Genomic DNA, 55409 nt, shown 5'->3' with positions numbered 1-55409 from the left:
ACAGCGATGTTTCGGTGAGCAGGCCTTGATTATTCTTCGTCTCTGCCAGCGTGGACAGCACGAGGCGCATATGAGCATCGCCGTGCTTGCCTAGTATCCGGCAGATCGTGCCTATGGCTCTGGTCTGTCCAGGCGTTGGCATCTCATTGGCGGGGATGATCTCGATATCGAACTCTGCGCAGAGGCGGCGGGCGTCGGCTTCATTGGAATGAGGCAAGGCGGGATCTCCAGGCTAGGCAAAAAGAAAGGCCGTCACCTCGGAAGGCCGGCCAATCCTATGCGCCAGTTCATCCGTGGTCGCTGGCGGATATATAACAGGAGTTGATGGGTGGGCGCAATATCATCAGAATTTGTTTTGAATTGCTTTACACATGCTTTTATCGGCCGCCACTGGAAAGAAGCGCCATCATGTCGCGATGTTGGCGCCCGATCTCGGCAATTTCCTTGCGGATTTCGATCATTTCGCAGGTGAAACGACCGTGCTTATACGCGCCGTTCTTTTTCCCCTTTGGCGCTCCGGCGCGGGCTCCGTGGAACCGGCAAACCGTCTTCCCGCGTTCCGCTGGCGCCTGGCATTGGCACTTTGTCCGCTTCGACATGGCCGAGCACCGAGGCGCGAGCTGGTACGGATAAATCTTCTTGTCCATGGGATTGCGCACCTTTCTTGTTTCTACCCCGCCCCCGTGGGTGACATTGCCGATGATGGCCTGCCCGCCTTCGCCAACATAAACGTGCTCGACAACCACCTTCTGATTACCGCCATTGCGATGCTTGCGAAGGGCTTCCATCTGGGTCGTGAAGGTACGCATCAGCTTGTTGACGACACGCTCCTGTATGTCGAGTTGATCGATTGTTTCAGAGGTGACCATAGATCGTGCGTGCCGCATCGACAGTACATGCACAGTCGCCATCTGGAAGGCCAGCATTGCCTCAAGGTGGTCTCTGGGCTCGATGCCCGCCACCATCGCTATGGCGCTATTCAATTCAGAAACATCAGCTTCTTGCCCGCGTGAGAGTGCGTTTGTGACCTGAGAGATCATGGACGCGTATAGACGTTGGTCGGTGATTCCCAGCGCCTTCATGACCACAGCCATTGCCACCTCTTGCCGCGGGTGATGAAACTTCAGCATGTTGGGGAAGTGCGGCACCAGGATATATTTAGGTAGCCCATCAGGTAGGGCTAGAAATTCTTCGATGGCTTCTTTCTCGGCCGGCGTTGGATCGTATTCCGCCCTTGGTCCTGCCTTGATCTGCTCAACGGTTTCACCGGCCGCTAGGCGCTCTATCGCATCCGCCGCAAGCTTGAGCTTCTTGTCGCGAGAATTCCCGTTATCGCTAGTCATCGGTTGCTCCTGTTGGCGTGTTCGATCATGGCTTCGCGCAGGTCGAGTATCTCGTGAGCGTCAAACACATCGCTGAGCGTGACCCACTCCTTGAGGCAACGCGCCGAATAGATCGGTGGGTCGGCCATGATTGGCCGCCAGAGGAATAGGTCAACGTTCGGGGCAATGCGCTTAACGCTCGCGCTGCTTAGACCTTCGCCTTTCGCAGCCGGTTGCCACTGCCCAAAAGACCGGTAAAAAAATCGCGCAGCACCACGTCGATGACGAAGACAACAACTTCCGGAATTGCTTTCAGGTTCTGCGAGAAGTCACCATCGAGATCAGCCTGATCATACTGGCCTGAAGGTCGGCGGATTTGTGCCATGCCGATGATGTCACCAACGAGAGAAGCGTATTCATCAGGAGACAGGGTGCGGAAAATCCTGCCGATGGTGCTGATAGCGGCGGCAATCCCCTTGGCGCGCTCCTCAGGGGTGTTTCCGGCACCGCTGAAGCCCATGATGAGATCCTCAAGCTTAGCGTCTGCCGCCTCCAGCATCCGGGTTAGTCTTGCCTGAAGGCGAAGCGCGTCCGTTGCCAGCGGGGCTTCGACTTTGATTTCCATGCCTGCAATCTTGCGTTCTGCCATGTCATTTCTCCTTGATCTGGAAGGTAACGGCCGCTCTCATTTCCCCCGAATTTATCAGCGGGTTAGAGCTGCCTTTTTGTCGAATAGTGGAAGCTGCATTTGGCGGAGTGCGCAGCGAGGTTATCTCGGCCTGGATGTCGCCCTGGGCCAGGACGCCGAGCTTTTTGAGCGCCTTGCGCTTCTCGTCCGCTGCGGACTTACCTAAAGCCGCTTGCTCGATGATCGTTGCCGCAGCAGCTTTCATCGCAGCCTTATAGGCCGCCTTATTGTTTCTCATGGCGTTGCGCATAAATGGCCGCTCTGGAATGCCTCGGCTTGTGCCAAACTCGTTCCAAACAGCCTTGTTGATGTTGTCAGAATCAGCAACGCCGGCGGGAAATCCGACCTTGACTTGATTTGGACCGCCTATCAGGGACGATATCCCCTTGATGCCCTTGCCGGCCGAGCGGCGTTTGACTGTAACCATGCTCAAAGGACCATCCCCCGAATTTTCGCTGCGATGATCGTCAAGGCGTTGCGGTTTTTCAGTGCATGGCCACTTCCAGCAGATGAGCCGTAATTGATCTGCAGTTCGTCTCCAGCAACCAACTCCATGAAATCTGCGATCAGTGAAACTATGTCGCCCTCGGCACCCATGATCTGAAGCTTGCCATCGGGCGATCCTTTCAGCCCGAACGAGCCATCGGCATTGAACCGAACGTGAAAGTTCTCCAGGTCAATGGAAGGGATATCTTGGGCCAGGCTCTCGCCCCCCGAGATAGAAGCCCTCATGCTCGATATGTGGAAAGCTCGCGCGTCTGTCGCTGTTGCTTCTCCGCCTTCCTCCCAATCGTCCATTGCCCTCATCATAGGCGAGAGCATGACGGGCGTACCTACCGGGATAGGGAACGTCATGCCGCCGTTTGCCGTCATCGGCTGGTCGAGTGGCACGTCAAAGAGAACGGGCATGACTGTTGGTTGCCCGTTGTGCATTGGCCGGTAAAGAGGCTGCACATCCACTGTCCGCCCGTTCCATGCGGAGACGGTAACGCCGGGTATCGGGCCCCACATCCTATCGACGGCGGCTTGCGCGGTCTGCCCGATCGAATCGCTTGGCAGGTTCGTGTGTTTTCCCAGGTAGCCGACCATTAGAACGCATCGTCCTTCTCAAAGCGAGAAGCGCGCGGTACCGCGGCTTGCCCGACTGCTTTGCCAACTGCCCCGCCTACTGCGGCGTTCACATTCTGGACGCCTTGGACAACCACGCCGCCAACTTCGACGGTGACCGACTGATTGCGGTTATCAGTGACCTCATTTTTGGGAGGAGTGACCGTGCTCGCGCGCCGCGCGTTCTCAATGTAGTTTCGGAGAGCATCGGACTCGATGTAGGGCGCAACGCCACTGCCGAACCGGTTTTGATCGAAGCTGCTTTGCTGGCCTTCCCCGTAGACGGTCCCTCGGACCTTCTTCCGCACGTTATCAATCCAGGCGTTACCCTGATCGGTACGCTCACGCTTTGCCGGATCGTTCATGATTGAGTTTTCGCCGGCTTTGACGATCGCCGCTTCACCAGCAACGCCGATACCGACCGCCCCCAGAAGGCGGAGCAGGTTTGTCGAGCCCGCTGCGGCCGCTCCAGTGGCAAACAGCCCCACGGCACCAGCGAGACCGCGCACAGCCGGCGTTAGGCCGCCTAGGGCGACGACAGCAGCGCCACCGCCTGCCAGAGCGGCCATGACGGCTCCGATCTTGCCGGCATCGACGCCACTTAGCTCACTGAGCGACTTCGCAAAGTCTCCTATGACGCTGTCGCCGCCTTCCATCCATGTAAGGATGTCCTCCAGCACAAGCAGCGAAGCCAGCCATGGGAATTTCACAGCCGCAACGAGCTTGAGCCCGGTCTCTATCTTCGCCCAAACTTCGGAGTTTTCGTCTACCCATTTGCTGAGGAAATCGAAGTGGTTGCGGAGCCTTCCGAATACGGCGCCAGCAGCGTCAACTCCTGCTGTCAAACCTCTGCTCAGGGACTTGGACCAACGATCAATAGTTCCATCGTCGTCCAGCTTCTGGATGTAATCCATAAGGTCGCCAAGATGGCCTTTAGCGGTGTCGAAGAAGCCGCCGCGCCCGATACGACGCTGGAAATCTATCCAGCTATCGCCCAGGTTGCTCATCATGCCATTCCAGGTTTTTGACTGGCGGATCATGGCGCCTGAGAAGCGAGAGCCGAATCGGTCGCGAATGAACTTCGTGATCTCATCGGAGGTCTTGTTGACCGTCTTCGACAACTGCTTGCCGTTCTCGGTCCACGAGAAGGTCACTTCGTCACCGGCCTGAGATGCGCGGATACCAAACTCCTTGAGGCGTTCGAACTCACCCGTGCTGGCGTCTGCGATCATTTCGACCGCCTGCATCAGTCCTTTGCCCATGGCTGACGATGCGTTGCCGAGGTCTTCCAGCAGACCGGTGGTAGGATCCATGCCGTAGGCACGTAGCTTGACGAAAGCCTCCGTCAACTCGGCCACGTCATAAGGCGTCCTCTTGGCGAAGTCCGAGATCCAGTTGAGAGCCTTTTCCGCACCCTCGGCGCTGCCCTCGATGGTCTCCAGCGTGGCCGCATAGCCTTCAAACTGAGCCGATACGGAAATCACAGACTTGCCGAGCAAAGCCGCACCGCCGGCGAACGCCGTCCCAGCAGCTACGGCAAACGTGGCCATGCGGGTGACGAACTGAGACATACCGCGCTCAGCATCGGCCAGGCCTTGCTTGAATTTCTTCAGGTCGGCTTCACCTTTCAGGTCCCAGCCGAGAACGCCAATCAGCTCTTCAACGATCATAGCGCCACTCCCTTGCCGAATTTGCTCTGAACAAGCTGGCCGACCACGAAAGCGTACTGATCGGACTTCGGATCGACCGGACCCTCATCCTTGAGAACGCAGGAGCAATCCGCGCACTGCATGGTGTCTCGTATGCGCTCGATGTCCGCTCGGGCGCTGGGAACTGCGGTGGCTGCGACCGCAAGAACGGTGGTCGAGTAAGGCTCATCAACCCGGATGCGACCCTCGCGCACCATGGCGTCGATAGCCTTTTCGAATTTGCGCTTGGTCGAGAAGAAAGGCTGTTTGACGCCTTCCTGGGAGACAACCAGGCGCAGCACGCGCTGGCATTGCCGGAACGCGAAGGTGCAGCAGATATCCCTCCGGCCGGCTGCGACAAGCCGACGCTCAGCCGCGGTGGAAGGCCTTACGCCTGCCCACTCGCCAGCCTTCAGAGAGCTATCGCTGATATCCACTGCCCATGCGTACCGGATCATATTCAGTTCCTCTCGATAAACACGGTTATCATTAGCGATCGCGCCGCCAGGAGCCGTTCAGATCGGCCACCATCTGATCGTAAGCCGCCATGGACTTTGCCTCGGCGTCTGACACCTTCGGGGCGCCTACGTCCGCTCCGTCGAGGATGGCAAAATACCTCTCAGCAGGCATTCCAGAGGTCACCACGCCGCGCACGCCGTCATAGAGCGGAAGCGCTGCAGCCTGGTCGAGTGGCATACCCTTCACGCTGTCTTTCATCGTCTGGCGTTCAGCGTCGGTCATCACACGAGGTTCCTTGCCGTTGGCGCTGTCGCCAATGCGCAATTCAGAGCCGCCACGAGCGGCCGGCACCACTGCGATATGATTGCTTCGGATACCGCGCTGGATCGCGTCGTAGGCCTCGCCAGAGGGCGATACGCCAGCCGTCCAGTCGAGAGTGCATTCGTAGCCCATGGAAAGCTCTCTGGTGCCGTCCTCGATCTCTCGGATGGTGCCGGCGTCGGCTAGGAGCATAGACACGCGGACGAACTCGCCATCGCGCGCCACTTCGCCGTCGCTCCAGCCCTTTGCCACGTCTTTCCAGTTGTTGGCTGATACAGCCTGATTTGGATGCCCCAGCGTCACCGGCCGGTGAGCGAAGCTCTGCATCGTGTCGTTGCTGAAAACCTCGTCAGCGGGCCGGAAAACTCGAACCACGGGCATTTCTGGCTTGCCCACCTCTGATCCCGCGTAAAGCTGTACATTGTTCGCGCGGGCGACCTTGGCGTTTACCGTGAGATAACCGTCGCGGGTGCGGCGCTGGCCGTCGATCGTCAATTTGTCCTGAAGGTGCATGTTCAGTTCCTTTCAAGTTGAGCGGTGGCGAGGAGCCCTCGGGCGGAGACAACCCATCCCCCCGCCACCTCATGCCGACGGTTACCAGTCGCGGGCATATCAATTCTCCGGTGGTTGCTTGTGAGCGTCACGAAGGCGCTGGACGGACTCCTGATAGGCTTTCTCGGCCGCATCCTTCGGATCATTCCGCCTGATGCCATCAGCCATCACGACCGCGAACGGATCGGTGTTGACGCGCGCTGCGAGGAGTTCAAAGCGCTCATCGATGTAGGCTTCAGTCTTGCCATCAACGGCACCGTCACCGCATCGGCGGCGAACGATTTCCTTCCGGATGTCTGATGCGTGTACAAAGCCCTCGGCATCGAACGTCGGGAATATTTTCGAGGCGATCTCGGCTGTTGCCCTGATCTCGCTCGCACGGCGTCGAACCTCTTGCTCCTGGTCAGCGATGCGAGCTTTCTGAGCCTCTATCTCACGATTAATCGCGGCAATCTCAGCGTCCTTCTGCGCGATGTCAGCGATGTGACGTTTGCGGGCACCCTCGATCTCGGATTCGATCAGTGCGGCCTCGTCTTCCATAGCCTTGACGAAATATGCCACGTCAGCGTCAGTGAGCAGCTTCAGCGGCTCCTCTTTCCGGTCTGCCACTATCTGGCGCTGCCCACGCTGGAGGGCGGCCCAATCCTTGACGAACTCGGCAACCTTTGCCTCGACCCCATCGCTGAGGCCGACGCGCTGATGAGCGCCATCTTCTTTCTTGCGGTTGAAAAGCATTGTGCGGTTCCTCGTCAGTTAGCGGCCGGCGGCCACATGAAGCCGTGCACCGAATTTTTGTCCTTGCGAAATTTCGGAAGACGCACGCCGTTGATCAGGTTCGGAAGCTGGGAATCGTGCTGAATGCCAAATTCGAAGCTGGCATCGCGTGCAATCTTCTGTGCGGAGTAGAGCCAGGTGTCAGCACTCTGGCCGGCATTGGCGCGCTGCAGGCGGTCGCTGTTCTTTGCGAGCCGGTCGAGCAACTGAACGATTGCGGAGGCGTGTTTCTCGTAAGCCGCCAGATCCTTCACAAGCTGGTCGCGCTCTTCCTTCGCCGCCTCGTACTCGGCGGCGCGCGCGGCGGCCGCTTCATTGCCCTTTGCCGTTTGAAGCAGTTCGCTCAACTGATCGGCGGCGGCGTCCATGCGCTTGCTGCGAAAATTGGCATCTTCCATTTCCTTGCGGGCCGCATCAACGTCAGCGGGGCGAAGGCGAGGATTGAGGGCGCGCTGCTCTGCGGCCTTGCTGGTAGCTTCGGCGTCGGCGCTAGTCTGCTGGACTTCCTGAAGCAGCGCGGCAATGGTCTGGGAGGTTTGTTCGCCCGCGAATGCATCGGCAATGCGATCATCCAGGCTGGCGGCTTCCTTGCTCATTCGGTTCTCCTTTGCTGAGAACCATAAGACCATGCCGAGAGCTTTGGCGGTATTCGAAGAATTTGGAACTATGTGCTAGTTTTTGAACGCTTTTTCAGCGCTTTGCCCGTGGCTTCCGAAGTTCCTCCAGAAGCATGACCGCACGATCGAGATAAAACGTCACCGATGGGTGCGACCTGTCGCCGGCTCTAAAGCGATCCAAGGTCCGAATTTCGCCGTCAACCTTCATGAGAAGTGCGGGGAAGGATATCTGGAGCGGAGCGTGGCGATCGGCCTGCCTACCGATGCCATACGTCTTTGCCCACGCTCGAATTGTCTTGTCACCAACACAGGCGAAATGCATTGCCGTCTCAATCCTAATGACCTCTGACGGTAGCATTGGCACCGGCAGCTTTCGGCCGCCGGCGATGCCACGCTGCATTTCGTCGTGGTCGAGGAGAGAGGGGGCCGGATTAGTCAAAAGGCATCCCCGATGATGTTCTCGCGCGCCCAGGCGACATACCGATCGAGGACAGCGCCGGCATCCTCGCCAGTGCATTTCCGATACGCTTCCTGCGTTGGCTTGTCGGTCACCGCCCACCCGAGAATGTCGAGCGTGCGATAATCCACCGCCGAAGCTTCATCAGCGATAATTGGCATTCTCGTTACCTGATCGCTCATGCCACGCCTCCATTGCTCTCGCGAATGAATATGCCGAGAGATTCGCTGCGTGAGACGGGTTGCCCTTCGTTCCGGTCGATCCATCGCCAAGCCGCGCTATGGGTGTTGAATGGCCCCGCGATTTCTACTTCGTCAGGGTGTTCAACAACGAAGTAACCAGTGCCACTTCCTATTCCGCGCTCGACTACGATCATGACCATTTCTCCCGCACCTTAGACAGGGCCGAAATCATCAAATCGAGGTTGGCCCGGCCAATGATTGAAATCGTCTGATCACCTTCGGCGTATCCCTCCTGGGTGATCCAGATAGTGTCGTCGAAAACTTCAAAGGTGACATAATCCTGGTGAGGGATAACGGTAATCTTCTCACCGGTCTCGCTCTGTTCACTCATGCGACTCGCCTTCCTTGAAAGTTGCAACAAAATCCACGGTGCTTGCCGTGTCTATAAAATGGAAAAGCTGAAGGGTGATAATCGTTGACTGGATAAGGGCAGATCAGGATGCCTTTGCCGCCATTCACATCGCGTCGATTATTGTCATATCCGGTGGATTTCTTTTTCCACCTCTTTGGCCGAGGGTCATAAGCTTGACCAAATGCGAACCCTGTATGCTTGCCCAATCCGTAGAACTCAAACCTTCGGCCAGCGCTATCGAGATACGATCTCCCCGATTGCAAATTCATGCAGCACCGCCTTCGCGCGCGCGCGCAGCGTCATACTCAGGTCTTTCTTGGGCTCCGCCCAAACCCGCAAGGAACTTCGTCCCTTGACCCAAAGCACTGGCTTCGCCAGCGCCGTCACCATACGGTATCGCTTTAAGTGGCTGCTTCGTTGCAAAAGAAATCACCGTTTCAGAATGGCTCTTTTGCTTATGAAAGTTGTGGCTCTCACAATAAGCGAAACCGACCTTGATTGCGCGAATGAGATCGTCTGCGGCCTTGTCTGCCCGATCGACACCAATAAGCGGCTCAAGCCGTTTGCGCGTCTGTGCGCGTATGCTGTTAAGCTTTCCGGATCGCTTTGCGGTCTCAATGTTTACGATCGATCTGGCAACGGCGATTGTGGCACCGTGGGAGCGGTGAAGGGGAAACGGTAAAACCTCTGCCGGCGGATACCAATCCAGGAGAGACAGTTGCTCAGACATCTCGGCGTTCTCCTTTATCAGAAGGATCAACGTATGGGGTATGCGTTGATCCTGAGTAGTGCCCAAGTTCTATATCGATACGTTGATCGTCATTTAGGGGTATACGTTGATCCTCATCCAGCACGTCGGGGATCGACAGATAGAGAACGCGCCGACGCTCCCGATAGGCAACATCGGAGGTTGTCTCGGCTATGAGAAAACCCATCTTCTTTAGCCTGCAGACGTCACGTTTAATGGAAGGGATCGACCTCCCTGTTCTGCTGGCTAAAGACGCATCAGAGAGGGTGCACCTTCCGTCTCGTCTCGATGTGTGGGAAGCAATCATCATCATTGCCCTTTTCGAAAGCTTCAGAGCACCGAGAGCTCGACCAGCACGATCACGCCAGTCCTCTACAAGCTCATCAGCGGCCTTTGGACTGTTCGGCCAGCGAAGAGGCCGCGCATCAACGATCGGGAATTTCCGAGCGGTTTTGGTGAAGAGGAATTTGCTCTTCTCTTCTCCGTGCTCGACGATGTGTTGGGCGTGAACCATCAGCCGTGCGCCCTCCGCCAAACCTTATACCTGTTCGACAGAGCGGCCGCCTCGCACGCCTCCAATGCTGAGAGGCCGAAGCGCTCCCGAAGATTAGGAATAATCGGCGTTGGGATAGGATTTTGTTCCGCAAGCCACTGTGCGGCGGTGATGACTGTTTCGCTGTGCTGGTGTTCTGGGGGAGTAAGTGACGTCATGTCGACAACCTCAGAGTTTGCTGTGATTGTTTAGCCAAACCTGGTGGGCCTTGGCGTCGGAAAGAGCTTTTCTCTTCCGTGCGCGCTGCAAGGCAATCAGGTTGACGACAAGGTGAGTAACGGCGAAGGCGATGAATGCGCCGACTGCGATGTATTCTGCCATCATTGAACACCTCCGTCGTAAACCTGGTCGGGGATGAGGGCGATCAACCGGCGACCCTCTTGGAGAAGAGCGAGTTTGAAAGTGTTGCAAGCGATCCGTAGATCGTTGTCGCAAGTGCCGCCATCGGCCAAATGATCTTGAAGGTCTTGAACTGCCGCTTCGACCTGAGCTTCGAGGCCATCAAATGGCAGTTCAAACATCAAAGCTTTCTGGAAAAGAGATCGTCCCGAGGAACGACCCAGCTCTTCCAGCTGCGCCATGCAGAGAGCGGCGATTTTATCGTGATCATCCAGGGTCATGCTGACTCCGTAAAAAAAGAGACAAGGCGTTTTCTTGAGATGACCCACCGCCCATTGAGCTTTCGTGCCGGGATCTCCCCTTTGTCGAGGATCTCATAGGTCGCCCGCATAGAGCGGCCGAGCGCCTTGCCGATCTCCTCCGCTCCCCAGAGTAAGTCTAGGTCTCCGTGCGTGTTTGTTTCACCGTCTTGCATTTTCGAAACCTCATTAACTGTACCTAACACGGTAATAGGGGTAATACAGTAATAGGGTTGACGTCAAGAGGGATATAAGACAGTGCTATGTCGCAAAGTTTAGGGGTATATCGTCATGGCAAAAGCAGGCCGAGGGGCCGACCAATACATGCTGAGATTTCCGGATGGCCTGCGGGATCGCATCAAGGCATATGCTGAGAGGCGCGGAACCAGCATTAACAGTGAGATAGTCCGCGTACTTGAGCGCGAATTTCCGGAGCAATGGACCGTCGATGACAGGCTTGAGGAGCTAGCAAAAATGCTCGAGGTTCTGAGCGCAGGCACTAGCGATCCCAGGATAGAAGACTTCATAACCAAGTTTGAGGAGACCGTGAACGGCATCGTGTCCGGTAGGGTAACCGGAGTTGATGCGGAAACCCGCGAATCCGTCAAGGAATTGTGGAGGGCGTACAAGATGCGAGCTTCAGAAGAGGCGCATGAGGCAGAAAGGGATGGCGATTACACGGAGGAGGAGTTGGAGGCGTACGAACTCACAGGCAACTTCGAGAAGTATGCGGTACCGCCGCCAAAGTCACCAAATCCTATGCAAGACAGCTTTTATTTGATGGACATCGTGCCGCGCGGCCCTCTCTCCGAAATCGCTGAGAAGTTGAGCATGGGGGATACTGAGGGAGCGGCAGAAATAATGCGCAGAATCCCGAAGGACGAAATCCAGAAACGTCTAGAGTTTCACTCACTCTCGGTCTTTGAGCAAGAGAAACGCCGCAGCGACCCAGCCTCAGGGGCTCCGGCAGAAAATTACGATCCGTTTAAAGTGCGAGAGTGACCGATGAGCGTTCGAAAGCGCGAATGGACGACGCCGAAGGGCGAGGCAAAGAGCGCCTGGGTGGTTGATTATTTCGACACAGGCGGCAAGCGCCGGCTGAAGACTTTTAAGTTGAAGAAGGATGCCGATAGGTTCGCTGCAACCGCCTCTGTGGAGGTCAGGGAGGGCGTCCACGTCGCTGACAGCGCGAGTGTGACGGTCGAGAAGGCTGGCTCTCTGTGGATCGCCTCGGGCGAAAGCGCGAGCCTTGAGCGCTCCACTATGGATCAGCGCAAAAGCCACCTGAAACACCACATCAATCCTTTGATCGGTCAGACACTGTTATCGCGGCTTACTGTGCCGGCCGTCAGGGACTTCGAGGACACGATGCGCCAGAATGGCCGATCGCCAGCTATGGTGAAAAAGGTTCTGACCTCGCTCGGCTCCATCCTGTCTGACGCAAACGAGCGGGGGCTGGCAACGCGCAATCCAGTGCGAGACATCCGGTCCAGCCGCAAAGGTCGCGACAGGCGCCAGGAGAAGCGCCAGAAGGGCAAGCTGGTTGTTGGGGTGGACATACCCACCAGAGGCGAGGTCAAAGCGCTGGTGGCGGCTCTGGATGGCAACTGGAGGCCGTTGCTTGTGACGGCCATCTTCACGGGTATGCGTTCCTCAGAATTGAGGGGCCTGCGGTGGCAGGACGTGAATTTCAAGAAGGCGGAGATCCACGTCAATCAGCGCGCTGACCAGTTCAAGGAAATCGGCCCGACGAAGTCAGAGGCTGGAGTTAGAACGATCCCGGTTCCGCCTGTCGTTATCGCGGCGTTGAAGGAACATAAGCTCCGGCAGCCGCCTGGCTTCGAACTGGTCTTCGCCAATCCAGACGGCGAACCGCGGTCACACGCGAACATCGTGAACAAGGGCCTCAAGCCGGCGATGATTCGATCTGGCGTGACCGTGGGCGAGGGGGATGCCATCGAGGCTAAATATACTGGTCTCCACGCGCTGCGCCACTTCTACGCCTCCTGGCTCATCAACAGGAAGGAAGACGGCGGCTTAGGTCTGCCGGTCAAAATGGTGCAGGAGCGCATGGGCCACTCCTCGATCGTGATGACCATGGACACCTACGGACACCTATTCCCGCGGCTGGATGATGGGACAGAACTAGCACAAGCCGCGAACATTTTGCTCGACTGACTGCAACATGGTTGCGACAAACAGGGAAATTGCGATGGTAAATCAAGAGCGGGTGAAAGCCTGCAAATCCTTGTACCCCGGTTCAATTCCGGGCGAGGCCTCCAAAATTCTCCCACGGTACGATGATTTTTCCTGTTCCGCGTCACGATTGGCGACGTCTCGCCGTTTGTTCCGCGAAGAAAACCGCTGCCATCCTGCTTTTTACCCCACATCCGTCTTACCGCGCTTGAAAGCGCGCTCTTGGCCAATTATGAGATTACTCAAAGGCGAGGGGAGGCCCGCGCCGTTTTGAGCTTTTGGAGCCGGGACTTCCCGACCGGCATCCGTGAAATTGAGGCGATAACGACATGATGGATTTCGAAACCGCGCGCGCCAATATGGTCGACAGCCAGCTGCGTACGACCGACGTGACTTCGCATTCGGTGCTGAAGGCGTTTTTGAGTGTGCCGCGCGAGGCATTCGTGCCGACGGGTGCACGGCAGATTGCCTATGTGGATGAGGATTTGCAGATCTGTCCCGCCCGGGATGGCCGCCCGGCCCGTTATGTCATGAAGGCCTCGCCGCTCGCGAAGCTGCTGCAGCTCGCGGCCGTTTCGAGGGAGGACGTGGTCCTGGAAGTCGGCGGTGGTTCCGGTTATGCGGCCGCCATCCTGTCCCAGCTTGCCGGCTCCGTCGTTTCGCTCGAATGCGATGAAGCGCTCGCCGCACAGGCGACCGAAACGCTCGCTTCGCTTGGCTATGACAATGTCGCTGTCGTCACCGGCGATCTCGAAAAAGGTTATGCGAGCGAAGCGCCTTACGATCTGATTTTCGTGAACGGCGCTGTCGAGGAAGTGCCGGCGGCACTTACCGAGCAGTTGCGCGATGGCGGGCGTCTCGTCGTCGTTGTCGGATACGGCAATGCCGCAAAGGCCACCGTCTATCGCCGCGATGGCGCCAGCACGTCGGCCGCGACCTTCTTCAATGCTTCGGTCAAGCCGCTGCCGGGTTTCGCCAAGGCAGCCGAATTCGTTTTCTGATCACCGTACCATCATTCTGTTCTTGACGCCGGGGTGGAATTTCCACCCCGGCGTTTTTGTGAGGATTGGAAATTCATCCCGTGTGCGTCTTCGAGAACATCGCGCCCACAAAGCTGTGTATCATCACGAAACTTGTCGAATCAGTGATTTAGTTCGTGGCTATGCTACCCTAAACTAAGGTGATTCGGGGTGTGCGTATTTCTGCCCCGCATGACCCCTGCAGCGGGTTGCGAAGATGCGGAGCGTCTTTCTCAGGCCTGTTGCAGACTGTCGGCGCGGCGGTTGTTTTCGGCTGCCGCTGCCGTGATGTGCAGATTGAACAGGTGCGAAGTGCCCCTGGCATCCGAAGTGATGCGAGGCCGGGTGCTAGAGAGTGGAAACCGGGGATTGATATGGCTCAGCCAAGCGTAGCGCGTGAACCGTCCATGGAAGAGATTCTGGCGTCGATACGCCGGATCATCGAAAGCAACGAGCCAGGGCCCGCCGGCGCATTTTCCGGCCAGTTACCGCCGGTTTATGACGATGAGGACGAGGCGGCAGGCGACGCAACTTACATGACGGAGCCAGCCAGCCCGCCGGCCCGCGTCCCTCCGCCGGCAAACCAGGCCTTTGGCGCACGGCCTGCACAGGATTTTTCACCGGCTTATGAACAATCCCTGGCCGAGCCCCAGGAAATCCCCGTCGAAAAGACGATGTCGCTCGCCGATGTCGCCGCGCGGGTTCGCGCTGCCGCAGACCGCAACGCCGCCATGGGGCCGCAGGCCTTCGCCTCGCAGGGCCAGCGCGCGGCGATGCAGGCTTCTCCGGCTTCCTCTTCTCCCGCCGTGGCGCAGACCGAACGGCCCGCCCCACAGCGTCCGACGGATGTACGGCCGCTGATGGTGGCGGCTGCGGCAACTGCTGCAGAACAGCAGGCGACCGCTGCTTCCGAGGACCGGGCCGCTGCCGCTGCCATTGAAAGCGCGCCTGTACCGGAAAACTATTTTGATCATATGGCGCTGCGCGGTGCGATTGAAACCGCTGTCGCCGAGGAGGTTTTCGACATCGACGTGCAGGAACCCATTGCCGAGGCACCGTCACTCGATCTGGTTGCGCCGCAGCCGGAAGACAAAGCGCAGGCCGGCTCCGACCTGTCGCTCAACCTCATCTCGGCCGCCGCGGGCGCGCAGATCGCGCGTTCCTTCAGTGAGCTGGCCGAGGTTTTCGATGGCGTCGAACGTCGTTCGATCGAGGACATGGCGGCCGAGATGCTGCGTCCGATGCTGCAGGAATGGCTGGAAGACAATCTGCCAACCCTGGTTGAGCGTCTCGTGCGCGAAGAAATCGAGCGCGTGGCGCGCGGCTCGCGCCGCTGATTTTACGCTGGCCGCAGGGCCGCGTGCCTCCCGCCCGCGTCGGGAGGCGTGGCATTGGCGTTAAACAGGGGCCGCCCGGCACAGGGGCGGCTTTTTTATTGAAGATGAAAGCGTTATCGGGGCATAGTCGGCCATCGGGTCGCTCACGGAGCGTCCTGAGGGTCGGTTTCTGTTGACTCTCGACTGTCCATCCTTATTTAAAAAATCCACACAAGAACTCTAAAATTCAGGTCAGGAAATGCTCGAAAAGACCTACGATTCCGCCACCGTCGAACCGAAGATCGCCAAAGCCTGGGACGAGGCTAACGCTTTTCGTGCCGGCGCCAACGCCAAGCCGGGCGCGGAAACCTTCACCATCGTCATCCCGCCGCCGAATGTGACGGGGTCCCTGCACATGGGCCATGCGCTCAACAACACGCTGCAGGATATTCTGGTCCGCTTCGAGCGCATGCGCGGCAAGGATGTGCTGTGGCAGCCGGGCATGGACCATGCCGGCATCGCCACGCAGATGGTCGTCGAGCGCAAGCTGATGGAGCAGCAGCTTCCAGGCCGTCGCGACATGGGCCGCGAGGCCTTCGTGGAGAAGGTGTGGGAATGGAAGGCCGAATCCGGCGGCCTGATCTTCAACCAGCTGAAACGTCTCGGCGCGTCCTGCGACTGGTCGCGCGAACGCTTCACCATGGATGAAGGTCTCTCCGAGGCTGTTCTCGAAGTTTTCGTCACGCTCTACAAGCAGGGCCTGATCTACAAGGACAAGCGCCTCGTCAACTGGGATCCCAAGCTGCTGACTGCGATTTCCGACATGGAAGTCGAGCAGATCGAGGTCAAGGGTAATCTCTGGCACCTGCGCTATCCGCTCGAAAAGGGCGTTACCTATCAGTACCCGACCGCATTCGACGAGGAGGGCAAGCCCACCGAGTTCGAGACCCGCGACTATATCGTTGTCGCCACGACGCGTCCGGAAACCATGCTTGGCGATACCGGTATTGCCGTGAACCCGGAAGACGAACGGTACAAGGGCATCGTCGGCAAACACGTCATCCTGCCCATTGTCGGTCGCAGGATTCCCATCGTCGCCGATGACTACGCCGATCCGACCGCCGGTACGGGTGCGGTCAAGATCACGCCCGCGCATGATTTCAACGACTTCGAAGTCGGCAAGCGCTGTGGCCTGCGCGCCATCAATGTCATGAATATCGATGGTACCATCTCCATCAAGGAGAATGAGGATTTCCTCGACGGCCTCGACCATCCGGCGGCGCTGCACGGCGCATGGGACCGGCTGGAAGGTCAGGACCGTTTTGCCGCCCGCAAGATCATCGTCGAAATTTTTGAGGAAGCCGGCCTGCTCGACAGGATCGAGCCGCACAAGCATGTGGTGCCGCATGGCGACCGCGGCGGCGTTCCGATCGAGCCACGCCTGACGGACCAGTGGTGGGTCGACAACAAGACGCTGGCGCAGCCGGCGATTGCGTCGGTTCGCGAAGGCCGCACCAATTTCGTGCCGAAGAACTGGGAAAACACCTATTTCCAATGGATGGAGAACATCCAGCCCTGGTGCATCTCGCGGCAATTGTGGTGGGGACACCAGATTCCGGCATGGTACGGCCCGGACGGGCAGGTGTTCGTCGAGAAGACCGAGGAAGAGGCGCTGCAGGCGGCCATCCAGCATTACATCGCCCATGAAGGCCCGTGGAAGGCCTGGGTCGAGGAAAAGCTTGAGAACTTCGCTCCGGGCGAAATCCTGACGCGCGACGAAGATGTGCTCGACACCTGGTTCTCTTCTGCGCTCTGGCCGTTTTCGACGCTCGGCTGGCCGGAACAGACGCCGGAACTGGCGCGCTATTATCCGACAAACGTGCTTGTCACCGGCTTCGACATCATCCCCTTCTGGGTGGTGCGGATGATGCAGATGGGCCTGCATTTCATGAAGGACGACGCCGGTAACCCGGTCGAGCCGTTCAGCACGGTCTATATTCATGCGCTGGTTCGCGACAAGAACGGCCAGAAGATGTCGAAATCCAAGGGCAACGTCATCGACCCGCTGGAACTGATCGATGAATATGGTGCCGATGCGCTGCGTTTCACGCTTGCCATCATGGCGGCGCAGGGGCGCGACGTGAAACTCGATCCGGCACGTATTGCGGGTTACCGCAATTTCGGCACGAAGCTCTGGAATGCGACGCGCTTTGCCGAGATGAATGGTGTGAAGCGTGACCCGCATTTCCTGCCGGAAACCGCCTCGCTGACGATCAACCGCTGGATCCTGACCGAGCTTGCCAACACGGCCCGCGACGTGACGGCGGCACTTGAGAACTTCCGCTTCAACGATGCGTCAGGCATTCTCTACCGTTTCGTCTGGAACCAGTTCTGCGACTGGTATCTGGAACTGCTGAAGCCGGTCTTCGGCGGCGACGATGAAAAGGCCAAGTCGGAATCGCAGGCCTGCGCGGCTTATGTTCTGGATGAGATCTACAAGCTGCTGCATCCTTTCATGCCGTTCATGACGGAAGAGCTTTGGGCGCATACGGCCGGTGAGGGCAAGGAGCGCGATGATCTTCTTTGCCTTACCGACTGGCCGGAGCCGGAGTTCCGCGACGACGCCGCGGCTGCGGAAATCAACTGGCTGATCGATCTCGTGTCCGGCATTCGTTCGACGCGCGCCGAGATGAACGTGCCGCCGGGTGCCACTGCCTCGCTGGTGGTCGTTGGCGCCAATACCTCCACGGAAGCACGGCTCGATCGCCACGCCGCCGCTATCCGGCGTCTGGCGCGGGCCGATGAAATCCGTGCCGCCGACGTCGCGCCGAAGGGATCGGCCCAGATCATCGTCGGTGAGGCGACCATCTGCCTGCCGCTTGGCAATCTGGTCGATCTTGCGGCCGAAAAGGCTCGTCTCGAGAAGGCGATCGGCAAGGTGGACGCGGAAATGGAACGCATCGACAAGAAGTTGTCGAACGAGAAATTCGTGGCCAATGCCGATCCGGAAGTCGTTGCCGCCGAACGCGAGCGCAAGGCTGAGCTTGAAATTCAGCTCACAAGCCTGAGAACGGCGCTCACGCGGGTAAGCGAAGCGGGGTAACATGCCGCTTGCGGCTTTGCATGAACAAAAACGCCCCGCTAAAAACGGGGCGTTTTTGCTATGGAGCGACAGGGTCGCCGTCTATCGATTGCTGCGTTGCAACGACGAATCATGTTGCTCGCTGGAGGGCGATCATTTCTCGCCATCTCGCGCTCGAAAATCTCCCGAACAGTCAAAAAAGCCAACAAAAACGGCGTGATAAGCGCCTTTCTTCGGGAAACGCGCGTGTGTGGTTATTTGGCGACAATTCCCGTCACGCGTGGGAAATTGTTTCATTTTGTGTCGGATCGCTTCCGTTTAATTAGAAAAATAACCTAAAATGATTATGCAAGGGGATCGACATGAAATTCTTACGTAAAAAATGGAGAAGTGTCGCAGAACTGTGCCAGTGTGCGGCAGATTGTCATTTTCCGCGAAGCGCTTCACTCTTTTGATGATCACATTGCCTTGATTGGGGAGAGAGATGGCAAAAACTGCAATTTTTCGCGGCGCGGTATGTTTCGCAGTCAGCATCGCGGCGGTAACGCCTTCACTGGCCGGCGGTCTCGAGCGCGGCGGTTATAATATCGATCTGTTGTTCGATCCGTCCGATTACGTTCTCGACAGCTCCGCGACCTTCGTCGCACCGCAGCGCAAGGTAGAGAATGCGCGGGACAATCCGCTGAAAAGTGGTCCCTTGCCTGCATCCTGGTCCAGGACGGCAGATGATTCCGAAAACTTCTGGTCGACCCGCATCGGGGCCAAGGCATCGATCGGCGATTTCGGCGACTGCATGTTCGACTATTCACAGCCCTGGGGCGCGCATCTCAATCCCGGTATCTGGCAGGGATCGAGCTACAATATCGAAACCAAGGTCAAGTCGCACAATTACGCGACCACCTGCCGGGTGAAGTTCGATCTTGGCAAGGGTGACTTCTCGATTATCGGCGGCGGCTTCTATCAGGAATTGAGCGGCTATAAGTATCGTCAGGTTCTCGGGCCGGCCGTTCTGGGCCTCAATCCGGCCTGGTCCAGCTTCAGCGGCGTCGGCAAACTTGAGATGGAAGGTGACGGCTGGGGCTGGCGCGCCGGCATGGCCTACGAGATTCCCGAGATCGCGTTCCGCGCCAGCCTTGTTTATAACAGCGCTGTCGATCACGATTTGACCGGCTTCGCCGATGTTAGAGGGATCCCACAGACACCGCCGTCCATATCTCCGACGCTTGCAAAATACGGCGGCAAGCTCGTGCCGATCTATGGCTCTGTTTCCATGCCAGACAGCATCGAACTAAAAGTTCAATCCGGCATAGCGCCAGACTGGCTTGCTTTCGGTTCCGTGAAGTGGACAGACTGGAGCCAGATTCAGGTCATTCCTTTCTGCGCGGTCGGCACATCTCCCTGCGTCCCAAGTGGCGCAGACACCCTGAACACGCTTGACCTGTTCTATCGCGACGGCTGGACGATCTCCGGCGGCGTTGGTCACAAGTTCAACGAACAGTGGAGCGGAGCCGTCAGCCTGACCTGGGATCGCGGTACGTCCACGGTCATCGGCACCCAGACAGATACGTGGACGCTCGGCACGCAGATTGTCTATTCGCCCAACAAGAACATCGAGTTCAAGATTGCCGGTGCTCTCGGCCTCCTGACCTCGGGCAGCTCCTCCATCAATGGCGGACCCTGCGGCGCTGGCTTCACCTGCGGCAACGAGGCAGGCTACGATTTCGGCAACGACCTCGTGGCAGCCATCTCGACGGGTGTGAAGGTCAAGTTCTGATCTGATCCTTTCGCTGATGCTAAATTAAAGGTCCGGTTTACCAACCGGGCCTTTTTTCATGTCCGACTATGATTCCTTCTCGATAAAATTTTCTGGCCCGAAAGTTTTGTGACGATTTGGCAACACTTTTCTGCAAGCGTGGGGTCGCGTTGGAATGTGAGCATATCTGTCCATTTCCCGCCACAAACAGGGTGCTTGGCTTATGTTTAGGGCAGCGGGATCGGAAGAACATGCAGGCGTTTGATGTGGGCACGCGGGGTTGCAGAAAGTGAAAACAGGTTTGGATTCAGGGTTTAAGCAAGTAATACGGGAATTTCATCCGGATTTCTTGTTTGGCGCTGACCGGTGGATGGCGGAACGCCGTTATATTGCCGGAAATTATGCCTATATCTGTCTAACTGGAAAATTTGGGCAATTGCCGCAGGAGACCACCGGTGGTGCGCTGGAAAGTGCTGCCGGAAAGACGCAGTGTGTTCGAAAAATCGCGACCCGGCGGGGTTCGGCTTTGCAGTATTCCGCAAGTATTGGCTATATGCCGGGAAGAGTGAGAGAAGTTCGCTGAAATGCTGAAATGTGAAGCCAACGTTTTAAAGCCGCTCCTCATGGGCATGTTGCTTGCGTCGCTCGCAATGCCTGCCGCGGCTTTTGACATCAATGCGGGCGTGACCAAGGAATCCGGCCCCTTCGACCTGTTCAAGTTCGGCTTCAAGGCCTACAAGAACGGCAACAAGGGTGAAGCTGTCGAGGCCTATCGCTACGCGGCCGAAAAGGGCCATACAGGCTCGCGCTGGGCGCTTGCCAACATGTATGCCTATGGCGATGGCGTCGCCAAGAACGACTTCGAAGCTTTCAAGATCTACAGCGAAATCGCCAATCAGGGTGTCGAGCCGGGATCGGAGGATACGGGCTTTTTCGTCAATGCGCTGCTGTCTCTCGCTGATTATTACCGCCACGGCATTCCCGGAAGCCCCGTCAAAATGGACCTTTCACAGGCCCGGCAGCTTTATTTCCAGGTTGCTTCCACCTTCGGTGTGGCTGAGGCCCAGTTCCGTCTGGCAGAGATGATTCTTGCCGGCGAGGGTGGCCGCGCGGATGTGCAGCAGGCAAAGAAATGGCTCAACCAGGCCCGCAAACACGGCCATGCCGGCGCCATGTCGATTTTCGGCAACCTGATCTTCCAGGAAGGCCAGACGACGCAGGGCCTCGCCTTCATGACGGCGGCGCTGGATAAATGCACGGCGGCGGACTGTACCTGGATTCAGAACCTGCAGGAGCAGGCCTTTTCGCTGGCGGGTGAGAACGATCGCCGTGCGGCAATCGCAATGGCGCAGACCATGCGGATTGACGATCCGGATTGAAAATTGCCGCGCCAGAGCTCGGTAAAGATGGCCTGTCAGCCAGCGGGGCTGAAATCGAAGTAACCGCAGACCGGCACGTGGTCGGATGGTTTTTCCCACGCACGCACATGTTTTTCGATGCTGACCGATTCCAGCCTGTCGGCTGCTTCGGCTGACAGCATCAGATGGTCGATGCGGATGCCGTTATTTTTCGGCCATGCGCCGGCCTGATAATCCCAGAAGGAATATAGTCCTGCTTCATCCGTCGTCGCGCGTGCGGCATCGGTGAAGCCAAGGTTCTCCAGCTTGCGGAAGGCTGCGCGGGTCTTCGGCAGAAACAGCGCGTCACCTTCCCACACGCGGGGGTCGTGACAATCGAACGGTTCCGGAATGACGTTGTAGTCCCCCGCGAGGATCAGCGGCTCCTCGAACGCGAGGCGATCTTCGGCAAAGCGCCGCAGCCGCTCCATCCAGGCGAGCTTGTAGGGATATTTGACCGGATCGTCAGGCGGATTGCCATTTGGCAGGTAAAGCGAGCAGACGCGGATGGCGCCACCGTCGACGGAAAACACGCCTTCGATGAAACGCGCCTGCTCGTCGGCATCATCACCCGGCAGGCCACGATTGACCTCATCGGGCTTGACTTTGGAAAGCAGGGCAACGCCGTTGAAGCCCTTCTGGCCGTGGGTCTCGACGTGATAACCAAGCGCCTCGATTTCCAGCCGCGGAAACCCCTCGTCGACCGACTTGATCTCCTGAAGGCAGACGATATCAGGCGAAGAATCCTTCAGCCACTGGCAGAGGTTTTCGATGCGCGCCTTGACGCCGTTGATGTTCCAGGTGGCAATCTTCATCGGAGTTTCCCTTTTGTGAGGGTACTTTTACCCGATGCAAAAGCGATTGCCACCGTTTTTGGAAGGTGGTGGCGAGGATGTGGTGGATAGAGGGGAGGTTGGTAGAGTGAACTGGGCCGCGAAGTCAGCGTCATGTCTCTACCCCCTCATTCCTGTGCTTGTTACAGCAATCCAGCCGACGCGCGTCTGCGCGGCGGGGAGACAGGGATGAGGCAGGAGAGGACGCGGATCACCTTAAAGCTGAGAGCATTGAGGCAGAGCCGCGGGCCGTTTCACTCAGATCGAAAAGCTGGTGCCGCAACCGCAGCTTGCCACGGCATTGGGGTTCTTGATCTGGAAGGACTGGCCAAGCAGATTATCGACGAAGTCGATTTCAGAGCCCGCCATATAGACGACCGAAAGGCTGTCGATCAGCACCTTGGCGTCGCCGCGGGCGATCACGATGTCGTCATCGGCGGGGTTCTCGGCCAGATCGAACTTATAGGAGAAGCCCGAGCAACCGCCGCCTTCGACGGAGACGCGCAGCGCCTGTTTGCCGGCGTCGGCGGCGACGATCTGGGCGATTCGCTTTGCCGCTGCTTCCGAAAGGGTAATGTCGCTGTTTTCCATGTCGTTCCTCCTGCCGGGGTCAAGATCCGGAGAGCAATAATCTCGTTGTCACTATTATAAACCGGTCAAATTAACGGTCTATAGCCTGTGTGAGGGCGTCTGCGCGGCGATGATGCTTTGCGCTGACCTCTGCGATAGGTATGAAGGGTGAATGAAAAGGTCAATGGCCGAGCCCAAAAGGAAGTCGCGGCCATAAGAAGTCAACAGGTGGATGCATGATCATAGACCAGCGCGCATTGGGTTTCGGAAGTGGGGAGAGGGCGGTTTTCGCCTCGGATCCATGGACGACGCGCGGGCGTCTGTTTCCGGAAGAAGGAAGCCTGACGCGTTCCGAATTCCAGCGTGACCGGGACCGCATCGTCCACACGACAGCCTTTCGCCGCCTGAAGCACAAGACGCAGGTCTTCATCAGCCCCGACGGAGACCATTACCGCACGCGGCTTACCCACACCATTGAGGTGGCGCAGATCGCCCGCGCTCTGGCCCGCGCGCTGAAGCTGGACGAGGATCTGGCTGAAGGCGTGGCGCTGGTGCATGATTTCGGCCACACGCCTTTCGGCCATACCGGCGAAGACGCGCTCGATGCGGTGCTGCTGCCCTATGGCGGGTTTGACCACAATGCACAGTCGCTGCGTATCGTCACCAAGCTGGAGCGCCGCTACGCCGAATATGACGGCATCAACCTGACCTGGGAAACGCTGGAAGGTCTCGTCAAGCATAATGGCCCGCTGGTGAACGCGAAGGGTGAGGGGATCAAGGGGCCGGTTCCGCTGCCCATCCTCGAATATTGCGAGTTGCAGGATCTCGAGATCGGCAGCTATGCCAGCCTTGAGGCGCAGGTGGCGGCGATTGCCGATGACATCGCTTACAATACCCACGATATCGATGACGGTCTGCGCGCCGGTTATCTCACCTTCGAGATGCTGGAGGAGGTACCATTCCTCAGCGGCTTGATGGCGCAGGTGCGGGCGAAATATCCCGTGCTCGACAAGGAACGTTTCGCCAATGAGATCATGCGCCGCCAGATCACTCACATGGTTGAGGATGTGATCGGCGTGGCGCAGCAAAATCTTGCCCGGCTGAAGCCGCAGCGGGCTGCCGACATCAGGGCCGCCGATTTTACCGTCGCCACCTTTTCGCCCGAGATGGCGGAGACTGACAGGCAGATCAAGAAGCTGCTGTTTGCCCATATCTATCGGCACCCGGACATCATGCGCATTCGCGCCGGCGCGACGCAGATCGTCACCGATCTTTTCCACCGATATATGGAAACGCCGGCGGAAATGCAGAGCCACTACTGGGTAGACAGCATTTCCGGCATGAGCGTGGCCGCAAAAGCCCGGCATGTGGGCGACTATCTCGCCGGCATGACCGATAGTTATGCACTGCGCGCCCACCAGCGGCTGTTTGACCACACCCCCGATTTGAGATAGGGCAGCGGGCGATCGCGAAGCCGACCGGCTAAAATACCGGACATGAACAGAAGCCCTTCGCGCAGGTTGGAACGATGAACATTTTTGCCGATTTCGATACCAGGATCAAAAACGCGCTCGAGACCCTCGACCTCGTGAAAGAGAACCGCGAAAAGGTCGATTTCAGTCGAATTACCGTCGAATCCCCGCGTGATCTCAGCCACGGCGACGTTGCCACCAATGCAGCAATGGTGCTGGCCAAGCCGCTCGGCACCAACCCGCGCGCCCTGGCCGAACTCATCGTGCCGGCGCTTCAGGCGGATGGCGATGTCGATAGCGTCAATGTCGCGGGTCCCGGCTTTATCAATCTCAAGGTGTCGGTTGGTTACTGGCAGCGTCTGCTGGCAGATATGATCAACCAGGGTATCGATTTTGGCCGCTCCACCATCGGTGCGGGCCAGAAGATCAACGTCGAATATGTCTCGGCCAACCCGACCGGCCCGATGCATGTCGGCCATTGCCGTGGCGCCGTGGTCGGCGACACGCTGGCGAACCTGCTCGCATTCGCCGGTTACGGCGTCACAAAGGAATATTACATCAACGATGCCGGCTCGCAGATCGATGTGCTGGCACGTTCGGTGTTCCTGCGGTATCGCGAGGCGCTCGGCGAAGATATCGGCACCATCCCGTCCGGTCTCTATCCCGGTGACTACCTCGTTCCCGTCGGCCAGGCGCTGGCCGATGAATATGGCATCAAGCTGCGCGCTATGCCTGAAGAAAAGTGGATGCCTATCGTCAAGGACAAGGCGATCGACGCGATGATGGCGATGATCCGCGAGGATCTGGCGCTTCTCAACGTCCGGCACGACGTGTTCTTCTCGGAGCGCACGCTGCATGAGGGCAATGGCGGGCCGATCCTCTCGGCCATCAACGACCTCACCTTCAAGGGCCATGTCTACAAGGGCACGCTGCCGCCGCCGAAGGGCGAATTGCCCGATGACTGGGAAGACCGCGAACAGACGCTGTTCCGCTCCACCGAAGTGGGCGACGATATGGACCGCGCGCTGATGAAGTCGGACGGTTCCTACACCTATTTCGCCGCCGACGTCGCCTATTTCAAGAACAAGTTCGACCGTGGTTTTTCCGAGATGATCTATGTGCTCGGCGCCGACCATGGCGGTTACGTCAAGCGTCTGGAAGCCGTCGCGCGCGCCGTCTCCGAGGGCAAGTCGAAGCTGACGGTTCTTTTGTGCCAGCTCGTCAAGCTGTTCCGCGATGGTGAGCCGGTGAAGATGTCGAAGCGCTCCGGCGACTTCGTGACCCTGCGCGACGTTGTCGACGAAGTGGGTCGCGATCCGGTGCGATTCATGATGCTTTATCGGAAGAATTCCGAGCCGCTGGACTTCGATTTTGCAAAAGTGACCGAACAATCGAAGGATAATCCGGTCTTTTACGTGCAATATGCGCATGCCCGCTCAATGTCGATCTTCCGGCAGGCGCAGGAAGCGTTTCCGGGGCTTTCTCCTTCGGCTGAGGAGATGGCGGCATCTGTATCTTTGATCAGCGATATCAATGAGTTGCAGCTGGTTGCAAAACTCGCGGAATATCCGCGCCTGATCGAATCCGCGGCCCTTTCGCATGAGCCGCACCGGCTTGCTTTTTACCTCTATGATCTCGCCAGTTCCTTCCATGGACACTGGAACAAGGGTAAAGACCATCAGGAATTACGTTTTATTAACGATAAAAACCGAGAATTGAGCATTGCCAGACTTGGGCTGGTGAATGCTGTCGCGAATGTTCTGAGGTCTGGACTGACGCTTTTAGGAGCGGACGCACCTGACGAAATGCGATAACATCTCACCATTATTTGCTCACAATACGCTGGCAAGAGCTGCAATGCGTAGATGGTGGAACACGTAATGGTCGAAAAAAATGTCGCGTATAACCGGGACGCCCGGTCCGAAGGCTTCGCTGACAACGATCCTCTGGCAGAACTGGCGCGTATCGTCGGCTTCGAAGATCGTCCTTCGCATGCGGGTTCCGAAGCTGCGCCACGCGCTGCCTCACCGGTTGGCCGCCGCGAACCCGAATTTAATCTCGAGGACGAGCTGCTTCGGGAATTCGAGGTTTACGATGCGCCGCATGCCGATCCGATCGTTCTTGATCCGGCAAACGATGTTCGTGCAGGCATCCATCCAAGCGATTTCATGCAGCGGGTCGAATCCGTTTTCGCTCGCCGCGAGCCCGAACTTGCGCCGGCAGCTGAACCGGAACCCGAGGTGACATTCGCTCCCGAAGCAGCGGAAGAGCTGCTTCCAGAGGTCAATGAGGCCTATATCCACAATTACGTCGAAACCCCCACGCAGGATATCCGGGCGGATTTCCGCGATGATGCCGGCGCGGTGGCTGAAGTTTTCGATGTGCATTCGCGCCAGGCGCGTCCTGCCGAGCCGATGGTCTACGAGCAGGCTGCCTCACAGGTGGCATGGGAAGAGCCGCAGGCCGCGGAACCCGTCCAGCCGGAATGGCACGCCATGCCGGAGCTTCCGGCAGATGTCTCCAGCAATATTGCTGCCGCCGCTTATGCTGCTACACCGGAGTCCCAGAGCCTCGATCTCGCCGATGAAGTGGAAATCGCCGTGGCCGAACAGGCGCCTGCTCCGATTTCCGTTCGTCCGCCATCGCATGGCGGCCGGTCTTCGCTGGAATTTTCGAGCCTGCGGTTGCCGCTTGCCAATTTCGGCGCCCGCCGCGATGTTTCGGCTGCCGACCCGAAGCGGGTTGAGCCGCGCTCCGAACGGCAGCCTGCCGCGGCCCGGGTAGAGCCGCAGGTCGAAGTCGCTCCCGTGCCTGCCGTCGTCCAGGCGGAAGAGACCGCGCCATCCTTCACGCCTTCGGTCGCCGAGGTCTTTACGCCTGCCGCAGAGCCTCTGACGTTTGAGGCTGCCGAGAAGCCGGCGGCGAAACATCTCTCGCCGATGGATGAGTTGATTTACGACGTCGCGAAATATTCCATTCCCGGTCGCGGTGAAGCGCCGCTCGTGCAGGCGGTCCCCGCAGCGCAGGCTGCCAAGGTTGAACCGCCCGTGGTTACTGCCGCTCCGGTGAAGGCAGCGCCGGTTGCCGATGCAGCGCCCGCAGCACCCGCCGAGGAGCTTGATTTCGCCGGCTTCAACGATGATGATTTCGAGCTTGCGCTTGACGATCTCGATCTCGATCTGGATCTGTCCGACATCGCTGAAGCGGAGGTCGCGCCAGCGCCTGCACCGCAGCCGGTTCGCCAGCAGCCGGCCGCGCCGGTGGCCGTTCATGCACCCGCACCGCAGCCGGTGAAGGTGCAGCCCGCACCGCAGCCCCGGCCTGCGCCCGTTGTCGCACCTGTTGCTGCCGTTGCTGCCGCTCCGGTTCAGCCGCGCCCGGCCGCTCCCCAGCCTGTCGCGCCACAGACGCTGGAAAGCCTGCCTTTCGATCCCTCGCAGATCGGTGAGACGGAAGAGCATCCGGAAACCATCGTCGAGATGGATGTACCGGAACTGCCGGTTGGCGTTTTTGAGCCGAAGCCGGCTCCCCGCCGCCATGAGGAAGACCTCGACATCGACACCGAGCTTGCGACGCTGTTCGCTCCTGCTGTTGCCGGTGGTCTCGACCGCCACAAGCACGCGGAAAACCGCGGAGCTGCCCAGGCTCGTCCTGTTCAGGCTCCGGAAGAGGCCGACGAGTTCGAACGGGCGCTGGAAGAGGATTTCCGCCGCTCCATGCAGGAGGCTGCCGCTTCCCGTGGCAATGCGCCTCGCGAGCCCGAAAATACGTACGTCGACCATCAGGCTGCTTATCGTGATGAGGATGAACGCGGCGGTCGCCGCTGGATCATGCCGGTTGCGGCTGCCATCGGCCTGGTGCTGATCGGCGGCGGTGTTTACGCGCTGGTCTCCGGCGGTTCGTCGAGCACCGGTTCCAACGGCGCGCCGGTCATCATCTCCGCCGATAACGACCCGATGAAGGTCGTGCCGGAAAATCCGGGCGGTCGTGTCGTGCCGAACCAGGACAAGGCGGTTTATGATCGCGTTGCCGGCGGCAGCGCTGCCGATCCGAAGCAGCCGGCGCTGATTTCCAGCAACGAACAGCCCGTGGACGTGGTTCAGCGGACTCTGATTCCTGAACAATTGCCGCTGGAAGGCGAAAACGACGCCGATATGGACGCCGCTGGCACGCCGGTTGGCGAGACCGAGGATCCGCGCCTGCTTTCGCCGGAAGAAAAGGCCGCACAGAACGAAGGTTCGGCCGCGACCGGCGTTTCCCCGCGCAAGGTTCGCACCATGATCGTCAAGCCTGACGGCACGCTTGTCGCACAGGAAGTCGAGGTGCCGGCAGCCCAGCCGCCGAAGGCTGACAAGGTCGAGGAACTTGCTGCGCCGCAGACCGCCAAGCCGGGTGAGGGCGCTCCCGCCGTCATCGCCGCATCGCGGGTTCCGGTCGCGCCGGAACAGGCTCAGCCGCAGGCCAACACGCCTGCCGCCACCAAGCCGGCTGCGCAGTCCGCCGCGCCGCTTCCGGCAACACGTCCGTCCTCGCAGCCCGCAAACGTCGTGGCGACGGTGACCAATCAGGGCAATGTTCGTCCGACGACGACTGCGCCTGCTCAGCCGCAGGCCGCGCAGCAGCAGACCGCAGCCGCTACGCCGGCTGCGACCAGCACGCCGTCCGCCGGTGGCTACTATATCCAGATCGCGTCGCTGCCGAGCCAGGCGGAAGCGCAGAAGTCCTACCAGAACATGTCGGCCAAGTTCGGCTCGGTCATCGGTGGACGCGGCGTCGACATCAAGGCTGCCGAAATCGCCGGCAAGGGCACCTTCTACCGCGTCCGTATCCCGGCCGGTGACAAGAACGAAGCCGTGGCGCTGTGCGAAAAGTTCCGTTCGGCCGGTGGCAGCTGCCTGGTGGCGCGGTGACAGAGATGCGCCGGGGGTAGTACCCCGGCGCTGATTGTCTAACGACAGTGACGGAGCAGCTAACCTCCGTCATGCCGGACTTGATCCGGCATCCAGCCACGGCGCGTCTGCGCCGTGAAACGAGTCTTACGCGATCAAGGACTTGATCGCGCTGGACCCCGGCTCGGAGGCCGGGGTGACGGACGGTAAACGTCGCTGCCCCGGCATTGGCCGAGGAGCAGGCAAAGTTCTTCCCATCTATTCTGTAACAGGCGTGACACCATGACCGATTGCAAAGCTATGATCCTCGGATGCAGCGGGCTTTCGCTGACTGCCGACGAGATTGCCCTTTACCGAGATGAGCAGCCCTGGGGTTTCATCCTGTTCGGGCGCAATATTGGCGAGCCGCAGCAGATCACCGATCTCGTCGCCGCCATGCGCGATGCCGTCGGGCGGACAGATGCGCCGGTGCTGATTGATCAGGAGGGCGGACGGGTTCAGCGTATCAAGCCGCCGATCCTGCAGGCTTATCCGAATGCCCGCATTCTCGGTGAAATCTATGAGCGCGACCGGGGTGCCGGTCTGCGTGCCGCCTGGCTGATGTCGCGACTGCACGCGTTTGACCTGATGAAATTCGGCATCAATGTCGATTGCCTGCCGGTGCTCGACGTGCCGGTGGAAGGCGCCAGCAATGTCATCGGCAACCGTGCCTATGGCTATACGCCGACCATGGTGGCCGAGATGGGGCAGGCGGCGGCCGACGGGCTGAAGGCGGGTGGCATGCTGCCTGTCATGAAACATATGCCGGGTCATGGTCGCGGCATGGTGGATTCGCATCATGAACTGCCTGTGGTCGACGTGCCGCTCGATGAGCTGGATGCGCATGACTTCGTGCCCTTCCGGGCACTGAACCGCGAATTGATGGCGATGAGCGCGCATCTTGTGTTCAACGCCGTCGACCGCGAACGGCCGGCGACGACATCACCGAAGGTGATCGAGGAGATTATTCGCGGGCGGATCGGATTTGACGGCCTGCTGATGTCCGACGACAGTTCGATGAACGCGTTGAAGGGCACGCTGGGTGAAAGAGCTGCGAATATTGTTGCTGGCGGCTGCGATATAGTCTTGCATTGCAACGGCGTGATGGGTGAAATGCTCGAGGTTGTGAAAGAGGTTCCCGTTCTTTCCGGCCGGTCGCTGGAGCGGGTGCGGGCAGTTGAAGCGGGTTTCCCGACTGCGGACCCATCCGACGAAGCGGAACTGAGAGCCGAATTCAACGCCATGTGGGCCGTTTCCTGATAGTCGGGCGGCCGCTTACTCGGGATCAAGGCCGGAAGCTCCGGCGGATGGAACGATGGCCGCAGACAAATCTCGCAATTCGACACCGATGGACAAGCTCTGGCAGGATGTGACGCCGGAGCGGCTGACGGGTGAGGCCGGACTGGTCATCGATGTCGCGGGTTTCGAAGGCCCGCTCGATCTGCTGCTGCATCTTGCCCGCACGCAGAAGGTGGACCTGTCGCGCATTTCAGTGCTGGCGCTTGCCGAGCAATATCTGCAATTCGTGGAAAGCGCGCGGCGCGTGCGTATCGAGTTGGCGGCCGATTATCTGGTCATGGCGGCGTGGCTCGCCTTCCTCAAGTCCAAGCTTCTCATTCCGCAGCAATCCAAGGATGACGGCCCCTCGGGTGAGGAAATGGCCGCAACCCTTGCCTTCCGGCTGAAGCGGCTGGAGGCGATGCGCGAGGCGGCGGAACGCCTCGTCAACCGCGCCCAGCTCGGCCGCGATGTGTTTGCCCGCGGCGCGCCGGAGCATATTCCGCACATCAACCGCTCTGCCTACGAGGCGAGCCTTTATGACCTGCTCAGCGCCTACGCCAATCTGCGGCAGAGACAGGCGATCACCCAGGTCACCATTGAAAAACGGCAGGTCTGGTCGCTGGTCGAGGCGCGGGAGCTTTTAACCGGTCTCCTCGGCGATGTCGGAGAATGGACCGCGCTCGATCAATATCTGCTGCAATATGTCCCCGATCCCGCGATGCGGGTGACGGCGATCGCCAGCGCCTTTGCCGCGTCACTGGAACTTGTGCGCGAGGGTACGCTGCAAATCCGGCAGGAGGGCGCTTTCCAGCCCATCTATATGCGCCGTGGCACGAGGGATGATCGTGCGGCGGTCGCCGAGAGGACTGACGATGACTGATAATGATGAGACAGCCGAGGCGACGATCGCGACGGATGGGGTGGGACTAGAACCCACGGTATTTTCCGAGCGCCAGTTGAAAGAGGCCGAGCGGATCGCCGAGGCTTTGGTTTTCGCCTCGGCCGAGCCGGTCTCTCCGGGTTTCATTGCGGAGCGCCTGCCGCGCGGCATCGATGTCGACGCCGTTCTTCAGCATCTGAAAGCCGCCTATGCGGGCCGGGGCGTCAATCTCGTGCAGGTGGGCGGGCAATGGGCCTTCCGCACTGCCGGCGATCTTTCTTTCGTCATCCGCGCCGAGGAAAAGGAACCGAAGAAGCTCTCTCGCGCGGCGCTGGAAGTCCTGGCGATTATCGCATATCATCAGCCGGTCACACGCGCTGAAATCGAGGAAATCCGCGGTGTTCAGACCTCGCGCGGCACGCTTGACGTCTTGATGGAGGCAGGCTGGGTCCGGTTTCGTGGCCGCAGGCGCACACCCGGCAGGCCGGTGACGATCGGTACCACGGTTGAGTTTCTCGACCATTTCGGCCTCGAGGAATTGCGCGACCTGCCGGGGCTCGAGGAGCTGAAGGGAGCAGGGCTGCTTTCCGGCCGCATACCTTCCAATTTCGGCGTGCCCCTGCCGATGATGAGCGACGAATTGCGTGAGGATGAAGACCCGATCACGCAACTTGATCTGGAAGAGCTGGGCCTGCTTGCGCCTGGTGGTGGCGACGGCGACGATTGAGATCGTTATCGCGCGGGCGACACGACGCAAAAACTTTATGCTCACACCCTGTTGAAGCGGCAATTTGTTGTTTGAAAAAGCCTTTCAAACGTCTTACATCGTCTGAAAGCGAAATTCAGGAGTTTCAGTTATGGGTTCTTTTAGTGTGTGGCATTGGCTCATCGTGCTGGTGATCGTTCTCGTTCTATTCGGACGCGGCAAGATCCCGGAATTGATGGGCGATGTCGCCAAGGGCATCAAGAGCTTCAAGAAGGGCATGGCTGACGAAGACCAGACGCCGCCGCCGGCCGATGCCAACACGAAGACCGTCGACCACAAGGCTGACGAGATCAAGTAAGCGGCCCTGCCGTTTGGTTTGAGACTGACGCGCGTTAGGGTCTCGGGAGCATATTGATGTTTGATATCGGCTGGAGCGAGCTGCTGGTGATTGCGGTCGTACTGATCGTGGTTGTCGGGCCGAAAGACTTGCCGCCCATGATCCGCGCCTTTGGCAAGACCATGGCTGGCCTTCGCAAGATGGCGGGGGATTTCCGTACCCAGTTCGATGAGGCCCTCAAAGAGGCCGACATGGACGATGTGCGCCAGACCATATCGGATGTCCGCAATCTCAACCCGACCAACTCGCTGCGTGATGCGATGAACCCGCTTCGCCAGCTCGGCAAAGAGATCAAGTCCGATCTTCAGAAGGCGACCACGCCGCCTGAGGGCCTGTCATCCTCGCCTGCTACGTCGACCGCAGCACCGGCGACCAGTGAGCCGGTTGCACCGCTCGTCAGCATTCCCGAGCCTGAGATGAAGCTGCCGGATACCCCGCCCGTGACTGCCAGCGCCCCCGTTGCGGCACCGGTCGTGCCGGCGGAAAAGCCGAAGCGTGCCCGGGCTAAATCGATTGCGGCCGTCGAGGCGGAAGCGGTTGCCGCCAAGCCGAAACGCGCCAGCCGCGCCAAAGCGGTCGCGGCGTCCGAACCCGTTGCTGTCAATTCGACGGAGACTTCAGCTGAAAAGCCGACCGTAAAAGCCGTCGCGAGAAAAGCGGCCGCCAGGAAAGTCGTGGCTGAAAAGCCTGTCGTGGCCGCCGATGCCAAGCCGGTGAAGCCGGCGAGAACCAAGGCTGCAAAGCCCAAAAAGGATGAAGCATGAGCGGGGACATCGAGGACAAGCCGCAGCCGCTTATCGAACATCTGATGGAACTGCGCACACGGCTGATTTGGTCGCTGGGTGCGTTCTTCGTTGCCTTCATCGCCTGTTTTGCCGTTGCCAAGCATCTCTTCAACCTGCTTGTCATTCCCTATAAGTGGGCGGTTCTCTGGGCCGGCCTTGATGTGACGAAGTCGTCGCTGATCTATACCGCGCCGCAGGAATTCTTCTTCACGCAGATCAAGGTCGCCATGTTCGGCGCGATGGTCATCTCCTTTCCGGTGATCGCCTCGCAGCTTTATAAATTCGTGGCACCCGGCCTCTACAAGAACGAGCGCGCCGCTTTCCTGCCCTTCCTCGTCGCATCGCCGATCCTGTTCCTCATCGGAGCGGCGCTCGTCTATTTCTTCTTCACGCCCATGGTCATGTGGTTCTTCCTCGCCATGCAGCAATTGCCAGAAGATGGCGAGGTTGCGATTTCGCTGATGCCGAAGGTGTCGGAATATCTGAGCCTCATCATGACGCTGGTGCTGTCCTTCGGTCTGGTGTTCCAGCTGCCCGTGGTTACGACGCTTCTGGCGCGCGTGGGCCTTCTGACCAGCGACTGGCTGCGTGAGAAGCGCAAGTTCGCGATTGTCATGGCCTTTGTGGTCGCCGCCGTGCTGACCCCGCCGGACCCGATGTCCCAGATCGGTCTTGCACTGCCTGCGATCATTCTCTACGAGATTTCCATCTACATGGCTCGACTCGTGGAGAGGAAGCGCGCTGCGGAATCCGCAAGCACGGAGCTGGAGGAGACCTGAGTTTTCGAAGGTCTCGCCGCTCAAGACATCTCCTCGCGCCGGGCTTCTGCCCGGCGTTTTGCTGTAAAACATCGGTGATGCAACAACGGTCTGGAACGACGATGCACGACATTAAATGGATACGTGAAAACCCCGAAGCTTTTGACGCGGCGCTCGCACGCCGTGGCGCGGAGCCTGCGGCCGCAGGTCTGATCGCGCTCGATGAAAAGCGCCGTTCCGTCATCCAGTCCCTGCAGGACATGCAGTCCCGCCGCAATGCCGCCTCCAAGGAAATCGGCGCCGCCATGGCGCAGAAGAACATGGAGCTTGCGGAAAAACTTAAAGCCGAGGTCGCCGACCTCAAGGACAAGATGCCGCGCGCCGAGGAGGAGGACCGTCAGGTCACCGCCGAGTTGAACGACGCCCTGTCGCGCCTGCCGAACATGCCCTTCGACGATGTGCCCGATGGCAAGGACGAGCATGACAATGTGGTGACCCGCGTCGTCGGCCAGAAGCCCGGCTGGAACCATGAGGCCAGGGAACATTTCGAAATCGGCGAAGCGCTTGGTTATATGGATTTCGAGCGGGCCGCCAAACTTTCGGGTTCGCGTTTCACCGTTCTCACCAGCCAGCTCGCGCGGCTGGAGCGGGCGCTCGGCCAGTTCATGATCGACCTGCACACCTCGGAACATGGCTATACCGAAGTTTCCTCGCCGCTGATGGTGCGCGACGAGGCGATGTTCGGCACCGGGCAATTGCCGAAATTCTCCGAGGACCTGTTCAAGACCACCGATGGCCGCTGGCTGATCCCGACGGCGGAGGTGACCCTGACCAACCTCGTGGCCGGCGAAATCCTCGAGCAGGAAAAGCTGCCCCTGCGTTTCACCGCACTCACACCGTCCTTCCGCTCGGAAGCGGGTTCGGCAGGCCGTGACACGCGCGGCATGCTGCGCCAGCACCAGTTCTGGAAGTGCGAGCTCGTCTCCATCACGGATGCGGAAAGCGCTGTCGCCGAGCATGAGCGCATGACGGCATGCGCCGAGGAGGTGCTGAAGCGGCTGGGCCTGCATTTCCGCACCATGACGCTCTGCACCGGTGACATGGGCTTTGGCGCGCGCAAGACCTACGATCTGGAAGTGTGGCTGCCCGGTCAGAATACCTATCGCGAAATCTCGTCCTGCTCGGTCTGCGGCGATTTCCAGGCGCGCCGCATGAATGCGCGCTATCGCGGCAAGGACGACAAGGCGACGAAGTTCGTGCATACGCTGAACGGTTCCGGCACGGCTGTCGGCCGCTGCCTGATCGCCGTTCTCGAAAATTACCTGAACGACGATGGCTCTGTCACAATTCCTGATGTGCTGCTGCCCTATATGGGCGGTCTGACGCGGATCGAAAAGGCGGCTTGATTTCAAAGATGCCGACATGCCGGACTTGATCCGGCATCCATCCAGCCCAAGTCGTTGGGCTGAAAAGGACTATTCCCGTGGCGCAGTCGCGCGTCGACTGGATACCGGCTCAAGGCCGGGATGACGGTTCGGGGAGTGTTCTGCCTGAGCAAAATGAAGAGCGGGAGGAAAACATGCGGATTTTGCTGACAAACGACGACGGTATCCACGCCGAAGGGCTGGCCGTGCTGGAGCGTATCGCTCGCACGCTCTCCGACGACGTCTGGATCGTTGCGCCGGAGACAGACCAGAGCGGGCTTGCTCACTCCCTGACGCTGTCCGAGCCGTTGCGTCTTCGCAAGGTTTCCGACAAGCATTTCGCTCTGCGTGGCACGCCGACTGATTGCGTTATCATGGGCATTCGCGAGGTTCTGCCGGAAAAGCCGGATCTCGTCCTGTCAGGTGTCAATGCCGGCGCCAACATGGCCGATGACGTGACCTATTCCGGCACGATTGCCGGCGCCATTGAAGGTACGCTGCAGGGCGTGCGGTCTTTTGCGCTCAGCCAAGCCTTTAGCCATGCCGAAGGCCGCGTCGTGCCGTGGGAGGTGGCCGAGACCTATGCGCCCGATCTCATTCGCAAGCTCATCGATGTCGATCTGCCTGACGGCACCTTCCTCAATCTCAATTTTCCCAATTGCGCGCCAAAGGATGTGCAGGGCGTGTCCGTCACGGGGCAGGGCAAGCTCGATTTCGGCCTGACGGTGGAAGAACGCCAGGATGGCCGCGGTTTTCCCTATTACTGGCTGCGTTTCGGCGAACGCATGGGCACCTTCCGCGAAGGCACCGATATCCACGCCTTAAAGCATGGCAAGATTTCCGTCACGCCGCTGAAGCTTGACCTGACGGATTACACGGTGAAGGATCGGGTTGCGCAAGCGCTTGGATTCGGAGTCGCCGATTGAAATCTGCCATGGTCGAAAAGGAAGGTTTTGCAGCTCTCGTTCTGCGCTTGCGGGGCGAGGGGATTTCCGATCTCGACCTGCTGACGGCGGTTGAGCAGACGCCACGATCCAAATTCGTGCCGCCGCAATTTGCCGCCGACGCCTATTCCAGCCGCACCATCCCGATCGACTGCGGTTCCTTCATGGAAGGGGCCGACATGGCGGTGAAAATCCTCGCCCGCCTGCAGCTGAAACCCGGCCAGCGCGTGCTGGAAATCGGTACCGGCAGCGGTTTCATGACGGCGATCATTGCCCGCCGGGTTGAGCGCGTCTTTTCGCTGGAACGGTACAAGACGCTGGTGCAGCAGGCGCAAAACTGTCTCGATGATCTTGCAATCCGCAACGTCGTCATCCGCCAGGCGGATGGCAGCAACGGCCTGGTGGGTGAGGGCACTTTTGACCGAATCGTTTCCACGGCGGCGTTCACCACCATGCCCCGTTTCTTTGCCGAGCAGATCGTTTCCGGCGGCATGATGATCGCGCCGATCATCGTTGAAGGTGATCGCTGCGTGATGACGCGCTTTTCCAAGACCGGCAGCCGCTTCGAGAAGGAAGAACTGTTCGAGGCGCCCTACCTGCCGCTCAGCACCCATATTGCGCGTCATTTGTGACAAAATGAAAATTTTCGAGACATTGTATTTTGGTCTCCTAATGTTCTGAATTTTCGCAAACATCTGATTTTAAGAGATTTTATTGTTTCGTCATGGCGCATCCTCTCTTCGTCATGGTTATCGAAGTGTCAAAAAAGCGCCAAACGGCTTAACGTTTTAACGGCGTGGTAACACTAACGCGCTTTAATCATAAACATCGACGCATGGTTTTCCCCACCTCGGGAAATGGGCCTTGCAAGAATTGAAATTTGTGCCGGATCGATCTCGATGCGGCGGGTTGGCGTCAGTGTAGATCGAGTCATGCGTATGAGACATTCGTCTAAAATCGGAAAATCAGTCGCAAAAATGTTCGCAGCGGCATTGCTGGCAAGCGTCGCAACGGGCTGTAGCTCGGATGCAACGCGGTTCAGCGGCCTCTTTTCCAGTGGACCGGATCAGATGACCACGGCGTCAATTCCTGCCCGTCAGGGCGGCGGTGCTTACGGGCAGGCCCCGGTTCCGCAGGGCGACATGAATGGCGGTTACGCCTCTGCCGCGCCACAGGGAGGTTATGCCAACCAGAACATGGCCGGCAATTCCTATCCGCAGCAATCGGGTGGTTACGGTGGCGTTCAGCCGTCCACGGCCCGTGCCTCGGCCTCGCCGGTGCAGCGTTCCGAGCTGTCCGCGCCGACAGCCGTGGCGAGCCGCGATCCGTCGACCCGCAACGAAGCCATGGCCCAGCCTTTCCCGTCCGCCCAGCCCAAGGCCGCGCCGTCTCTGGCAGCGCCCGCACGGCAGGCTGCCGCACCCGCCGCTGACAACCTGACCACCGCGACCGTTCGTTCCGACAAAAACGGCTGGCACACCGATGGCGCCGCCTCCGTGACCCTGCGTCCCGGCGAAAGCATTGCGACCCTCTCCAACCGCTACGGCGTTCCGGAAAAGGAACTGCTGCGGGTCAATGGCCTGAAGACCGCTTCCGCCGCGCAGGCCGGCCAGTCGATCCTCATTCCGAAGTTCGGCCAGGTCCGCAACGCCGCCAAGGATGCCGCCGGCGATATTGCGCTCAACCGCAATGGCGACCAGCCGACACCGCTGCGTGCGCCGGATGGAAACGTGGCCGTGCTGCCGTCGCAGGCCGCCGCCCGTGACAAGGTTTCTGCTGAAGCTGGCAAACTGACGCCTCCGGGCGGCAAGCCGCTGCCGCCTTCTGGTGGCTACAAGGTTCAGCCGGGCGACAGCCTCGCCAAGATCGCCCGTGCAAACGGGGTGTCGGTGGCTGCTCTCAAGGCGGCAAACGGTCTCGGCAACGAAAGCATCCGCGTCGGCCAGACGCTCAACATGCCGGGTGCTTCGACGGATGCCATCAAGACCGCTTCCGTTCCCGCCAAGGAAGCCGCAAAGCCCGTCGAAACCGCATCCGTCAAGCCAGAGCCCTATAAGGCGCCGGCCGCCGCCGCCGCTCCGGCTGCGCCCGCAACTCCGGCCACCGCCAGTGTCAGCGATATCGAGAAAAAGGCCGACATGGCGTCGGTCGCACCGGAATCCACCGGCATCGGCAAATATCGCTGGCCGGTGCGCGGCGCGGTCATCAATAATTTCGGTGACAATGTCGAAGGCAGCCGCAACGACGGCATCAACATTTCGGTTCCCGAGGGCACGCCGATCAAGGCCGCTGAAAACGGTGTCGTCATCTATGCCGGCAATGGCCTGAAGCAGCTCGGCAACACGGTTCTTGTCCGCCATGACGACGGCAAGGTCACGGTATATGGCAACGCTGCCAATCTCGACGTGCAGCGTGGCCAGAAGGTTCAGCGCGGCCAGACCATCGCCACCTCGGGCATGACCGGCAGCGCCAAACGTCCGCAGGTTCACTTCGAAGTTCGCAAGGATGCGACGCCGGTGAACCCATCCACTTTCCTTGAATAGGTATTGCGTCTCAAGGAATGATGAAGCCGGGTGATGAGCCCGGCTTTTTCATTTTATGGGGTGATGCGTGCGGAAAAAGTTCTGGAATGGGTGCCTCGGGCTTAGTGGGCATTGGTTTCTCGCGGTTTTCTCCTCCGTCATGCCGGACCCGATCCGGCATCCAGCCGACGTGCGTCTGCGCGGCGGAATGAGTCTCCTCAGCCCAAGGACTTGGGCTGGCTGGATACCGGCTCAAGGCCGGTATGACGGATTTGGGATGCAGCCCAAGTCACGTCGAACCGCTACGTGTCTAACCCCTGACCAGACCCACCGTCGTCTCGATGAAGTCGGCAATCGCGCCGGTATCGTCGAGATCAAAAACCGGAAGCGCCGTGTCCGTCACCGCGTGATCGGCGGCAATGGCGACGATATGCGGATCGAGCGGCGCCAGCGGTTCCGTTTTCGCCGCCTCAACCCGGCGCGCTTCGATTTTCGGGACCGGTTCGTATTTATAACCTTCGATCAGCACCAGGTCGCACGGCGCGAGGCGGGAGAGGATGTCTTCGAAGAAGGGCTCCGGTTCGCCGCGCAATTCATGCATGATGGCGAAGCGGGTGCCGGAAACGATGGTGACCTCGTGCGCGCCGGCCTGCCGGTGACGCCAGCTATCGGCGCCGACCTTGTCAATATCGAAATCGTGATGGGCGTGCTTGATGGTGGAGACACGGTAGCCGCGCGCGGTCAGTTCGGTGACGATGCGCACGGCAAGACCAGTTTTGCCTGAGTTCTTCCAGCCGGCGATGCCAAAGACCTTTTGTGCCGTCATGCTTCCATGCTCTCCAGATAGCTGCGCGCCAGTGCAAGCTCATCCGGCGTGTTGATGTTGAAGAACGGATCGAGGCTGCCCTTTGCCGTTTCCAGCGGCGCAAAAGCAACCCCAATGGTGACATGCCGGGCAAGATAAGCGCGGATGCGCCGGTTGGCATCGTTCTTCAGCCATGCATCGAGATCATCGGCGAGAGCGACCGGCCACAACGCAAAGACCGGATGAAGCTGGCCGCTGGAGGCGGCAATGACGATTGCATTGTCGGACAGGTGTTCGCAAAGCCGCATCACAAGATCGTCAGGGAAAAACGGGCTGTCGGCGGGCGCTGTCAGAAAGTGGCTGACCGCGTCGCCGCGATGCTGGAAATGGCGCATGCCGGCCAGAACGCCCGCGAGCGGACCGGCGTGGCCGTTCAGCGTATCGGGCAGCAGCGGCAGGCCGAAACTTTCCGCCCAGCCATTGGCCGCATTGATGGTGACGTCGCAGACCTGCGGCGTGATGCGGCTGATGACATGGGACATGAGAGGCGCATCGCCCAATTGCACCATCGCCTTGTTGCTGCCCATACGCCGCGAAAGCCCACCGGCGAGTACCAGGCCCGGTATTTCAAAAGGGGCCGTCATTCCCGCTTTTCCTGCAGCCTTACGATATAGGTGGTGAGGAACGCGACAAGGCCGGTCGCCAGCATCACCAGAAGAAGCGGCCAGGTTCCATCCTCTTTTGAAAGAACCGAGGAGGCGAGAACCGAGAGTGCCGCGCCGCCGCCAATGGTCATGGCGCCGCCGAGACCGGAGGCTGAGCCAGCCAAATGCGGCTGGACGCTGACCATGCCGGCATTGGCGCTGGGCAGCGTCACGCCGTTGCCGACGCCGATCAGGGCGAGCGGCACAAAAAACGCATAGGCGCTTTCCGCCCCGACCGAGATCAGCGCGATGGCGGCGATGATGCCGGCAATGCCGATGACATTGCCCGACAGCATCATGCGGGTGATGCCGATTTCGCTGGCATAACGACCGGAGATGAAGTTGCCGAGCATGTATCCGCTGGCCATGAAGAAGAATTGCAGGCCGAGCATGGCCGGCGAAAGCCCATAAAGCACGCTGCCGACAAAAGGCGCGCCGCCGAGAAAGGAGAAGAACATGCCCGATGAGAAGGTCGAGGTCAGGGCGTAACCCCAGAACAGCGGCGAGCGCAGAAGTTCCGGCCAGGCATGGAACTGCTGCGAGAAGCTTGCCGATCTGTTGTGGTTGGTTTCGCCGAGATCGAGCCAGGCGAGCGCCAGGATGCCGAGGCCAAGCAGGCAGAGGAGGGCGAAGCTCGATTGCCAGCCCGAGATGTCATTGAGCAGGCCGCCAACCGTTGGTCCCACCATCGGCACCACGGACATGCCCATCGTCACATAGCCGATCATCGAGGCCGCCTGTTCCATGGGCACCATGTCGCGCACGATCGCGCGGGCGAGCACGAAGCCGGAAACGACGGCCGCCTGCGCCACGCGCCCGATCATGAAGACAGTGATATTGGGCGCCAGCATGCACACAAGCGTCGCTACGATCATGACGGCGATGCTGGCGAGCATGACGGGGCGGCGCCCGAAGAGGTCGGAGAGCGGGCCGATGACGAGCTGCAGGCAGGCGGTGGCGGCGAGATAACCCGAGACGGCGAATTGCATCACCGCGTAATCGGCCTCGAAATACACTGCCATCGTTGCAAGCGAGGGCAGGAACACATTCATGCACAGCGCCGCGACACCGGCGATGACGACCAGCGTGATGATGTGGGGTGGGGTGGTTCTGTCCAGAAAACGGCCGCCGTTCATGTCATTCTCCCGCCTCTTCCGTAACGGCAGCTTTCGTTACGGAAGCCGGCCGTACGGTGGTCACGGCAGTGGGGGTGGCGGCCGCGCGCTTGGCCATCTGCGAGCGCTTTCGGAGGCTTTCCCGGTAGAAGGTATAAAGGCCCGAACCGATGATGATCATGGCGCCGATGATGGTGTAATTGTCGATCTTCTCGTTGAAGAAGAATATGCCGATCATGAAACCCCAGAGCAGGCCGGTATAACGGAACGGCGCGACGAAGGAAATTTCGCCCGATCTCATCGACAATATGATCGCCTGGTAGCCGACCAGCACCAGAATGGCCGAGGCGGCCAGATGCGAGACGATCGTGACGTTCATGGGCTGCCAGCCGCCGAAGGGCAGGATCAAGAGGCCGCCCACTGCCATGTTGACGAAGGCGGTGATGACGGTGATCGCAAGCGAAGGCACATCGGCATACATTTTCCGCGTCAGCAGATCACGCGCGGCGGTGACGGCCAGCGATGCGACAACCAGCAGCGCGCCCGGCGTAAAGCCTTCCGGGCCGGGCCGGATGATGACGAGCACGCCGATGAAACCGACGATGATCGCCACCCAGCGCCGCCAGCCCACAGGTTCGCGCAGGAACAACGCCGCACCCAGCGTCACCACCAGCGGCAGGGACTGCAATATGGCCGAGGCATTGGAAAATTCGATGAGGCCGAGCGCCGTCAGATAAAGAACGGCGGCGGTCACCTCGCAGAGACAGCGCAGGATGATGATGGGGCGCAAAAGGGTTTTCAGGGGCCGGAGCGCGCCGAAATGCCGGGCCGCGATATAGATCAGCACCACGGTCATGATGCCGCGGACGAACATGATCTGACCGGTGTTGATGTAGGGGGTGACGGACTTCGTCAGCGCGTCGTTGGCCGTGAAGCTTGCCATTGCGAGCGCCATGAAAAGCGCGCCGCGCGTATTGTCCGTCAATGCCATTCCCAAATATCCCAGACCATGCGCGGTTTACTCCGTCCGCCCCTCCGGGCGATCTGGAGCCGCCGTTACGGCGCAACCACGCATTCCTCCATATAAAGAGACGTTGCACGGCAGAGCGGGCAATTCAACCGTTTATATGGGTGGGTGGATGAGAAAGACGTTCAGCCAGCCTCAGCCGCCTGTCACGCTCATATGGCGGGAGACTGCGGGTCGGTTGTGGGTGCGGTCGATGATGAAATCGTGTCCTTTCGGCTTGCGCAGAAGGGCTTCATCGATGGCGCTGGAAAGATAGGCGTCGCTGTCGGAAGCGCGCAGCGCCGTGCGCAGATCGGCAGCGTCGTCCTGGCCGAGACACATATAGAGCGTGCCGGTGCAGGTGAGACGGACACGATTGCAGCTTTCGCAGAAATTATGGGTCATGGGCGTGATGAAGCCCAGCCGGCCGCCGGTTTCCTTCACCGTCACGTAACGGGCCGGGCCGCCGGTCTGGTAATCGCTGTCGATGAGCGTGAAGCTCTGCTCGAGATCGCTGCGCAACTTTGAAAGCGGCAGATAACGGTCGGTGCGGTCTTCCTCGATCTCGCCCATCGGCATGGTCTCGATGACCGTCAGGTCCATGCCGCGGCCGTGGGCGAAGCGCATCAGCTCCGGCATTTCGGCATCGTTGAAGTCCTTCAGCGCAACGGCGTTGAGTTTCACCTTGATGCCTGCCGCCTGTGCGGCATCGAGCCCCTCCATCACCCGGTCGATATCCCCCCAGCGGGTGATATGGCGGAATTTATCGCTGTCGAGCGTATCGAGGGAGACATTGATGCGGCGCACGCCGCAATCGGCGAGTTCGGCTGCGAATTTCGCCAGCTGTGAGCCGTTGGTGGTCAGTGTCAATTCCTCGAGCGCACCGCTCTCGACATGCCGCCCGAGGTTCCTCACCAGGGACATGATGTTCTTGCGCACCAGCGGCTCACCGCCGGTCAGCCTGAGCTTGCGGACGCCGCGCGTTATGAAGACGGAACAGAGCCGGTCGAGTTCTTCGAGCGTCAGAAGGTCCTTCTTCGGCAGGAAGGTCATGTGTTCGGACATGCAGTAGGTACAGCGAAAATCGCAGCGGTCGGTCACGGAAACGCGCAGATAGGTGATGGCGCGGCCGAAAGGGTCCACCATCGGTGCGTTGTTTTCCGTCAGGAACTGCGCTTTTCCAAGCGATCCGGGGAAACTGTTCACGTCTCCATCCTCATTGCGCGATGTGCCCCTCAAATGATGTAGTGGCTTGCCTATCCTGAGGCAAGTCCGTAATTCTGACGCATGTGATGAGCTTGCGGAAGTGAAAAATGAGTGATGCCTGGCCGACAGAGCTGCTTGTGTCGAAAGACCGGCGCGAATTGACCGTTTCCTTCGACGATGGAAGCGTTTACCGGCTGAAGGCCGAGATGCTGCGCGTGCTTTCGCCTTCGGCAGAAGTGCAGGGCCACGGGCCGGGACAAAAGGTCACGGTGCCGGGCAAACGCGATGTCGCCATCCGCTCCATGGTCGCGACAGGCAACTATGCGGTGCGCATCGTTTTTGACGATGGCCATGACAGTGGCATTTACACCTGGAAATACCTGAAGGAACTGGGTGAGACCGGGGACAGGCTGTTTGCGGATTATGAACGGGAGCTCGCCGAAAAAGGCTTGAGCAGGGAGCCACGGTACCGTTAGGCGGACGCAAGGCCTGCGGCCCCCCCCCTCATTCCTGTGACAAGCACAGGAATGAGGGGGAGAAGGATAGCTGCCTCTGAAGCCCGCATGCCTGAGGGACAAGTAACCCGTTGAATCTGCGCATCGTCCTTCAGTAAAATCGTTTTCGCTTTTCACGCCGATGCGCTAGGAAGTGAGGGAGGGAACACCCTCGTCTTATTGATTTTCAGCGGGGTGGCGTGTGGCTGTAGAAGCGAACGGAAATGATCTGGCCCAGGTGGTCGTATTGCTGGCGGCAGGCGTTGTCGCCGCGCCGATCTTCAAGCGCATCGGCCTCGGCTCTGTGCTGGGTTATCTCGCCGCCGGCCTGGTGATCGGGCCTTACGGTCTTGGTTTCTTTTCCGATTCGCAGGCCATTTTGCACATAGCGGAACTCGGCGTGGTGATGTTCCTGTTCATCATCGGCCTTGAAATGCAGCCGTCGCGGCTGTGGTCCATGCGGCAGGATATTTTCGGGCTCGGCGCATTGCAGGTGCTGGTCTGCATGGGCGGCCTGACGTTGATCGGGGTCGGTCTCGGCTTTCCTGTCATCATGTCCTTCGTCGCTGGCACGGGCTTCGTGCTGACGTCGACGGCGATCGTCATGCAGATGCTGCAGGAGCGCAACAGCATGTCGAGCCTGAAGGGCCAGCGCATCATCGCCATCCTGCTGTTCGAGGATCTGGCCATCGTGCCGCTGCTGGCGCTCGTCGCCTTCCTCGGTTCGGGCGGGGAACATGTCACGGCGTCGGAGCGCTGGGTTTCCGTCGGCATTGCGCTTGCCGCCGTCGGTGCGCTCATCCTTGCCGGACGTTATCTGCTCAACCCGTTCTTCCGCCTGCTGGCGGCCTCCGGTGCGCGCGAGGTGATGACGGCTGCGGCGCTGCTGGTGGTGCTGGGTTCGGCGCTTCTGATGCAGGTCAGCGGCCTTTCCATGGCCATGGGCGCTTTCCTGGCCGGTGTGCTGCTGTCGGAATCCTCCTTCCGCCATCAGCTGGAGGCGGATATCGAGCCGTTTCGCGGCATTCTGCTCGGCCTGTTCTTCCTCGGCGTCGGCATGGCGATCGATCTTGCCGTCATTGCCTCCAACTGGCAATTGGTGCTGGTCAGTGTCGCCGGATACATGCTGCTCAAGGCCTTCCTCATCTATGGCGTGGCGCGGGCGCTCGGCACCACCAGGCGTGAAAGCCTGGAACGGGCGGTGCTGATGGCGCAGGGCGGCGAATTCGCCTTCGTGCTCTATTCGGCGGCTGTCAGCGCCGGCATTCTCGACCGGGAGGCCAATGCCATCCTGACGGCGACGATCATCATCTCCATGGTGCTGACGCCGCTGATGGTCATCCTGCATGACCGGCTGGTGCCGGCGGCGGTGCCCAATACTGACGATCTCGACGTGCCTGAAAATGTCGAGGGCAGCATTCTCCTGATCGGTTTCGGGCGTTTCGGTCAGATCGTCAGCCAGCCGCTTCTGGCGCGCGGTTACACGTTGTCGCTGATCGACAAGGATGCCGACTTCGTGCGCGATGCGGCGGAATTCGGTTTCAAGGTCTATTATGGCGATGGCTCGCGGGCGGAAATCCTCCATGCCGCCGGCGCCAGCACGGCGCGTGCTGTTCTCATCTGCGTCGACGACAAGGAAGCAGCCGTCCGGATCGCGGAGATCGTCAAACATGAATTCCCGCTGGTTCCGGTTCTTGCCCGCGCCTATGACCGCGGCCACGCCATCGATCTGCTGAAGGCCGGCGTGGATTACCAGATTCGCGAGACGCTGGAATCAGCGCTGAATTTCAGCGAGGAGGTTCTGGGCGCCATGGGCGAGGAGCGGGAAGACGCCGCCCGTCTGGTGGAGGAATTCCGCGACCGCGACGAGGAGCGTTTCGCCATGGAGGTCGTCGGCGGCATTTATGCCGGCCGTTCGCTGATCCGTGGCAACGCCCAGCCAGCCGATCTCGTCGCCGCGCGCACGGCGCGTGAGCGGGCGGAGCGGGAAAAGGCGGAAGCGGCGGAAGATTAAGGGATTGCGCCCGGCGGTGTCGCAGGGTGATTTCGAGGGATAGGAACTGACATGACGATCATTCGCACGGTCGAGGAATTAAAGGCCATCTATGACGGCACGAGCGAGGCATCCATCGCCAAGGTGACAGCCGCGCTGACGGCCGAATACAGGCTGATGATCGAAACGTCACCGTTTCTCGCTCTGGCGACGGTGGGGCCGGAGGGCATGGACTGTTCACCGCGCGGCGACAAGGGCGGTGTGGTGCGCGTGGCCGATGACAAGACCGTGCTGCTGCCGGACTGGCGCGGCAATAACCGCGTGGATTCGCTTCTCAACATCGTGCGGAATCCGCGCGTGGCGCTGATGTTCCTGATCCCCGGCTCGAATACGACCATGCGCATCAATGGCCGCGCCGTGGTTTCCGTTGACCCCACGTTGTTGCAGAGCTTCGAGATGGATGGCAAACATCCGCGCACCGTCATCGTGGTCACGATCGACGAAGTCTATTTCCAGTGTGCACGGGCGCTGATGCGGTCTGAATTGTGGAATCCCGACAATTTTGTCGACCCGTCGTCGCTTCCGACGCCGGGTCTGCTGCTCAAGGCGGCCAAGGCGGAATTCGATCAGGAGACCTATGATCGCGAATGGGCGGCGCGCGCGGCGAAGACGATGTGGTGAGGCTTCCCCCTCTCGCCTTCATTCCTATGCTTGTCAGGAATGAGGGTGGGGAGAGCGCTGTGTTTTTAATGCGCCCAAATCGGCGCAATTTGCCTCAAGTCCGATAAATCAGCCAGTTTTTGCCGGTATAGTTCTTCTGCATACCGTCCTCGTAGAAGACCGAGCGGTTCCGGCCGGTTTCCTTGGCGTGGTAGAGCGCCGTATCCGCATGGGCGTAAAGTTCGGTCGGATTGGTGGCCTGCGCGGCAGCGGCAAAACCGATCGAGATCGTTACCGTGCCGTAATCCGCGCCTGATCTGGAATTGCGGAAAGGTGTGCTCTCCAGCGACAGGCGGATGCGCTCGCACATCACCATGACTTCCTCCGGCGTATTGCCGTCGAGAATGATGGCGAATTCTTCGCCGCCGCTTCTGGCGACGAAGCCGTCCTTGCGGACATTGGCGCGAATGACCGAAGCGACGGTGGCCAGAATCTTGTCGCCGACCGGATGGCCGAACGTGTCGTTGATCCGCTTGAAGTGATCGATATCGAGCAGGACGAGCGACGTGTATTGCAGGCCGATGGAGGTGTCGTAAACGGTTGCCAGCCGGTCGTCGAAAGCCCGCCGGTTGGAAAGGCGGGTCAGCGAATCGGTATTGGCGATGCGCTTGTATTCATCCAGCTCCAGGCGCACCTGGTGCATTTCCTCGGCATGGCGGTTGACGTCGTTGAACGCCTTTTCGCCGTCGATGATCTTCGAGCCGGTGGCCTCGGCCAGCAACGCAATTGCGTTTCTCAGAATATTGCTGCTGGCGGCATTCTTGTCATCGATACGCTGCCGTGTCTCGCCGAGGATCCTGTTGTAGTTCTCGATGGAGGATTGTTCCCGCCGTAAGGTCCCCAGAAGGGCTTCCAGTTCGCGTCGCAGCTTTTCATGCGCATCGTCGATGAAACGCGCGGGACCGCCATCACCATAACGCGCGGACAGCTCGTCCAGATCCTCCTGCGTCACCCGGTTTCCCAGCGCCGCCAGATCCTTGGTCAGCGCGGGGTTCGAACCGATATAGGCTTCGTAGAAAAGGCTGTAGTTGCGCGGGATCGGCGAAACACCCATGCTCCGCATGGCGTGGGCAATCTGCCCGGCAATGTCGGGTCCCGTGGTCTTGGGCGTGGATGCCGTGTTCATCAAGAAACTCCAGTGAGTCTGCTTATAGACTATGATTATTATTATGGAGGCTGTTTTGGAAAGCTTAATTTATGGAGAACTAATTTTTATTGCAGGAAATTCCATTTTGTACGATTTTTATCTTATTTAATTGATAATTATAAGTAATTTTCATTTTTTGGAATTTTCGGAATTTTTGACCTCTACTATCCGCCTTGGTGACAGTTTCGCATTTATTCTGTCAATCCCGATAACGCTTTGCAGCTGATTTATTTTGGCACAGCAACGCGATTCGTGGAGAGGAAAAAAGCTCAAGGGGCGGGGAATTTCCATTCGCCAAGACATGGTTTTGGGTGCGCCGATATTTGTCGCCTCCAAAGGCGTAACGTTACAGTTTGTCTGGCGGACCTGAGGGGATTGAACGCGGCGCCGTTCCGGGCGATGTCAGCAGGCGGGTGTACAAATGCCTCATCCGAGTGCCGTGAAAGCGTGTTGTCTACGTTTGGCTGCGGGTTCAGGCCCTGAGTTTGATGACCGGGCATTCGGCCCCGGCGTCAGCCTGCGGCGCATGGGGAGGGCGTACGATCAGGACGTCGGAATGGGCCAAGATGTTCATCATGGATGAATCCTGTCTGGCGTAAGGTTCCGCCACGACCACGCCGCCTTGACCACCGCTAACCAGGCGGGCGCGAAGATAATCCTGGCGGTGGTCGTTGGCCTTCAGCGCCGTCGCGGTTCTTGCGGTCGCGATGCGTTGCGGGGGCAGGTGCCGGCCAATCCGGCTGACCAAGGGTTCGAGGAAAAGCAGACCACAAACGAGACTGGCCACGGGGTTTCCGGGCAGGCCGAGAACCTGCATGCTGCCGATGGAGCCCACCATCAGCGGTTTTCCCGGCCGCATGGCGATGCGCCAGAAATCGAGCTGCATGCCCTCCGCCTTCAATGCAGCCTGCACCAGATCGTGGTCTCCGACGGAGGCGCCGCCGAGTGTCACCAGCACATCAACCTTCGCCGCAACGGCCTCGCCGATGGCGGCGCGGATCAGCGCGTCATCATCGGGGATAATGCCGAGATCCAGTACCTCTGCACCGGCCTTGCGGGCCAGCGCGGCGACGCCGAAGGTGTTGGACGCGATGATCTGCGCCGGCTGCGGAACGCTTCCAGGCGGCAGCAACTCGTCGCCGGTGGCAAGGATGGCGATGCGCGGCCTGCGATAGACGGTAAGCGTGGCGTGGTTCGTCGCCGCCGCCAGCGTGAGATCGGCAAAGCCGAGTTCCCTTCCAGCCTCCAGCACCGTTTCGCCTTTGGTAAAATCCTGCCCGCGCGGTCGGATATGTCGCCCTGCGGTGACATCGAAGGCCGTGCGGATCTTTCCACCTTCCAGGATTTCGGCATCCTCCTGAATGAGGATCGTATCCGCACCCTGCGGCACGGGCGCGCCGGTGAAGATGCGCACGGCCTGTCCTTCACCCACCGTACCGGCAAAAGCATGACCGGCGGCGGCCTGCCCGATGACGGTGAGGACCGAGCCGATGGCCGGTGCATCGGCGCTGCGCAATGCATAACCGTCCATGGCTGAGGCATCGAAGGGGGGCTGGGTGAGGCTTGCGATGAGATCGACCGAGAGAACGCGGCCGTCGCATTCGGCGAGCGGCAGAGTTTCGGTGTCGGTGACCGGAACCGCTGCGTCCAGAAGGCGCGCGATGGCCTCATCCACGGGCAGCAGCGGCTTCATTCAGTTCTCCTGTCGCCCGAAATCGCTGGCTTTGAAATCACCGGATTTGCCGCCGCTCTTTTCAAGCAGGCGGATATTGATGATCTCCATCGCCTTGTCGGCGGCCTTCGCCATGTCATAGATCGTCAGGCAGGCGATGGAGACGGCGGTCAGCGCTTCCATTTCCACGCCGGTCTTGCCTGACAGTTTCACCCTGGCCTCAACGCGGAGGCCGGGCAGGGTGGCATCTTCGGTGATGTCCACCGCCACCTTGGTCAGCATCAGCGGGTGGCAGAGCGGAATGAGATTGGCGGTCTGCTTCGCGGCCATGATGCCGGCCAGCCGTGCGGTGCCGATGACATCGCCCTTCTTGGCGTTGCCGTCGTGGATAAGCGCCAGCGTTTCCGGCTTCATTTTCACGAAGCCTTCGGCCACCGCAACACGCACGGTTTCCGCCTTGTCGCCAACATCGACCATATGCGCTTCACCGGCCGCGTCGATATGGGTGAGCTTCTGGTCGTCGCTCATCCGGGTTTATTCCGCTGCCAGAATGCCGGACTGGCCCGTCAGCAGCGCCTTGGTGGCCGCCGTCACATCGTCCTTGCGCATCAGGCTTTCACCGACGAGGAAGGTGCTGATGCCGCTTTTTTTCAGGCGCTGGCAATCCTCGAAGGTGAAGATGCCGCTTTCGCCCACCAGCAGCCTGTCGGCGGGCACCAGTCCCGCCAGCCTTTCGCTGGTTTCGAGGCCAACCTCGAAAGTGCGGAGATTACGATTGTTGATGCCGAAAAGCGGCGAGTCGAGCTTCAGCGCCCGTTCCGTTTCCTCTTCGTCGTGCACTTCGATCAGCACATCCATGCCAAGCGCAAAAGCCTCGTCTTCCAGCCGTTTCGCGTCGTCATCCGACAGCGAGGCCATGATGAGGAGAATGCAGTCCGCGCCCCAGGCGCGGGCTTCGTGCACCTGATAGGTGTCGAACATGAAATCCTTGCGCAGCGCGGGCAGGGCGCAGGCGTTGCGGGCGGCGGTCAGGAACTCCGCAGCGCCTTGAAAGCTCGGCCTGTCTGTCAGGACAGAAAGACATGCAGCGCCGCCAGCCTCATAGGCCGCAGCCAGCGCCGGCGGATCGAAATCGGGGCGGATGAGGCCCTTGGAGGGGCTGGCCTTCTTGATTTCGGCGATAAGGCCGAACTTGCCCTCGGCCTGCTTTGTTTTCAGCGCCCTGTAAAAACCGCGGGGTGCGCTCTGGTCGGCAGCCATGGCCTTCAGATCGGCCAGTGAAACCTTCGCCTTGGCGGCGGCGATTTCTTCGAGCTTGTAAGTCTCGATCTTCTTGAGAATGTCGCTCATGATCTCGCTCTCATTCCTCGTTTGATACGGCGACCAGACGCTCCAGCGCGGCGGCGGCCTTGCCGCTGTCGAGGGCATCGCTGGCAATCGTCATGGCCTGGCCAAGCGTTTCCGCCTTGCCGGCGATGACAAGCGCTGCGGCTGCGTTGCAAAGCGATACGTCGCGATAGGCATTGCGCTTGCCTGAAAGAACCTCGCGCAGCGCCGCCGCATTGGCAATGCCGTCGCCGCCCTTGAGGTCGTCCATCCGCGCCGGCTCAACGCCGAAATCTTTCGGGGTCAGCTCGAAGGTGCGGATATTGCCGCCTTCGAGCGCCGCCACACGGGTGACGCCCGTGGTGGTGACTTCATCCATGCCGTCGCCATGCACGACCCAGATGCTTTCTGAACCCAGATCACGCAGCACTTCGGCAAGCGGCACCAGCCAGCGTGGCGAAAACACGCCGAGCAATTGCCGTTTTGCGCCGGCCGGGTTGGAGAGGGGGCCGAGCAGGTTGAAGATCGTGCGCGTACCGAGTTCGACGCGGCTCGGGCCAACGTGGCGCATGGCGGAATGGTGCATCTGCGCGAACATGAAGCCGAGACCCGCCTCGCTGATGCAGCGGGCGATGAGATCGGGACCTATATCGAGCTTCACGCCGAGTGCGGAAAGCGCATCTGCCGTGCCGGATTTGGAACTCAATGCCCGGTTGCCATGCTTGGCGACCGGCAGGCCCGTGCCGGCGACGATGATCGAGGCGAGTGTCGAGATGTTGTAGGTGCCGATGCCGTCACCGCCGGTGCCGACGATATCGATGGCATTGGCGGGGGCGGAAACCGGCAACATCCGGGAACGCATGGAGGAGACGGCGCCGACGATTTCGTCGACCGTTTCACCGCGCACGCGCAGCGCCATCAGGAAACCGCCGATCTGCGACGGCGTGGCTTCGCCCGACATCAGAATGTCGAAAGCCGTGCGCGCATCCTCGCGGTTCAGGCTTTCTCCATTCGCGACCCTGGCGATCAGCGGCTTCAGTTCGGCCATCTCGTCGCCTCCCGGGTTAGAAGCCGACCATCGCCTGATCGGCGAGGGCCTGGTTGATCGTCACACCATAGTCATTCTGCAGGCGGTTGACCATCTGGTCCAGCATGTCGTCGCCGGCCGCGCGGGCAATGGCGGCAAACTGCTGGTCGTCATTGGCGAGCGCGTCCGGCGTCGCGTTGGTGTCGACAGAGGTGACCTTGAAGAGGATGCGGCTGGAACCATCGGCATCGGCCGCGGTGCCGACCACGCCTTCGGCGCCCGAGAAGACGGCGGCGATGGTCTGGCGACCGAAAATCGCATCTTCGCTGGTGCGGCGCAGGCCGGATTTCTGTTCGACTGCAAGGCTCAGCTCACCCGCGACAGCCTCCAGCGTCTCGCCCTTTTCAACGCGGGCCTTCAGCTCGTCGGCCTTGGCGGCAAGTGCGGTGCGCTGCTGCTCTGCCGTCCAGTCGGCCACGACATCGTCGCGGACTTCGGCAAGCGTGCGGTCGCGGGCAGGGATGATCTGCTCGACGTCGAACCAGATGTAACCTTCGCGGCCGAGATTGATCGGCAGGGCCTCGGTTCCGGGTTCGGTCTTGAACACGTCCTGGGCGAGCTGCGGGGAGGGCAGGCCTTCGACCGCATCGCCCTTTTCGTCGAGACCGGCTGCGTCGATGGCGGCAATGGTGACCGGTTTCAGGTTCAACTGCTGTGCGGCGTCCGCAAGCGAAGAACCGCCGGCGCGCAGATCCTCGTAACGGTCGTGCACATTGGTGATTTCTTCCGCGGCGGCAGCGGTGGCGAGATCCTTGCGGATGTCTTCCTTTGCCTCTTCCAGCGTGCGGGTGGTTTCCGGCTTGATGCCCGTGACGCGCAGAAGTACCGGGCCGAACGAACCTTCAACCACTGGCGAAACGCCCCCATCCTTCTGGATGGCAAAAGCGGCATCGGCAATCGACTGGTCGGGGATGGTATCCTTTGTGAATTCGCCAAGCGTGACGTCGGACGGCGTCTTGCCCTGATCCTTCACCACCTGGTCATAGGTGGTGTTGCCGAGCCTGATCTGCTCGGCGGCGGCGGCGGCCATTTCCTTGTCCGGGAAGGTCAGCTGCTCGACCGTGCGGCGGCCGGCGGTGCGGAAGCTGTCCTTGTGGCTGTTATAATAATCGGCGATCTGGGCGTCCGTTACCGAGGCTGGCTCCGCGATGTCGGAAGGTTCCAGCTTCACATAGGTGAATTTGCGGAATTCCGGCGCGCGATATTTCGTCTTGTTCGTCTCGAACCAGGGGGCGAGCACGTCGTCGCCGGGGGCCTTGACCGGCGGGATGACGGCGTTCGAAAGAATGACATAATCAACGGCGCGCTGCTCGTTGCGATATTGCTTCAGGGCATCCACGAGAACCTGCGGTGCGGCAAAACCGTCCGAGACGGCTTCAACGATCTGGCTGCGCACGGCGACCTTGCTGCGTTCCTTGATGTAGTCGTCCTCGCGGAAACCGGAATTGCGCAGGCGCTCCGTAAAGAGGTTGCGGTCGAACTGGCCATTGACCGATTTAAAGGCGGGGTCTTCGGCAATGAGTTTGGCAAGACGGTCTTCCGAAAGACCGAGGTTCATCTTCGAAGCGAGTTCGTCAAGCGATGCCCCGGCTGCAAGCTGGCTGAAGACCTGGCGGTCGATGCCGAAGGCCTTGGCCTGTTCGGTCGTCAGCCTTGTGCCGAACTGGCGGCTGAGATCGGAAATCTGCCGCTGATAGGCGAGGCGGAATTCCTCCGGGCTGACCGTCTGGTCACCTACCGTCATGACGGCGTGGGAATTGGCGGTGACAAGCGATGCGGAAACGCCCCAGATGCCAAAAGAAACAACAAGCAGGAGAAGCAGCAGCTTGGCTGCCATGGTTCGAGAAGCATTTCTCAGGGAATCGAGCATCGTTATGCAAACCTCACAGGAACGTCATCGCGGTCGCCGGCTGTCCGGCCCGCAACGTATCGGCGTTCCTTAAATCAATCCATTCGGAAATTGAAGGGAATTTCCCTTGGAAAAACGGGGTTTTGAAAACGGTTGTGTGATTGGAGGCGCCGAAATGGAGGCAACGGATGGATATCAGCGGCATCCACACCGTCATTCCTGTGCTTGTGACAGGAATCGAGCCCGCCCAAGTCCTTGGGCTGAAAAGAGTCTTTCCGTCGCACAGACGTGTGTTGACTGGATTCCCGTGAAAAGCACAGGAACGAGGGCGGCCATCGCAGGCCTTTCAAAACAAAACCGCCCGGAGGCTCCAGGGCGGCTGAGAACAATCATTTTTAAAAGCGGATTTATGCCAGCCTGCCGCACTCAGAAAGCGCGGTCGCGCCGGATCATCGCCTTGAACTCCTCGTCCTCGCGTCGCATCTCGGCGACGACAGAGATCATTGACATCACGAACATTACGCTGATCAGGGCAAGAAGCATCGTCAGAAATGTGAACATGATGTCGTCTCCGGAGTTTCGAGAGTTTCTCCCCGTTATCAGTAATAATTCATATACTGGTAGCGGGCGGTCAGTTGCGGATAGTCAGGTCCAAGCTTTTCAGGCTTCTGTTCATAAAGGCTAAACGTCGTTGCTACCATTGCGATAACCAGAACTGTCCAGGCGGTGCTGATGACGCTGATTTTCGCCGAAGTAGACTGTTTTTCTCTTACAAACATTTGTCTGTTCCTTTGGTTTCTTGTTAACGCACCATGTCCGATCATGTTCCGCGTCAATCATAAAAATCGATTAGCATCGCCCCGGTGAAACTTCCTTGAATGGCTCGTTCATCTGGCGTTCAGGAAACTGGCTGAGGCCGTCATTCGAGGAAAAGATACTCGGCTGCGAATGACGAGATGACCGAAACGACGATCATGAAGGCCAGCATTTTCGATTCTCCGGTTGCTTAACGGGCGAAAGGCGTTTCGGTTTCCCGATGCTGTGCAATTAAACAAAATGGCTCTGAAACCGCACTGAACGGCCCGTTCATCGGGGGTTCACGGCACGGCCGCGCTTGTGAGGGGTGGTTATAAAGTCTTGCGCCGCGTGCTTCTCCATGACAAAAGGCGGCACATATGCTGAAGCGTCGAGACGCGCCCACCATCTGAGAGCGATATGACGATTGCCTTTTATCCAGGATCCTTCGATCCGATGACCAACGGACATCTGGATGTGCTTCTCCAGGCGCTGAACGTGGCGTCAAAGGTCATTGTCGCGGTTGGCATTCATCCCGGAAAAGCGCCGATGTTCAGTTTCGAGGAACGGGCAGGGCTGATAAAGCAGGCGCTTGCGGAGCAGCTGCCGGGCGAAGCGGCGCGCATGGACGTCGTTTCCTTCGATAATCTGGTTGTCGATGCGGCCCGTCAGCATGGCGCGCGACTTCTGCTGCGCGGCCTGCGTGACG

Annotated in this window: 59 protein-coding genes (2 of these 59 cut by a window edge); 25 read left to right on the top strand and 34 right to left on the bottom strand. The window is 59.7% G+C overall.

Annotated features, from left to right (window positions below):
- From BTN45_RS07285 to BTN45_RS26690, 19 genes are all read right to left on the bottom strand, one after another.
- A protein-coding gene (locus BTN45_RS07285; RefSeq protein ID WP_246751680.1) for a DUF3102 domain-containing protein crosses the window boundary here: on the bottom strand, positions 1-217 show its 5' end (the start). Its footprint begins 437 nt before the window's first position; the window shows 217 of its 654 coding nt (coding positions 1-217); its start codon is at positions 215-217; the stop codon falls past the left edge of the window.
- Positions 218-377: 160 nt separating this feature from the next.
- Positions 378-1343, bottom strand: a complete 966-nt coding sequence (locus tag BTN45_RS07280; RefSeq protein WP_246751679.1) for a hypothetical protein — start codon at positions 1341-1343, stop codon at positions 378-380.
- A complete protein-coding gene (locus BTN45_RS26635; protein ID WP_281434748.1) occupies positions 1340-1471 on the bottom strand; it encodes a hypothetical protein in 132 nt (43 codons plus the stop codon). Before BTN45_RS26635 ends, BTN45_RS07280 begins: the two co-directional genes overlap by 4 nt.
- A 59-nt stretch (positions 1472-1530) precedes the next feature.
- Complete coding sequence (locus tag BTN45_RS07275) at positions 1531-1971, bottom strand: phage tail assembly chaperone (protein WP_177319138.1); 441 nt, start codon at positions 1969-1971, stop codon at positions 1531-1533.
- 1 nt (position 1972) lies between these two features.
- Positions 1973-2437, bottom strand: a complete 465-nt coding sequence (locus BTN45_RS07270) for a hypothetical protein (protein WP_207589673.1) — start codon at positions 2435-2437, stop codon at positions 1973-1975.
- A 2-nt stretch (positions 2438-2439) separates the two neighbouring features.
- Complete coding sequence (locus BTN45_RS07265) at positions 2440-3099, bottom strand: Gp138 family membrane-puncturing spike protein (RefSeq protein ID WP_207589576.1); 660 nt, start codon at positions 3097-3099, stop codon at positions 2440-2442.
- Complete coding sequence (locus BTN45_RS07260) at positions 3099-4787, bottom strand: tape measure protein (protein ID WP_207589575.1); 1689 nt, start codon at positions 4785-4787, stop codon at positions 3099-3101. Before BTN45_RS07260 ends, BTN45_RS07265 begins: the two co-directional genes overlap by 1 nt.
- Entirely contained in the window at positions 4784-5263 is a 480-nt protein-coding gene (locus BTN45_RS07255; protein WP_207589574.1) for a hypothetical protein, read from the bottom strand. Before BTN45_RS07255 ends, BTN45_RS07260 begins: the two co-directional genes overlap by 4 nt.
- Positions 5264-5294: 31 nt before the next feature.
- Positions 5295-6098: a DUF2213 domain-containing protein gene (locus BTN45_RS07250; protein ID WP_207589572.1), complete on the bottom strand. Its 804-nt coding sequence runs from the start codon at positions 6096-6098 to the stop codon at positions 5295-5297.
- 99 nt (positions 6099-6197) lie between these two features.
- Complete coding sequence (locus tag BTN45_RS07245) at positions 6198-6872, bottom strand: hypothetical protein (RefSeq protein ID WP_207589570.1); 675 nt, start codon at positions 6870-6872, stop codon at positions 6198-6200.
- A 14-nt stretch (positions 6873-6886) separates the two neighbouring features.
- The gene (locus tag BTN45_RS07240) at positions 6887-7507 is read right to left on the bottom strand and encodes a hypothetical protein (protein WP_207589568.1); all 621 of its coding nucleotides are present in this window, start codon (positions 7505-7507) and stop codon (positions 6887-6889) included.
- 456 nt (positions 7508-7963) lie between these two features.
- Positions 7964-8146 carry a hypothetical protein gene (locus BTN45_RS07235; RefSeq protein ID WP_207589566.1) on the bottom strand — a complete coding sequence of 61 codons (183 nt, stop codon included), beginning with the start codon at positions 8144-8146 and terminating at the stop codon, positions 7964-7966.
- A 211-nt stretch (positions 8147-8357) separates the two neighbouring features.
- A complete protein-coding gene (locus BTN45_RS07230) occupies positions 8358-8558 on the bottom strand; it encodes a hypothetical protein (protein WP_207589564.1) in 201 nt (66 codons plus the stop codon).
- Positions 8559-8844: 286 nt separating this feature from the next.
- Entirely contained in the window at positions 8845-9309 is a 465-nt protein-coding gene (locus BTN45_RS07225; RefSeq protein ID WP_207589562.1) for a hypothetical protein, read from the bottom strand.
- The gene (locus BTN45_RS07220; RefSeq protein WP_207589560.1) at positions 9302-9862 is read right to left on the bottom strand and encodes a hypothetical protein; all 561 of its coding nucleotides are present in this window, start codon (positions 9860-9862) and stop codon (positions 9302-9304) included. The genes BTN45_RS07225 and BTN45_RS07220 overlap by 8 nt, the downstream gene beginning before the upstream one ends.
- On the bottom strand, positions 9841-10038 hold the full coding sequence (locus BTN45_RS26345; RefSeq protein WP_246751678.1) for a hypothetical protein: 198 nt from the start codon (positions 10036-10038) through the stop codon (positions 9841-9843). The genes BTN45_RS07220 and BTN45_RS26345 overlap by 22 nt, the downstream gene beginning before the upstream one ends.
- Positions 10039-10048: 10 nt before the next feature.
- Positions 10049-10204, bottom strand: a complete 156-nt coding sequence (locus tag BTN45_RS07215) for a hypothetical protein (RefSeq protein ID WP_157951550.1) — start codon at positions 10202-10204, stop codon at positions 10049-10051.
- Positions 10201-10500, bottom strand: coding sequence for a hypothetical protein (locus BTN45_RS07210; protein WP_207589558.1), 300 nt, complete (start codon positions 10498-10500; stop codon positions 10201-10203). The genes BTN45_RS07215 and BTN45_RS07210 overlap by 4 nt, the downstream gene beginning before the upstream one ends.
- Entirely contained in the window at positions 10497-10694 is a 198-nt protein-coding gene (locus BTN45_RS26690; RefSeq protein ID WP_348649829.1) for a helix-turn-helix domain-containing protein, read from the bottom strand. The genes BTN45_RS07210 and BTN45_RS26690 overlap by 4 nt, the downstream gene beginning before the upstream one ends.
- Positions 10695-10809: 115 nt before the next feature.
- On the opposite strand from BTN45_RS26690, the gene BTN45_RS07205 reads away from it, so the two are divergent.
- From BTN45_RS07205 to exoR, 8 genes are all read left to right on the top strand, one after another.
- Entirely contained in the window at positions 10810-11520 is a 711-nt protein-coding gene (locus BTN45_RS07205; RefSeq protein ID WP_207589556.1) for an Arc family DNA-binding protein, read from the top strand.
- Between the two features lie 3 nt (positions 11521-11523).
- Complete coding sequence (locus BTN45_RS07200) at positions 11524-12696, top strand: site-specific integrase (RefSeq protein WP_207589554.1); 1173 nt, start codon at positions 11524-11526, stop codon at positions 12694-12696.
- A 347-nt stretch (positions 12697-13043) separates the two neighbouring features.
- Positions 13044-13715 carry a protein-L-isoaspartate O-methyltransferase gene (locus BTN45_RS07195; RefSeq protein WP_022556281.1) on the top strand — a complete coding sequence of 224 codons (672 nt, stop codon included), beginning with the start codon at positions 13044-13046 and terminating at the stop codon, positions 13713-13715.
- A gap of 392 nt (positions 13716-14107) precedes the next feature.
- The gene (popZ, locus tag BTN45_RS07190) at positions 14108-15070 is read left to right on the top strand and encodes a PopZ family protein (protein WP_207589552.1); all 963 of its coding nucleotides are present in this window, start codon (positions 14108-14110) and stop codon (positions 15068-15070) included.
- 238 nt (positions 15071-15308) lie between these two features.
- Positions 15309-18152 carry a valine--tRNA ligase gene (locus BTN45_RS07185; protein WP_207589545.1) on the top strand — a complete coding sequence of 948 codons (2844 nt, stop codon included), beginning with the start codon at positions 15309-15311 and terminating at the stop codon, positions 18150-18152.
- A 463-nt stretch (positions 18153-18615) separates the two neighbouring features.
- A complete protein-coding gene (locus BTN45_RS07180; RefSeq protein ID WP_004442167.1) occupies positions 18616-19905 on the top strand; it encodes an OmpP1/FadL family transporter in 1290 nt (429 codons plus the stop codon).
- A 268-nt stretch (positions 19906-20173) separates the two neighbouring features.
- Complete coding sequence (locus BTN45_RS07175) at positions 20174-20467, top strand: hypothetical protein (protein WP_234704062.1); 294 nt, start codon at positions 20174-20176, stop codon at positions 20465-20467.
- Between the two features lies 1 nt (position 20468).
- Positions 20469-21263, top strand: coding sequence for an exopolysaccharide production regulator ExoR (exoR, locus tag BTN45_RS07170; RefSeq protein ID WP_004442165.1), 795 nt, complete (start codon positions 20469-20471; stop codon positions 21261-21263).
- Positions 21264-21298: 35 nt separating this feature from the next.
- On the opposite strand, the gene xth is transcribed toward exoR, so the two are convergent.
- Both xth and erpA read right to left on the bottom strand, forming a co-directional pair.
- A complete protein-coding gene (xth, locus tag BTN45_RS07165) occupies positions 21299-22096 on the bottom strand; it encodes an exodeoxyribonuclease III (protein WP_004442163.1) in 798 nt (265 codons plus the stop codon).
- A 276-nt stretch (positions 22097-22372) separates the two neighbouring features.
- Positions 22373-22705, bottom strand: coding sequence for an iron-sulfur cluster insertion protein ErpA (gene erpA / locus BTN45_RS07160; protein WP_022556278.1), 333 nt, complete (start codon positions 22703-22705; stop codon positions 22373-22375).
- A gap of 215 nt (positions 22706-22920) precedes the next feature.
- On the opposite strand from erpA, the gene BTN45_RS07155 reads away from it, so the two are divergent.
- The 13 genes from BTN45_RS07155 to BTN45_RS07095 all read left to right on the top strand — a co-directional run bounded on the left by BTN45_RS07155 (position 22921) and on the right by BTN45_RS07095 (position 38802).
- On the top strand, positions 22921-24138 hold the full coding sequence (locus BTN45_RS07155) for a deoxyguanosinetriphosphate triphosphohydrolase (RefSeq protein ID WP_004442160.1): 1218 nt from the start codon (positions 22921-22923) through the stop codon (positions 24136-24138).
- A gap of 74 nt (positions 24139-24212) precedes the next feature.
- Entirely contained in the window at positions 24213-25970 is a 1758-nt protein-coding gene (argS, locus tag BTN45_RS07150) for an arginine--tRNA ligase (RefSeq protein WP_004442158.1), read from the top strand.
- Positions 25971-26036: 66 nt separating this feature from the next.
- On the top strand, positions 26037-29066 hold the full coding sequence (locus BTN45_RS07145; protein WP_207589539.1) for an SPOR domain-containing protein: 3030 nt from the start codon (positions 26037-26039) through the stop codon (positions 29064-29066).
- A gap of 261 nt (positions 29067-29327) precedes the next feature.
- A complete protein-coding gene (gene nagZ / locus BTN45_RS07140) occupies positions 29328-30344 on the top strand; it encodes a beta-N-acetylhexosaminidase (protein WP_113380567.1) in 1017 nt (338 codons plus the stop codon).
- Between the two features lie 55 nt (positions 30345-30399).
- Entirely contained in the window at positions 30400-31245 is an 846-nt protein-coding gene (locus tag BTN45_RS07135; RefSeq protein ID WP_006698852.1) for a ScpA family protein, read from the top strand.
- A complete protein-coding gene (gene scpB, locus BTN45_RS07130) occupies positions 31238-31972 on the top strand; it encodes an SMC-Scp complex subunit ScpB (protein ID WP_207589537.1) in 735 nt (244 codons plus the stop codon). Before BTN45_RS07135 ends, scpB begins: the two co-directional genes overlap by 8 nt.
- Positions 31973-32102: 130 nt before the next feature.
- Complete coding sequence (locus tag BTN45_RS07125; protein ID WP_003509722.1) at positions 32103-32309, top strand: twin-arginine translocase TatA/TatE family subunit; 207 nt, start codon at positions 32103-32105, stop codon at positions 32307-32309.
- Between the two features lie 56 nt (positions 32310-32365).
- Positions 32366-33112 carry a Sec-independent protein translocase protein TatB gene (gene tatB, locus BTN45_RS07120; RefSeq protein WP_207589535.1) on the top strand — a complete coding sequence of 249 codons (747 nt, stop codon included), beginning with the start codon at positions 32366-32368 and terminating at the stop codon, positions 33110-33112.
- Positions 33109-33912 (top strand): twin-arginine translocase subunit TatC, encoded by an 804-nt coding sequence (gene tatC, locus BTN45_RS07115; protein WP_022556270.1) that lies wholly within the window; start codon positions 33109-33111, stop codon positions 33910-33912. Before tatB ends, tatC begins: the two co-directional genes overlap by 4 nt.
- Before the next feature lie 101 nt (positions 33913-34013).
- Entirely contained in the window at positions 34014-35297 is a 1284-nt protein-coding gene (serS, locus tag BTN45_RS07110) for a serine--tRNA ligase (RefSeq protein WP_004442134.1), read from the top strand.
- Positions 35298-35470: 173 nt separating this feature from the next.
- A complete protein-coding gene (gene surE / locus BTN45_RS07105) occupies positions 35471-36241 on the top strand; it encodes a 5'/3'-nucleotidase SurE (protein ID WP_004442133.1) in 771 nt (256 codons plus the stop codon).
- Entirely contained in the window at positions 36238-36891 is a 654-nt protein-coding gene (locus BTN45_RS07100) for a protein-L-isoaspartate(D-aspartate) O-methyltransferase (RefSeq protein WP_022556269.1), read from the top strand. Before surE ends, BTN45_RS07100 begins: the two co-directional genes overlap by 4 nt.
- A 345-nt stretch (positions 36892-37236) precedes the next feature.
- The gene (locus BTN45_RS07095; protein ID WP_037093448.1) at positions 37237-38802 is read left to right on the top strand and encodes a peptidoglycan DD-metalloendopeptidase family protein; all 1566 of its coding nucleotides are present in this window, start codon (positions 37237-37239) and stop codon (positions 38800-38802) included.
- A 289-nt stretch (positions 38803-39091) separates the two neighbouring features.
- Here the strand turns inward: BTN45_RS07095 and mobB are convergent, their stop codons facing one another.
- From mobB to moaA, 5 genes are all read right to left on the bottom strand, one after another.
- Positions 39092-39607, bottom strand: coding sequence for a molybdopterin-guanine dinucleotide biosynthesis protein B (gene mobB / locus BTN45_RS07090; protein WP_173614677.1), 516 nt, complete (start codon positions 39605-39607; stop codon positions 39092-39094).
- Positions 39604-40230 (bottom strand): molybdenum cofactor guanylyltransferase MobA, encoded by a 627-nt coding sequence (gene mobA / locus BTN45_RS07085; protein WP_173614676.1) that lies wholly within the window; start codon positions 40228-40230, stop codon positions 39604-39606. Before mobA ends, mobB begins: the two co-directional genes overlap by 4 nt.
- A complete protein-coding gene (locus BTN45_RS07080) occupies positions 40227-41426 on the bottom strand; it encodes a multidrug effflux MFS transporter (RefSeq protein WP_173614675.1) in 1200 nt (399 codons plus the stop codon). Before BTN45_RS07080 ends, mobA begins: the two co-directional genes overlap by 4 nt.
- A 1-nt stretch (position 41427) precedes the next feature.
- Entirely contained in the window at positions 41428-42396 is a 969-nt protein-coding gene (locus BTN45_RS07075) for a DMT family transporter (protein WP_045533712.1), read from the bottom strand.
- A gap of 171 nt (positions 42397-42567) precedes the next feature.
- The gene (gene moaA / locus BTN45_RS07070) at positions 42568-43617 is read right to left on the bottom strand and encodes a GTP 3',8-cyclase MoaA (RefSeq protein WP_044460021.1); all 1050 of its coding nucleotides are present in this window, start codon (positions 43615-43617) and stop codon (positions 42568-42570) included.
- A gap of 107 nt (positions 43618-43724) precedes the next feature.
- Here moaA and BTN45_RS07065 point away from each other — a divergent pair, with 107 nt between their 5' ends.
- The 3 genes from BTN45_RS07065 to BTN45_RS07055 all read left to right on the top strand — a co-directional run bounded on the left by BTN45_RS07065 (position 43725) and on the right by BTN45_RS07055 (position 46785).
- On the top strand, positions 43725-44093 hold the full coding sequence (locus tag BTN45_RS07065) for a gamma-butyrobetaine hydroxylase-like domain-containing protein (protein WP_004442123.1): 369 nt from the start codon (positions 43725-43727) through the stop codon (positions 44091-44093).
- A gap of 220 nt (positions 44094-44313) precedes the next feature.
- Complete coding sequence (locus BTN45_RS07060; protein WP_037093460.1) at positions 44314-46125, top strand: monovalent cation:proton antiporter-2 (CPA2) family protein; 1812 nt, start codon at positions 44314-44316, stop codon at positions 46123-46125.
- 51 nt (positions 46126-46176) lie between these two features.
- Positions 46177-46785, top strand: a complete 609-nt coding sequence (locus tag BTN45_RS07055; protein WP_207589534.1) for a pyridoxamine 5'-phosphate oxidase family protein — start codon at positions 46177-46179, stop codon at positions 46783-46785.
- A gap of 94 nt (positions 46786-46879) precedes the next feature.
- Here the strand turns inward: BTN45_RS07055 and BTN45_RS07050 are convergent, their stop codons facing one another.
- From BTN45_RS07050 to BTN45_RS07020, 8 genes are all read right to left on the bottom strand, one after another.
- The gene (locus tag BTN45_RS07050) at positions 46880-47950 is read right to left on the bottom strand and encodes a GGDEF domain-containing protein (protein ID WP_207589533.1); all 1071 of its coding nucleotides are present in this window, start codon (positions 47948-47950) and stop codon (positions 46880-46882) included.
- Positions 47951-48443: 493 nt separating this feature from the next.
- Complete coding sequence (glp, locus tag BTN45_RS07045) at positions 48444-49664, bottom strand: gephyrin-like molybdotransferase Glp (RefSeq protein WP_207589532.1); 1221 nt, start codon at positions 49662-49664, stop codon at positions 48444-48446.
- On the bottom strand, positions 49665-50171 hold the full coding sequence (moaC, locus tag BTN45_RS07040; RefSeq protein ID WP_004442115.1) for a cyclic pyranopterin monophosphate synthase MoaC: 507 nt from the start codon (positions 50169-50171) through the stop codon (positions 49665-49667). It lies immediately after the preceding gene.
- 6 nt (positions 50172-50177) lie between these two features.
- Positions 50178-50993, bottom strand: coding sequence for an indole-3-glycerol phosphate synthase TrpC (trpC, locus tag BTN45_RS07035; protein ID WP_207589531.1), 816 nt, complete (start codon positions 50991-50993; stop codon positions 50178-50180).
- A gap of 10 nt (positions 50994-51003) precedes the next feature.
- Positions 51004-52017 (bottom strand): anthranilate phosphoribosyltransferase, encoded by a 1014-nt coding sequence (gene trpD / locus BTN45_RS07030; protein WP_173614671.1) that lies wholly within the window; start codon positions 52015-52017, stop codon positions 51004-51006.
- A gap of 16 nt (positions 52018-52033) precedes the next feature.
- Positions 52034-53926, bottom strand: a complete 1893-nt coding sequence (locus BTN45_RS07025) for a peptidyl-prolyl cis-trans isomerase (protein WP_022556257.1) — start codon at positions 53924-53926, stop codon at positions 52034-52036.
- A gap of 405 nt (positions 53927-54331) precedes the next feature.
- Positions 54332-54466, bottom strand: a complete 135-nt coding sequence (locus BTN45_RS26630) for a hypothetical protein (protein WP_004442104.1) — start codon at positions 54464-54466, stop codon at positions 54332-54334.
- Between the two features lie 38 nt (positions 54467-54504).
- Entirely contained in the window at positions 54505-54684 is a 180-nt protein-coding gene (locus tag BTN45_RS07020) for a hypothetical protein (protein ID WP_004442101.1), read from the bottom strand.
- A gap of 436 nt (positions 54685-55120) precedes the next feature.
- Here BTN45_RS07020 and coaD point away from each other — a divergent pair, with 436 nt between their 5' ends.
- A protein-coding gene (gene coaD / locus BTN45_RS07015) for a pantetheine-phosphate adenylyltransferase (RefSeq protein WP_004442098.1) crosses the window boundary here: on the top strand, positions 55121-55409 show its 5' portion. It continues 206 nt past the right edge of the window; 289 of the gene's 495 nt are visible here — the first part of the coding sequence; it begins with the start codon at positions 55121-55123; its stop codon lies beyond the right edge, outside the window.

The organism is Rhizobium sp. ZX09 (assembly GCF_017357485.1).
Taxonomy (GTDB): Bacteria; Pseudomonadota; Alphaproteobacteria; order Rhizobiales; family Rhizobiaceae; genus Agrobacterium; species Agrobacterium pusense.
Note: the sequence above shows the minus strand (reverse complement) of the source record. Positions and strands in the feature narration are given on the sequence as shown.

Excerpts from the sequence above, each read along its gene's own strand:
- BTN45_RS07180 (WP_004442167.1), top strand. The coding sequence starts at position 18,616 with ATGGCAAAAACTGCAATTTTTCGCGGCGCGGTATGTTTCGCAGTCAGC.
- BTN45_RS07265 (WP_207589576.1), bottom strand. The coding sequence starts at position 3,099 with ATGGTCGGCTACCTGGGAAAACACACGAACCTGCCAAGCGATTCGATC.
- BTN45_RS07230 (WP_207589564.1), bottom strand. The coding sequence starts at position 8,558 with ATGAGTGAACAGAGCGAGACCGGTGAGAAGATTACCGTTATCCCTCAC.
- BTN45_RS07155 (WP_004442160.1), top strand. The coding sequence starts at position 22,921 with ATGATCATAGACCAGCGCGCATTGGGTTTCGGAAGTGGGGAGAGGGCG.
- BTN45_RS07215 (WP_157951550.1), bottom strand. The coding sequence starts at position 10,204 with ATGATGGCAGAATACATCGCAGTCGGCGCATTCATCGCCTTCGCCGTT.
- BTN45_RS07075 (WP_045533712.1), bottom strand. The coding sequence starts at position 42,396 with ATGGCATTGACGGACAATACGCGCGGCGCGCTTTTCATGGCGCTCGCA.
- BTN45_RS07145 (WP_207589539.1), top strand. The coding sequence starts at position 26,037 with ATGGTCGAAAAAAATGTCGCGTATAACCGGGACGCCCGGTCCGAAGGC.
- BTN45_RS07245 (WP_207589570.1), bottom strand. The coding sequence starts at position 6,872 with ATGCTTTTCAACCGCAAGAAAGAAGATGGCGCTCATCAGCGCGTCGGC.
- moaC (WP_004442115.1), bottom strand. The coding sequence starts at position 50,171 with ATGAGCGACGACCAGAAGCTCACCCATATCGACGCGGCCGGTGAAGCG.
- BTN45_RS07210 (WP_207589558.1), bottom strand. The coding sequence starts at position 10,500 with ATGACCCTGGATGATCACGATAAAATCGCCGCTCTCTGCATGGCGCAG.
- BTN45_RS07225 (WP_207589562.1), bottom strand. The coding sequence starts at position 9,309 with ATGTCTGAGCAACTGTCTCTCCTGGATTGGTATCCGCCGGCAGAGGTT.
- nagZ (WP_113380567.1), top strand. The coding sequence starts at position 29,328 with ATGACCGATTGCAAAGCTATGATCCTCGGATGCAGCGGGCTTTCGCTG.
- BTN45_RS07095 (WP_037093448.1), top strand. The coding sequence starts at position 37,237 with ATGTTCGCAGCGGCATTGCTGGCAAGCGTCGCAACGGGCTGTAGCTCG.
- BTN45_RS07065 (WP_004442123.1), top strand. The coding sequence starts at position 43,725 with ATGAGTGATGCCTGGCCGACAGAGCTGCTTGTGTCGAAAGACCGGCGC.
- BTN45_RS07255 (WP_207589574.1), bottom strand. The coding sequence starts at position 5,263 with ATGATCCGGTACGCATGGGCAGTGGATATCAGCGATAGCTCTCTGAAG.
- BTN45_RS26690 (WP_348649829.1), bottom strand. The coding sequence starts at position 10,694 with ATGCAAGACGGTGAAACAAACACGCACGGAGACCTAGACTTACTCTGG.
- BTN45_RS07250 (WP_207589572.1), bottom strand. The coding sequence starts at position 6,098 with ATGCACCTTCAGGACAAATTGACGATCGACGGCCAGCGCCGCACCCGC.
- BTN45_RS07235 (WP_207589566.1), bottom strand. The coding sequence starts at position 8,146 with ATGCCAATTATCGCTGATGAAGCTTCGGCGGTGGATTATCGCACGCTC.
- scpB (WP_207589537.1), top strand. The coding sequence starts at position 31,238 with ATGACTGATAATGATGAGACAGCCGAGGCGACGATCGCGACGGATGGG.
- BTN45_RS07275 (WP_177319138.1), bottom strand. The coding sequence starts at position 1,971 with ATGGCAGAACGCAAGATTGCAGGCATGGAAATCAAAGTCGAAGCCCCG.
- BTN45_RS07240 (WP_207589568.1), bottom strand. The coding sequence starts at position 7,507 with ATGAGCAAGGAAGCCGCCAGCCTGGATGATCGCATTGCCGATGCATTC.
- argS (WP_004442158.1), top strand. The coding sequence starts at position 24,213 with ATGAACATTTTTGCCGATTTCGATACCAGGATCAAAAACGCGCTCGAG.
- BTN45_RS07280 (WP_246751679.1), bottom strand. The coding sequence starts at position 1,343 with ATGACTAGCGATAACGGGAATTCTCGCGACAAGAAGCTCAAGCTTGCG.
- mobA (WP_173614676.1), bottom strand. The coding sequence starts at position 40,230 with ATGACGGCCCCTTTTGAAATACCGGGCCTGGTACTCGCCGGTGGGCTT.
- BTN45_RS07050 (WP_207589533.1), bottom strand. The coding sequence starts at position 47,950 with ATGAACACGGCATCCACGCCCAAGACCACGGGACCCGACATTGCCGGG.
- trpC (WP_207589531.1), bottom strand. The coding sequence starts at position 50,993 with ATGAGCGACATTCTCAAGAAGATCGAGACTTACAAGCTCGAAGAAATC.
- surE (WP_004442133.1), top strand. The coding sequence starts at position 35,471 with ATGCGGATTTTGCTGACAAACGACGACGGTATCCACGCCGAAGGGCTG.
- erpA (WP_022556278.1), bottom strand. The coding sequence starts at position 22,705 with ATGGAAAACAGCGACATTACCCTTTCGGAAGCAGCGGCAAAGCGAATC.
- BTN45_RS07200 (WP_207589554.1), top strand. The coding sequence starts at position 11,524 with ATGAGCGTTCGAAAGCGCGAATGGACGACGCCGAAGGGCGAGGCAAAG.
- BTN45_RS26635 (WP_281434748.1), bottom strand. The coding sequence starts at position 1,471 with ATGGCCGACCCACCGATCTATTCGGCGCGTTGCCTCAAGGAGTGGGTC.
- mobB (WP_173614677.1), bottom strand. The coding sequence starts at position 39,607 with ATGACGGCACAAAAGGTCTTTGGCATCGCCGGCTGGAAGAACTCAGGC.
- BTN45_RS07185 (WP_207589545.1), top strand. The coding sequence starts at position 15,309 with ATGCTCGAAAAGACCTACGATTCCGCCACCGTCGAACCGAAGATCGCC.
- BTN45_RS26345 (WP_246751678.1), bottom strand. The coding sequence starts at position 10,038 with ATGACGTCACTTACTCCCCCAGAACACCAGCACAGCGAAACAGTCATC.
- BTN45_RS07025 (WP_022556257.1), bottom strand. The coding sequence starts at position 53,926 with ATGCTCGATTCCCTGAGAAATGCTTCTCGAACCATGGCAGCCAAGCTG.
- BTN45_RS07205 (WP_207589556.1), top strand. The coding sequence starts at position 10,810 with ATGGCAAAAGCAGGCCGAGGGGCCGACCAATACATGCTGAGATTTCCG.
- trpD (WP_173614671.1), bottom strand. The coding sequence starts at position 52,017 with ATGGCCGAACTGAAGCCGCTGATCGCCAGGGTCGCGAATGGAGAAAGC.
- tatB (WP_207589535.1), top strand. The coding sequence starts at position 32,366 with ATGTTTGATATCGGCTGGAGCGAGCTGCTGGTGATTGCGGTCGTACTG.
- BTN45_RS07055 (WP_207589534.1), top strand. The coding sequence starts at position 46,177 with ATGACGATCATTCGCACGGTCGAGGAATTAAAGGCCATCTATGACGGC.
- popZ (WP_207589552.1), top strand. The coding sequence starts at position 14,108 with ATGGCTCAGCCAAGCGTAGCGCGTGAACCGTCCATGGAAGAGATTCTG.
- BTN45_RS07270 (WP_207589673.1), bottom strand. The coding sequence starts at position 2,437 with ATGGTTACAGTCAAACGCCGCTCGGCCGGCAAGGGCATCAAGGGGATA.
- exoR (WP_004442165.1), top strand. The coding sequence starts at position 20,469 with ATGCTGAAATGTGAAGCCAACGTTTTAAAGCCGCTCCTCATGGGCATG.
- BTN45_RS07020 (WP_004442101.1), bottom strand. The coding sequence starts at position 54,684 with ATGTTTGTAAGAGAAAAACAGTCTACTTCGGCGAAAATCAGCGTCATC.
- BTN45_RS07195 (WP_022556281.1), top strand. The coding sequence starts at position 13,044 with ATGATGGATTTCGAAACCGCGCGCGCCAATATGGTCGACAGCCAGCTG.
- BTN45_RS26630 (WP_004442104.1), bottom strand. The coding sequence starts at position 54,466 with ATGTTCACATTTCTGACGATGCTTCTTGCCCTGATCAGCGTAATGTTC.
- BTN45_RS07080 (WP_173614675.1), bottom strand. The coding sequence starts at position 41,426 with ATGAACGGCGGCCGTTTTCTGGACAGAACCACCCCACCCCACATCATC.
- tatC (WP_022556270.1), top strand. The coding sequence starts at position 33,109 with ATGAGCGGGGACATCGAGGACAAGCCGCAGCCGCTTATCGAACATCTG.
- serS (WP_004442134.1), top strand. The coding sequence starts at position 34,014 with ATGCACGACATTAAATGGATACGTGAAAACCCCGAAGCTTTTGACGCG.
- BTN45_RS07135 (WP_006698852.1), top strand. The coding sequence starts at position 30,400 with ATGGCCGCAGACAAATCTCGCAATTCGACACCGATGGACAAGCTCTGG.
- xth (WP_004442163.1), bottom strand. The coding sequence starts at position 22,096 with ATGAAGATTGCCACCTGGAACATCAACGGCGTCAAGGCGCGCATCGAA.
- BTN45_RS07260 (WP_207589575.1), bottom strand. The coding sequence starts at position 4,787 with ATGATCGTTGAAGAGCTGATTGGCGTTCTCGGCTGGGACCTGAAAGGT.
- glp (WP_207589532.1), bottom strand. The coding sequence starts at position 49,664 with ATGAAGCCGCTGCTGCCCGTGGATGAGGCCATCGCGCGCCTTCTGGAC.
- BTN45_RS07125 (WP_003509722.1), top strand. The coding sequence starts at position 32,103 with ATGGGTTCTTTTAGTGTGTGGCATTGGCTCATCGTGCTGGTGATCGTT.